The sequence below is a fragment of the Myroides injenensis M09-0166 genome (genome assembly GCF_000246945.1).
Taxonomy (GTDB): domain Bacteria; phylum Bacteroidota; class Bacteroidia; order Flavobacteriales; family Flavobacteriaceae; genus Flavobacterium; species Flavobacterium injenense.
Window position 1 is genome coordinate 1 of sequence record NZ_BAEX01000005.1, and the last position, 57,671, is coordinate 57,671.

The following is a 57,671-nucleotide window of genomic DNA, read 5'->3' on the forward strand; positions in this document are numbered from 1 at the left end:
ACACGTAGTATTTTGTATAAGTATCATGGAAATTAACAATAAATAATTAAATTTTAATATAATTTGTTTTAATATAATTTTTTTATTTATATTAGCATTATAATACGTGGGCCTAGGGAGCTTAAATCGTATAAAAAATTGCGTCCAGCTGTCTTAATTATTTAAGACAGCTTTTTGTGAATTCTATATTTTGAGTAATATCGTATTTTATAATTAGCATTGTGTAAGGAGCTATATATCTTACATCTTATTGTTAATGACTGTTTTAATTTGATACAGTCATTTTACACTGCTTAATCAATAATAAAAAACAATGGAAGTAAACTTTAGAGATAAAAGCCAACTTAATTCAGTAATGAATATTATGCTTCATACTTTATTGATGTATATTTTAGAGCATAATATAAGTTCTGTTTCAGAGATGACAAAAGATATCCAGGATTCATATAATTTTCTAAAAGATAACAGAACGAATGAATTACAACATATAGACATTGTTGACAGGAGAATGAAAAAGATTAGTAAGAAGAAAGTATTAGGATAAACTTTATTACAGATTTCTATGAAACACGAAATTAGCCAAGAAGAGTTGGATATGATAATGGAAACATTAATGTTTGATTTGATTTATCATATAGTTGAATTTGAGTTGACATCTATTGATCAATTTTCTGAAGAAAAAAAGAAAGTATATGAGTTCTTGAAAAGTAATGGAACAAAATTTAGTAAAGGATATTACCCTCATGTAAAAGTAGACGTGGAAATAAATAAGAGTTATTAGGCAAAATATGTCAATATGAATAAATCAATTGTATTACGTCTTACAAGAATATTAGAATAAAAAATGATATGACTGGTATTATAAAAATTTTCAATAAAACTCACGAAGAAAAAATTTGAAAGAAAATATCTACAATCACAAACAGAAAATTAAAAAAAATTGGTAACCTGCATAGGGAGGTTTTTAACACATAAGCCGCTCAATTGAGTTCTTATTTGTTTCTATTAGCGCCATGTATTCACTGAGCTTAAATTTGAGCCTAGTAATATTTTACTTTTTGAATCAATATAAGTGCTTGATTTATATAGACTATCCAAATTTGGATAGTCTATTTTTGTTTACTGATCTCACATTTGAGAATGGTTAATTTTTCTCTAACTGTCACTAAGTAATACTATAAGTAATACTTGATATTTATTACTGCTTTGAAGGCTAAAACATAATTATCCTTAAGCAAATCGAACTTTTTTTTTACACTTTGAAATAGAGTAAAATAATTCGACAAGCTATATAGAGAATACTTCTTTTACAAAGAAGCTGTATTATCAACTAGAACTTACCCATCAAAAAGAAGGAGTATTATTCAAGTCACTCTCAATTGATAAGTCAGAGGATCAACACAAGGCAGAACAAGCGTTCAAACGCATTGAGAAACAAAGCGAATCTATCATTACAAAAGTAGAAATAAAGACTGTTAAAGAAGATTCTCAACTACTTTTTGATTTAACCTCACTTCAAAAAAGAGCCTATGAGCTCTTTGGATGGCTCTAAGCTTGTATGAAAAGAAGTTTATTACCTATCCGCAGACATCGAGTAAGTATGTTCCTGGGGATTTATGGCGGGAGATTCCCAGTTTATTAAAAGTACTTTCTGATGATAGTAGGTATAATGACCTGCTTTTAAAATTAAAGCTTGCAAGGTTTAATAGAAGATAGTGAATGATGTGAAGGTTACCAATCATCATGGGCTATTAACCACAAATAGACTTAGCGCTATAAAAGAAAGTATTTATCATTTGATTGCACAACGCGTATGGGAATCAGTATTTGATTCTTGTATAAAAAAGCAAACAAAGGTTGCCTTAGATATTTATGATTGTGAATTTAGTTTTAAATTCACTTGAATTTGGTTATTCGTTGTATTTGTTTTTATTAACTTTTGTAATGATAGATAATTAATGTTTTGCTATAACTTTCTTATTTATAAAACAATAAAAGAATAATATGAAAAAATCCTTATAAGATAATATTCTAATACGGATTTTTTTACTTTCTAGAAAAGAGAAAAAAGTAAATATATAGCATTGAGATAATATTTTACTTATGATAAATTAGACTACTTAATTTTACTTTTAACTTTTTTTCCTTGAAAAGCAACTTTTCGCTGTACTAAAGAAGTGACATATACTGTAAAAAAAGGAAACATAGTAATGCCAGAAATAGCTGTTATAACAGATAATATTTTACCAACTGGAGTAATTGCAATAATGTTAGAGCCAGTAGTAGTAGCTCCCATAGCCGCCCACCAAAGAGCATCAAAATATGAATTTACATCTGGATTGATTTCATGTTCAAAAACATAAAAAATAAGACTATAAAAATATATTAATGATATTAAAATTAGTATATAAGAGAAAAACAAACCCGAAATTTTCTTTCTACTTAACATGATAATGACAAAACCAAGTGCATATCCTCCTCTAATTAAGGGAATGAATCGAAAGAAATATTTTACTTCAGAGGAGAAACTAATTTCTAAGGCTTGAAATATATTGAGATAAGGAATAGAAATTAGAATAAAAATTATATTATTCCAAAAGAATTTTGATTTCTTCTTTGATAAAATAAACTCAATGAATAGACTTAGTAAAAAATAAATACAAATCCACAATTGAATTTTCATATAAGTATCCCCAGTTAAATAAGAAATATTACTAAAGGTATCAATAGAAATACTTACTCCTAATACAATTAGCATAAAGGCTGAAATTATATGTAATGTCTTGATAATTTGTAGCTTTACTTTTTCTTTTGATATAGTCTCTGACATATTTTGAGTAGTTTGTTAAAAGGTACAATGATAATATTATCTATACTTAATTTAGTACAAAAAATGCTAATATAAAATTATATAGCTAATTAAAAGAGCAAAATTTGGTTCAATAAATATTTTCTTTTTGCCAATTGATGAGATTATCAATTAAGTTTAAAAAAACTGTTTTATTATCTAGATCAATTTATTTTATTGTAATTCAAATAAATTGATCTATCTTTGTCAAGAATTTATAAACAGGCTTCTGCCTTTTGCCTTATCTGAAAATAGTCAAAAACATTTTTTCTTTCTCAGTTTTTGCTTTCAGTTGTCTTAATTACAATTACTTTCGTTAAAAAGTACATTTTATTTATTGCTAAATATATAATGTTAGTAACTTTTTGTAAAAGTTAAAAATTATTAATACATTTTTTAAATGGATTTTTGATTATACTAATTTTTATAACAACTAAAATAAAAGTAATAAGAGGTTTTAAATTTAATTTTCTTTAAATATTAGATGGTCTTATAATTTAACTACCTATTTTTTTCAGATAAGAGGCTTTGTTTTTTATAATCTAACTACTCCAGATTATTTAAAACTATATATAGGAGTTAAATAAATACTGGTAATTCCAGTCAAATCAAGATGAGTTTTAAAAATTAAATATAATTCAACCCATACTAGAGGCAATTAGTAAAGTGGGGTATCAGACGCCTACAGCTATACAAGAGCAAACAATTCCGCATATATTACAAGGGAGAGATTTAATTGGGTGTGCACAAACAGGAACTGGTAAAACAGCTTCATTTGCAATACCTATTTTACAGCTTTTAAATCAAAAAAGCAGTTCGAAAAAAGTAATCCGTTCTCTTATTTTAACTCCAACAAGAGAATTAGCTATTCAGATTAATGAGAATTTTAAAATCTATGGTGAGTTTCTAAGATTAAGACATTTAGCTGTTTTTGGAGGGGTGCCACAAAAAAAGCAAGTAGCTCAACTAAATCGTGGCGTTGATATATTAATTGCTACTCCAGGACGTTTGTTGGATTTGTTAAATCAACATTGTTTAGATTTTAGTCATGTTGAGATTGTAGTACTTGATGAGGCAGACCGCATGCTTGATATGGGGTTTGTAAAGGATGTAAAAAAAATACTTACAAAGATACCTTCTAAACGACAAACGTTGTTTTTCTCGGCTACTATGCCTATCGAAATAAAAAAATTGGCTTTACAAATTGTGAGAAATCCAATAGAGATTACAGTTACTCCTATTTCTTCTACAGCCAGAACAATTAAGCAATCCATCTACTTTGTCGAAAAAGAAGAAAAGTTGAATTTGCTTTTTACTATTCTAAAGGATAAGTCAATAAAGCGTTCTTTAGTGTTTGCAAGGACTAAACACGGGGCAGATAAATTAGTGAAAAAGCTAGCGAGTATGGGGATTTATACAGCTGCTATTCACGGTAATAAATCACAAAATGCAAGATTAAAAGCATTAAATGATTTTAAAAATAATCGCATTAGAGTGCTTATAGCAACGGATATTGCAGCAAGAGGTATTGATATAGCTGAACTACCTCATGTATTAAATTATGAATTACCTAATGAACCTGAGAGTTATGTTCATAGAATTGGTAGAACAGGGCGTGCAGGTGTTCAAGGCACCGCAGTTTCTTTTTGTGATGAAGATCAGTTAAAGGATCTTAAGAAAATTGAAAAACTCATTGGATTCACTATTCCGGTAATGTCGAGTTAAATTCATCTTTGTAATTAAATAAATATAAATGTAATCTTATACTTAAAAGATAAGTGTAAAAGTGAATATAAATCAATTAAAATAAAAACCTATATGCAAGAAGGTAAAGTAAAATTTTTTAATGAATCCAAAGGTTTTGGATTTATTGCACAAACAAACGGAAGTGGAGATATTTTTGTACATACAACAGGACTACTAGATAATATTTGTGAAAATGATGATGTTGTTTTTGATCTACAACATAGTCAAAAAGGGTTAATAGCGGTGAATGTTAAAAGAAAATAATCTATCGGTATATAATATGGAAGTATAAGAGACTTCTAAAAAACCTCGCTTTAAAGGCGGGGTTTTTAAGTTTAGATTTTAAAAAATAGACTTAGTTAGTATCAGTAAAATATTTTACATACAAATTTATTTCAATTTTGTTGATTACTATTTAGCCCTAGTTCATTTTTATTTTCTTTTTTATCCATTAGGGGTAATTGATAATTATCTTCAATGCATTTGTCTATTATACTGTTAGACGTCAAATTCATTTTTCTTATAAAAAAATGATTATTAGATTTTATTTTTTTTAGAATTAATTCAACTGGTTCGCTTTTTGAAAATAATATTCTTTGGTCATGATTGATTATTATGCGTTTGTGATCAGAGTTTAATAAGATAGTGGCAAAGAATGAATTAGAAGGTAATAATGAATTTGAATATAATTCTATATAATGATCAACTAGTTTACTGTAAGAGAGAAAAGCACATGAATCTCGTGTTAGTATTAACCATGTATTACCCATATACGGTATGATTGTATTTTCACTAAAACTAGCGTCTTTTAGTGCAATTAAGCCACTATAGTTATGTTTATTACTATTATAAGTATCTAGATTATACTTGCTTTTATCATAATAGATAAAATAATTATGCTCTTTATTATTACTTAAGTATTCACAAATTCTATATTGAGATTTTAAGGGGTAATGGTCATCAGTTAAATTGATGTAATAGTCCCATTTAGCGCTGACATTTAATAAATATTGCATCGCATTTAATTGAATTTTGTATTTATTATAACTATCTGTTTGTAGATAGAAACTATCTAATATGTATACATTTGATAAATGCACAACGTAGGTTTGAATCCTATTTTTTACCTCTAAAGAGCAAGTATGATCGATATAAATAAGATATAATTGATCTTTGTTGTATAATTTTTTAAACATAGTCAAAAAATAATCTGGACTATATTTTATAGTAATAAAATAAGCTACTGTAATTAATTTATTAACTGTATTATTTTTAGTTTCAAATTTCAATTGGGGGGTGATTTTGATCTTGGTTAGTAGCCATAAGTTATATCGGATATTATTTTCAATAATTCAGTTTAGAATTGTATTATTTACACAAGATGTAAAATCTTAATTATAAATAACATACGCAATATAGTGATTAAATTTAGGTAGTTTTTATTATAAAAAAAATTAAGTGATAGAATTTGTAAAATAGCTTTATTATATAAACATTATTTTTTATTATATAAAACTAAGGAGTTTATAAACGCTACATTTACTAAATAGCAATTAAGCTATAATAAAATTCTTTATTATGAATAATAATCAAAGATTGGAAGTAGTTAAAATTTCAAATTGGGATGAATCGTCAAAAAAGTTAAAAGAGCAATTTTCGCAATTGACAGACGTTGATTTGAAGTATGAGGTGGGAAAGGAGAATGATTTATTAAATCGTCTTGAGAAAAAAATGAATAAAAAGCGCTCAGAAGTGATTGATTTAATCAATAAATATGAAAAACAGAGTAAAGTGTAATTATTTTGTTATAAAACAATTTAATATAACTGTAAGTGCACTTTAGGGTGCACTTTATTTCTTAAAATCTGGATGTCTGGATTAAAATTTGGTTTGTTCAAACTACATTGACCTAAATCTAATTTTAGATTTTACTACAATTGAAATAAGGATGTTGTAATTTAATATCATTACATAAGGCATGTGCCTTATGTAATATAACTGGTTTGCTTAATCAATTAAAAAGTGAGACCTAATTCGATAGTCTACAGATAGGGTATTTTAATATATAAAAAGTTTTTTTCTTTTCGGAAGTTATTAACAGTATGTTTTAATGTGTGAAATATATAATTTATATCAATTGTTATATAATGCTTTTTCGATAAGTAAATTATACCTTTAAGTAATGCAAATATAGTTATTGAAGGTAATAAATATGGATATAAAAACTCAAAGTGATCAAAAGATTTTGGAACAGAAGATCCTAAATCACAATTTAGCGGTCAATCATTTAGAATTAGCTGTAAAGTATCACTTTGATGCAGCTAGGTATTTTGAAAATGGAGATATTGATAAAGCTATTGAGTGCAATGTAAAAGCACTAGATAGCACGAATAAGGTGGTGGAATACAGTTCAAAAATTGACCACAACCATTTATCAAAATAGAATAATAATTTCATGATTGGGTTAAATGAATGTTGAATAAAAAGCGGGGTAAGAAAACAGACGTTGGTATTGAATGCCCAAAAGTAATTTTTTTCGATATCCTTACCTTGCTTGGTTTTTATCAATATTTTTTTAGGGAATCTCTGCTGGAGATTTAACTAAACAGCGTTTTGCTAGAAGAGGAAGATCTATATAGATTTTCCTCTTTGTTTTATAGGTTATATATCAATTCGCTTTTTTTGACTATTAACATCAGTTAATCAATTCTTTAGGTTACCTTTAGATAAAAGTTCTTAAGTATGAAGATTTTCATAAAATACATGGTGAGTTTTCGCTGTAAGATGATAGTGAAGATGGAGCTGGATAAACTCGGAATCATTTATGGCAGTGTGGATCTTGGTGAAGTAGAATTAAAACAAGAACTGACCAATGAAGAGTTTACGCAATTAAAAATGGCTTTACTTCAAACAGGATTAGAACTCATGGAGAGTAAACGAGCTATTTTGATTGAGAAAATTAAAAAAGTAGTAATTGAAATGGTGTATGGTGATATAGAGGTTTTAAAAATAAAAAAATCAGATTACATAAGTAAACAGTTAAATTATGACTACACTTATCTGGCTAATATATTTTCTGAATCTATAGGTACTACAATAGAACAATTTGGTATTGTTCACAAAATTGAAAGAGTGAAAGAACTTCTGATTTATGATGAATTAAATTTATCTGAGATTGCCTATAAGCTTAACTATAGTAGTGTAGCACATTTATCTGCTCAATTTAAAAAAGTCACGGGTTTGACCCCAACTTTTTTTAAAAAGCTCAAAGATAAGAAAAGGATAAATCGCGAAGATGTGTGAATGATATAATAGATAATGATTATTGTGTAATGCTTTTATAATCAATAATTTCCATCTTTGTGTTGTAGTAATTAAACTACAAAATAAAACACAAGACATATGGACAAGAAAGATGAAAAAAGCAAAGCCTTAGCTAGTAGTTCACAAAATGAAATCAAGAATCATCGTGAAGCGGCTGGTCATTTAGAATCAGCTGTAAAATATCATTTAGATGCTGCAAAACATTATGAGGATGGATTGGTTGAAAAAGCTGTAGAATGTAATACTAAGGCACAAGCCTGTACAGAAAAAGCAATCAGTGAAACTGGTAAAAAGATGCGTACTAGACTTTAATTGGAAGTAAACAGAATATCAAATTTTAATTCTTAACCGAAATAAATAAAACTTAATTAATAATTTGTTGCTTCTTTAAAAGCCACTTGATATTTGTTGTCGTCAGGTGGTTTTTTTATTATTGATAAAAATTAAATTCCAGCAAATATTATTGCTATGCCAAGGTTATAAATTCTGCGACAATCAAGAAGTTTTAATTTGTAAAAGATAATAGAGATGAATGCATTAGTAGAAGATATTGATTTTAATATTTATATTGAAGAATTTAAGAGGCGATTAAAATATCTGTTTCGAGAAAAATATAATTATAATGCTTTGGGACTTACCCGTGATTTTCCAGCTGAATTAGTGGATGAAATTATGGATCTAACTCCCTTATCTGTAGCTATCCCTCACAGGTATGGAGGTAGGGGGATAAAAGTAAAGGAATGCCTGCAAATTCTCTCAGCAGCTTCTTATGAATCCTTACCTCTTTCGTTGATGTTTGGGATAAATATTGCTCTTTTTTTAGAACCTTTGGCTAAATATGGACAGATTGGCGTTCAGCAAAAAGTGTTTAAAGAGTTTATAGAAAATAAAGCAATGGGGGGATTAATGATCACTGAAAAAGCACATGGGAGCGACGCTTTGAATATGAAAACAGCTTTTGAGCAAAAGCAAAATATGTATCATATTAAAGGACAAAAACATTGGCAAGGGTTAAGTGGTATAGCCGATTTTTGGATTGTAGCGGCTAGAGAGAGTAAGCCAAATGGAGAATTAGCAAGAGATATTGATTTTTTTGTTTCTGAAAACAGCAAAGAACATCAACATATTCCTATGGTTCATCGTTATAATAACTTGGGTTTATATGCTATTGCTTATGGTATTAATGAAATTGATATAGTTGTTGCTAAGGAGCAAAAATTACTTAATGAAACAACAGGTATTAAATTAATGCTTGATACGCTTCATCGCAGCAGGCTTCAATTCCCAGGTATGGGATTAGGTTTTATTAAAAGGCTTTTAGATGAGTCCTTAACACATTGCCAAGAAAGGCTAGTCGGGGGCACACCTTTGTTGGCTATTGATTCGGTTAAAAATCAAATTGCAAAAATCCAAGCCGCTTACACATTATGTTCTGGTATGTGTCTTTTTAGCACTAATACAAGTGGAATTGACAAAAACGTAGCTTCGATGAGTATTGAGGCTAATGTACTAAAAGCATTAGTTACAGATTTAATGCAAGAATCAGCCCAAATTAGTTTACAATTAGCTGGGGCTAATGGATATCGATTAGACCATATTGCTGGAAGATCTTTAGTAGATAGTAGACCTTTTCAAATTTTTGAAGGATCAAACGAAATGTTGTATACCCAAATTGCGGAGGGTATACTAAAATTGATGAGACAAGCTAAAGAAACGAATCTATATGATTTTTTAAAGTTGTATGAACGCACAAGTTTTAGTGCTGAATATTTTGTCTCTCAATTAGATTTAAATATTGATAATACATTAAAACAACGTAATTTAATACTTATAGGTAAAATGATAGCTCGAGTTATAAGCTTTCAATTTGTCTTACAACTAGATGGTTTTAATATGCAACTTATAGAAATTACACGTCAAATTCTTGTTTCAGATTTAGCTTGTTTTTATGGTAAATTTAATGTGCAAAATGATGTAGATCCCATTTTAGATTATGAGATCAATTCAGATTGGACTACTTTTTAACAAACTCAAGGCAATAGAAAGTTAGCAAATAAGATGTGTGAATTTTGTAATCTCTTATGTTTTTTATATAACACATAGTTAATCAATAAAAGCAACCTTTGTAAGGCAGTAATGCAGTATTAAATATGACTTGAGAAAAAGAAATAAAAGATGACCCCATATTACTGCGTTTAATTCAGGATCAGAACTAAAATATTATTTAAATATTACTGGCATTATGAAGTTGAATTGGTTTAAAAACTTTCTAAAGTTAATACTAATTACATTTGTTTAAAAAAACAATTAGTTGAACAAGTAAAAAGTTGTATACTAGACTTGAATCAAAAATAAATAAAAGATCAAATTTTTAATATTATTAATTCATTTACCAAAATAAAAAACTTTATTAATAATTTGTTGCTTCTTTTTTAAAACCACTTGATATTTATTTTCAAGTGGTTTTTGAATTAAGTTTACTTTTGTTGCTTTCATTTATATGCTTTCTAGATAGAAAATAAAAAGGTTTGTTTATTTTAAAGATAAATCCTAAAAAAATAAAAGCTGTCCTGATAGAATTATTTAATTATACTAGAATCTCTATGTTAAATTGATTAGTCTTTGCCTATACTATTTAGAGGGGATTTAGGTTTGTATGAATATTAATATAATTGCAACAAAAATGTTATAAAAGTTAAATATGATTTACAATTCATATAAATAAATATTGTATAGTAGCCAGCAAAATTAATTTTCTATTTTTGACTTGTAAACTATTTATAACATTAAAAAAGTAGAATTATTTTTATGAGCCATTTAAATCAGACCCCTATAGAGAGGATGGTATCACCTATACAACGATTTATTAAACAAGAGAAGTCAGGTGGTATAGTATTAGGGATAAGTGTAATTATTGCACTTGTATTAGCTAATTCCTCGTTAAAAGAACATTATCATCATATTTTGGAATATAAGTTTGGTTTTCAATGGGCAGGAAATAGTTTTTTTGAATATAGTTTACATCATTGGATTAATGATGGATTGATGGCTATTTTCTTTTTTGTGGTGGGTCTAGAACTGAAAAGAGAAATTGTAGCGGGAGAGTTATCTAATCCTAGAAAGGCAATGTTGCCTATTGGAGCGGCATTAGGAGGTATGGTTGTTCCTGCAGTTATTTACTTGGCCTTAAATCCAAACGGAGAGATGTCTAATGGTTGGGGAATTCCTATGGCAACCGATATTGCATTTGCTTTGGGGGTTCTTTATTTATTAGGAAGTAGAATACCTTTAACATTAAAAGTGTTTCTAACGGCATTAGCTATCGTTGATGATTTAGGGGCTGTACTTGTTATAGCTTTCTTTTATACTTCTGAGATTTCAACTTTGCATCTATTATTGGGAGCTTCCATTTTAGTTGTTATGTATTTAGGTAATAGAATAGGAGTTAGAAATATATTGTTTTACGCTATCTTAGGAATAGGAGGGGTATGGACAGCGTTTTTATTATCAGGTGTCCACGCCACTATTGCTGCAGTTTTAGCAGCGTTTACAATTCCTGCTAATGTTAGAATTAGTGAAAAAGTATTTAGTGAAAAGATACAAGGACTTTTAGATAAGTTCAAGGCAATAGATCCCGATAATACTAAACCTATCTTGACTAATGAACAATTGCATATTTTAGAAGAGATAGAAAAAAGCACCGCTTGTGCAATACCGCCTTTACAGCGTTTAGAGCATATGATGCATCCTATGGTTACTTTTTTAATTATTCCTATTTTCGCCTTAGCCAATGCTGGTGTATCTTTAGCCATTGATCTTGATCATTTGTTTAGTACAAATGTAGCTCTAGGTGTAGCACTTGGTTTATTGGTCGGAAAGGTAATAGGAGTAGTAGGTTTTACGGTTGTTTTGGTAAAATTAAAAGTAGCTCCTTTTCCTAAGGGGATGAATATTAAAACTCTTTTTGGACTGAGCCTTCTTGCAGCTATTGGTTTTACCATGTCTTTATTTGTAACTTCATTAGCCTTTACAAGCGAGGAATATATAACGCAAGCCAAGATAGGTATTTTTGTAGCTTCTATCTTTGGAGGTGTGATAGGTTACTATGTTTTGAGTAGGGCAAAGCAATAACATTAAAAATAATAGTAGATGACAAATAAGTTTTTTGATTACATCAATCTCCATAAAGGGGAAGAGAAAGGGGAAAAAGTTTTAGAAAACATTAGAGCTAATATTGCCTTTAAAGGAGCTAATCTATGGATTTTAGCTGTGCCATTATCATTGCATCTGTTGGATTAAATGTAAATTCAACAGCAGTAATTATAGGTGCCATGTTAATTTCTCCATTGATGGGACCAATTGTAGGTGCAGGCTTTGCCTTAGGGACTTATAATTTTTTATTGCTAAAAATCGCAATAAAGAATTTAATCATTGCTACTATTGTTAGTTTATTAGTTTCTGCTATTTATTTCTACGTTAGTCCTTTTAAGGATGTTCAATCTGAGTTATTAGCTCGTACTTCTCCAACAATTTATGATGTTTTGATTGCTTTTTTTGGAGGTCTTGTTGGTGTTATCTCTATTACTAGGGTTGAAAAAGGGAATCCTATACCAGGAGTTGCTATTGCTACTGCATTAATGCCCCCTTTATGTACAGCAGGATATGGGTTAGCTACATTTAATATAAGTTACTTTTTGGGAGCTTTTTACCTATATACTATTAACTGCTTCTTTATTTGTATTGCTACTTTTTTTGTTATTAAGTACTTGAAATATCCAACATCATCTACTTTAGATACCCAGAAAGAAAGACGTATAAGATATGGTATTAGTATGTTGATTATTGTTATGATTGTACCTAGTTTCTACTTGGCTTATACGTTATTCGAAGAAAAGAAATTCACAAAAACTGTTGAGGAGTTCATTAACTCTGAGTTTAATGATAGAGGGTATACTGTGATTTATAAAAAGATTAATTATAATACTAAGCCCAAAAAAGTAGAACTTGCTTTTTTGGATAAGAAATTGACTGAAGAAAATATTTTACTCTACAACAGGTTATTAAAGGAAAGAGGTCTAGACAATGTAGAGCTGACATTTAAACAAGATGAAAAGGATATTAAATCAGAAATTTTAAATGAACTCAGTAAGCAAGATCGATCATATGCAGAGAAAGATATTATAATCAATGACTTAAAAAAAGAACTGTCTAAGTATAAAGTGGATGAACCTAATTTAATAAATGAAATTAATGTACTTTTTCCTAATATAGAAGAAGTCTCCATTGGCAAAGTAGAGCGATATATAAAGACTGATAGTATTACAATGAATTGGTTAGTTCTTTTTAATCAAAAAGAAAAAACAAAGGCAGTAGATGGTAAGCTACTTAATAATTGGTTAAAAACTCGATTAAAGGCAGATACCATTTTACTTGTTCAAGGAAATAATCCTATCCAGGAGAAAGGGAATAACCAGATAAAGTAAAAACAGTTATCTTCATTAAGGTCTGTTTGGAGGTAAAGACAAAAAGCAGATATAATATTTTTGGTAATAAGCGGAGTTTACGTTACTTTATAGACGAAATTTAAATTGTAATTAAATAGAAAAAAGAGAAAGCCCAAGGACTTTCTCTTTTTAAAAGACAACTAGTAAATAAGGAGAACTAGATTTATAGGTTTTTTAAAAGAAAAATTATTGAAGTAAAAAATCAAAGATATATCACTAAGTAGGTAAAAAAGCACTACAAGAGAAATCTTATTCAGAATTTTTTTAAGTATGTTTTTTTTTCGAACTATAATAGTTTGCTTAATCATATATCATTTGTCTCTTGAATTTAGTAAAATAATCACCATGTACTGATAATATTAACACTGATCTAGATGAATTAGTCAGTAAGGATAACGTTTTGGTTTGTAGAATAGTATGTCTCTGATATTTCTCCCTATACAAATAAGTTAACTACTATTTTTGCAGAAAATGAAAATAAAGCTTTAGAGTGGAACTATGTGGATGAGCTAAATCAAGCGCATACAACCATATGTAGAGCAACTAAAAACTAAGCCCTAATTTGGATATTAAATAATTAAAATAGCAGTAGTTTAGCATCTTATAATAAGATATGGATATAGATATTAAGAAAAAGACATTTTTAAATTTTGTTGGACTTTTAAGAAGTTTTTTAATCAAGTGTTTTATTGGAATTGTTTTATGTAGTAGCATAGCGTTTTTATATACTAATTTTATTTTTGAGCAAATATTATTTGCTCCTCAGAACCCTAATTTTCCTATTTATATTTGGCATCGTTCTTTGATAGATTTTTTTAATTTGAGTTCATCATTGTATATGGAAGGGATTGATTTTGATATTCAAAATCGAAAAATGGATGGTCAGTTAATGATTATGATTTGGACTAGTTTTACCTTTGGACTAATAGCTTCATTTCCTTGGATTTTGTATCAAATTTGGAAACTTGTACAACCTAAATTATATAATAGTAAGACAAGATACAGTATTGTATTTGTAACAATCACAAGTCTTTTATTTTTTATAGGTGTCTTGTTTGGATATTTTATTATAGTTCCTTTATCTATTCATTTTTTTATGAATATAGAGATTAGTAGTATTGTTGCCAATCAAATCGATCTTACCTCATATATTTCTCTTGTTAGAACCACCATACTAGCATCAGGTATTGTGTTTGTTTTGCCAGTTGTCATTCTAGTATTATACAAGATGGGAATTTTATCAACAGATACACTCAAAGGTTATCGCAGATATGCTTATGTTTTGATTTTAGTTGCATCAGCAATTATTACACCTCCAGATGTATTGAGTCAAGTTATTTTGGTTATACCATTAGTTTTATTGTATGAAGTGAGTATTTTCTTTTCAAAGTTTATGAAGTCTAATCACATTACAGAATAATTTATTATCGTATTTGCTATCAATATTAATTAAACTTGCACAGTTTAAATATTCATCGTAATATTGCGATATATAATTAGATATAAAACAATGGGAGTAACAAAATCAGAATTATTTAGTGATAAAAAGAATAGATTATCGCTTATGTTTAAGGTTTTAGGGCATCCTGCAAGACTTGCCATTCTTCAGTATATTATCAATCAAGATGCTTGTATTTGCAATGATTTGGTGGAAGAACTTGGATTGGCTCAAGCGACTATTTCACAGCACTTAAAAGAGCTTAAGAATAGTGGACTTATCAAAGGAACAATTGATGGTAAATCCGTTTGTTATTGTATTGACGATGCAGTTTGGAATGAATTTTTCAAGGAGTTTGAATTGTTCTTCGCTCAAAAAATAGCATCAAACGATTGCTGTTAATATTTTTTAATTATTATCATCGTAATATTACGATTATTAAATAAATTTAAAACAAATAAAATATGAAATTATCAGAAGTAAAAGCCGTTTTAGAAAAATTAGATCGAGTAGATTTCCAATTTGAAGATGGAACGTTTGTAGCCGAACACTTCCATGTAACGGAAGTAGGTCAAGTAACAAAAAAGTTTATTGACTGTGGGGGAACAATTAGAGAAGAGGTAAAAGTAAGCTTTCAATTATGGAATGCAGATGATTATCAGCACCGTTTAAAAGCGGGTAAATTATTAAACATTATCAGGTTGTCAGAAACAAAATTAGGTATTGTTGATGGGGAGATCGAAGTAGAAGTTCAAGGTAAAGAAACAATAGGAAAGTACTTCCTAGCATTTAATGGAACTCACTTTTTATTAAAAAACACATTGACTGCTTGTTTAGCTGAAGATGCTTGTGGAATTATCCCAAGTAATCAAGAAGCTCAAACTAGTTGTTGCGATCCTAATTCTGGATGTTGTTAATCTTAAAAAAGTAAAAGATGTATAAAACAGTATCAACTACAATTAGCGCTATGCTTGAATCACAAGAGATAAGCGCTAGTAGAAAAGAAGTTTTGACTCCTTTAGTGGCTTATATTCAAGCGAAGGTTGATTCAAAATCTCCAATTCGAATCAATTTTATCTGTACACATAATTCAAGAAGAAGTCATTTGGCTCAGATTTGGATGCAAGTAGCCGCTACTTATTATGGTATTCCAGATGTTATTTGTTATTCAGGAGGGACTGAACAAACAGCGATGTATCCCATGGTTGTTACAGTTTTAAAAGAACAGGGATTTAACGTATTTAAAATTTCGGAAGGAGAGAATCCTATTTATGCGATAAAGTATGGTGATAATGAAATTCCTATTATTGGTTTTTCTAAGAAGTACGATGCAGTTTTTAATCCAAGTAGCGATTTTGCAGCGGTAATGACTTGTTCACAGGCGGATGGAGGTTGTCCTTTTATAGCAGGTGCTGAGCGCAGAATCCCTATTACATTTGAGGATCCGAAGGTATTTGATGGAACGGAAAACCAGCAAGTAGGATATTTTAATCGAAGCTTTGAAATTGCAAGTGAAATGTTTTACATCGTATCACAAATTAAAAAATAAGTCATGCAAGTTAGAATGAAATTTTTAGATCGATACTTAACCCTTTGGATTTTCTTGGCTATGGGGATTGGTGTTCTCTTAGGAAATGTATTTCCAAGTGTTTCTAATGTGATGGATAAACTATCCATTGGAACGACCAATATTCCGTTGGCTATAGGACTAATCATCATGATGTATCCTCCACTGGCTAAGGTTGATTATAATCTATTACCACTGGCTTTTAGGGATAAAAAAGTCTTAGGTTTATCTCTTTTCTTAAACTGGATTGTAGGACCTGTTTTAATGTTTGTTCTGGCTATTATTTTCATGCGTGATGAACCTGATTATATGGTAGGGTTGATCCTTATTGGTTTAGCCAGATGTATTGCCATGGTGATTGTATGGAATGATTTAGCAAAAGGTAATCGAGAATATGCAGCCTTACTGATTGCATTAAATAGTGTTTTCCAAGTGCTGTTTTATAGCTTCTTTGTTTGGCTTTTTATCAACGTATTACCTTCTTATTTTGGATTTGCTGATTATGCTATTTCAATTAAGATGAGCGATGTTGTACAGAGTGTGCTTATTTATTTAGGAATCCCATTTTTAGCAGGTTTTTTAAGTCATAAGTATCTCATTAGAATAAAAGGAGAAGCTTGGTTTACCCGCAAGTTTATCCCTTTTATTTCACCCTTTACTTTATATGCTTTACTCTTTACCATTGTGCTTATGTTTAGCTTAAAAGGAGAGCAGATTGTACAATTGCCAATGCAAGTTATCAAAGTTGCTATTCCGCTTGTTGTTTATTTTGTTTTGATGTTCTTTGTTAGTTTCTTCTTAAATAAATCCATGCAGGTAGATTATGATAAAAATGTGGCTATTTCTTTTACTGCAGCAGGCAATAATTTTGAACTGGCTATCGCTGTTGCTATTGCCGTATTCGGAATTCACTCGCCCCAAGCTTTTGTAGGAGTTATCGGACCTTTGGTTGAAGTTCCTGTACTGATTCTACTTGTACGAGTGAGTTTATGGATGAAAAAGAAATATTATACAAAGTGATAAAATATAGTTGTTTTTAAATGGTGTAAAGTCGTTTCTATTAAATTAATCACTAGAATAAATCAATTCATTATTTATTTTTTTATTTTTGAGATAAACTAATATTTTATGAATTTACAAGTGTTTTATCGAATAAGTTTTTTTACTATTTTATCTTTTTTGTTTGTGTCATGTAATGCAAGTACAATACCAGAAAAAGCTAAACCCGTTGAAAATTTTGATGTAAATCGTTATTTGGGAATTTGGTATGAAATTGCTCGATTTGATTTTTATTTTGAAAAAGACTTAACTAATACCACAGCTTACTATAGCTTGGACGAGAACGGAAATGTCAAGGTTTTAAATCGAGGTTTTAATGTTAAAACCAAAGAATGGAAACAAGCAGAAGGAATAGCTAAATTTAGAGCACAGCAAAATGTAGGGGCACTTAAGGTTAGCTTTTTCGGGCCTTTTTATTCGGGTTATAATGTCATTGCATTAGATTCAGATTATAGGTATGCTCTAATAGCAGGAAAAGATCTTGATTATTTATGGATTTTATCTCGAGAAAAAAGTATCCCCGAAGCTATTAAAGAACAATACTTGACACTAGCTAATGAAATTGGTTATGATGTATCTCGTTTGATTTGGGTTGAACATGACAAGGAAGATATGTCGGTAATAAAGTCTAAATAAATACAAGAAAAGCGAACAATTAAAAGAGGATATAACCCAACAAAGCTCCTACTAAAACAATAAAAGCACTATTTACTTTTTTAAATTTAAAAACGAGTATGCCACTAAGTAGGGTAATAACAAGGGTTTGCCAGTTCAGCAATACATCTCGTGTCATCGTTATACAAACAGCGACAATCAAGGCGACAGAGGCAACATTCACCGCATCTAAAAAGACAGATAATCCTTTTGAGTTGCGAAGTTTTTTCATCAATGGGTTTAGTAAGGCTACTAGAATAAAGGATGGTAAAAAAATTGCAACAGTTGAAAGAATTGCTCCAGATAAACCATTAATTTGAAAACCAATAAAAGTAACGGAAGAGAAAACAGGTCCTGGTGTGAATTGTCCTACAGCAATAGAATCTATAAGTTGTTCTTTGGTGAGTAAACCTGTTTGCACGAGTTCTGTATCTAAAAAGACAAATAGAACATAGCCACTACCGTACAGTATAGCCCCTATTTTAAGAAAAATCCAAAATAGCTGCATATTGGTATTGGTGAAAAGAGTATTTTGTATAGTAAGTAAGAAGGGTAATGGAAGAAAACTTTGTAAGGTACTTCGCTTTGTAGTATTAATATAAAAAACTACATAAGCTAAAAATCCAGCTCCAAACATTAAAATGATCTCATTAGTCCCAAATAAAGAAGCTACTAAGACAATAAGTCCTATAAAGGCTAAGAATAAGGATTTAATGGATTTTTTGGCTAGTGGAAATACAGCTCCAAGGATAATAGCAATAATGGCAGGTTTAATTCCATAGATAAATGGTTGAACTTGTGGTAATTCTCCATAATTTTTATAAAAATAAGCCAATACACCCGTTAGAAAAACAGCGGGAAGAATAAAACATAGCCCTGCAATTATAAGACCTTTCCAACCCGCTTTATCATAGCCAATGTGAATGGCCATTTCTGTACTGTTAGGACCAGGAATTAAATTAGTAGCACCAAGCAGATCTAAAAAGTGTTGTTCATCCATCCATTTTCTTTTTACAACTACTTCCTCTCTCATCATCGCAATATGAGCTGCAGGGCCTCCAAAACCAATAATCCCTAATTTTGTAAAGACCTTGACTATTTCTTTGAGACTTACTTTTTCTGACATATTGCTTCCTATTTTTAGTTTTTATTGCAATCGATCTATTCAACGTTATTGTGTGATAGGAACAGGCGCGAAGCTAAAGATAATTCAATACTCAAAGGTTACCGAAATGTAAACAAAAATGGCTCAACCAAAAATTACTTCCTTTTCACTATCCTTTATCTATTGGATGGTAATCCCTATAAACAAATTGACTGATTTGGGCGCCTTATACAACCTCTTACTACTCTTTTAATAATCCCTTACTATTCCTTGGTATTTTTGAATGATAATAAGCTATACACAAGCAAAAGGAGGAACTCGTTATCATAGAATAGGCGCGTATTCATCTGTTTTTTTTAATCGTTTCACCGAAGTAAAATGTTATACCTCGCGATACAATAAATCACATCCTAGCATTCATAGGGGTTTACACAGATTTTGCATGTTTTTGTATCACACTTTTTTCAAAGTAATTCAAAGGAAAATCAACTATATTTTTTTAACAGATTTATCGGAAGGAATGGGGGAGTTTGGTGAGGAAATGGTAAATCGTCTATTCTAGAGGTAAAGAAATTAAAAAAAAGACTATTTAGTAGATGTATACTTTATATCAAGTTGCTTTTTTCTATTTAACCATAAAATAAATTTGAAATTAAATGTTATTTATTGCTTTTACTCAAAATAGTAGTTACTTCACATGTTTTCTGCGGTATCTTACATTATCTTATAGTATCTTTATTTGTTATACAGACTAGTATTTAATGATGTGTTTGTGTGTTGTAATTTTAACATTTGACTCATTCTCATGAGAACAATCAAGCTGCATGTCATTGGGATATATTTTGTTGTTATTGAGTCTAGCAAGAATAATTAATAAGAATAAAGTAAATGAATCAAGATAAACATAAAGATTGTTTTCTACAGCAATTAGACCAGGTTAGTAATGAATATAATCTGTCGAACTATAATCAGTTTAATATTTTTCGAGTGATGTTCAAACTGCATGACGAGAAGTATCTACATTCTCGATTCATTTCTTTTTTATTAGACCCTAATGGATCACATGGGCAAGGGACAATATTTTTAGCGTTGTTTTTAGAAGTAATGGGGATATCTGACTATAGTTTAGAAGATGTGACTGTAAATCCTAATGAACAAAATAGAGGAGAGATACACAACATTGACATTCTGATTAATAATAAATATAAGCAAGCTATTATAATAGAGAATAAAGTATTTGCTAAAGATCAGACTAAACTAGAGGAAGAAGATATATACCTAAAGTATCAATTGCCAAGGTATTATCATAAGATGGCTCTTGATTCAGCAAATGATAAACTTAAAGTTGTGAGCATAATTTACTTAACCATAGATGGAAAGGATCCTGAGTTTCTTGAACAGTTTCCTGAGGATGTGAAAGGATTGCTTAATAAAAAAGATCATCTCTCAGATATTGCTAAGTGGTTGGATTTGTGCTTAAATAGTTTGTCAGAAGAAAGTGATTTTAAAAGAAGTATTGAACACTATAAACAAGCAAGGTTTGAGTTCTTAAATGATGTGAAATTAGCCTTGTCTTTGAAAGATAGAACAGTGAATTACTATGAAGAGGCTAAAGCGTTTTGGAAAGCAGAGTATAAAGATATAGATTCAAAATATCATGTTCTTAAAGACCAATTTAAGCATGTAAAATGGCATACAGTCTATGAATTTTATGAGAAGTTAAAAGAGACTATAGATATTTCTTTTACTGGTTGTACAATAGGAGATATTGATAAAGAACAACTAACTAAGTTGACACATGGCATGGATAATAAAGTGATAACGGTTCTTGTGTTTGAGGTGGATAATGTTCCTTACTATGTGTGTAATGATACTAATGGTTTTAGTATTGGTCGGAATGTAAAAGCGAAAAGTAAAGATGATTTTAAGAACCTTTTTGAATCAAAAAAATACAGTTGTTTTGACTTTTCAGAAGAGGATGTTTTTGCTTTAATTAAACCTGGTAAAAGAGATAAATTGGTGAAAGATATTGAAGCTGAATTGAAGCGATTTGTAAATACAATTAAATAAAAATGAACACACCGAAAGATTTTAAATTATTAGCAATACGTCCATTAGAAGGAACTTCTTCTAAGTTATTAAAAGGATTAAAGAAAAACCAAATATATTCATTGTATAATGAATACTCTTACGTTTTAGATGAGAAAACTAAAGAGCTAACAAGTATAGAATATGTTCAGTCTGTACCATCTAATTTATATGGTAAAAATATTAGTTTTTCTGCAATTGTTGGTAAAAATGGTAGCGGTAAAAGTAGTTTATTAGAACTGTTTTACTATGCCACTCTTCTAATATCTAATGAATATTTAGATAAAAAAGCTGAAGAGGTAATGAAAGAAAATTTAAATATTGAAATAATTATTCTTAAAGATGAGGCTATAAAGATCTTAACAATAAAAGACGATTTAGTTACATCAAAAATATTAAATAAAGAATTAAATGAGAAACAAGTAGTCTTTAAAGAATGTGATAATGTATTACAAATTGCCCTAAATAAAAGTATAGACTTTAATTTTTATACTAATGTTTTAAATTATTCAATTTATGGTTTGAATTCAAATCTAATGCCATGGATTGATCTAATATTCTATAAAAATGATGCCTATCAATTGCCTATTGTAATCAATCCATTTAAGGATTATGGAAATTATGATATCAACAAAGAGTATCTTTTAATGCAGTCGAGAGCTGTTTTCTATTCTTATGTATTAGAGGTTAAAGAAATTATTGAAGGTATATACATACATAATATTAATTTTGAAATTAATATTAATAAGATTCTTAAAATAGACAACAGTAAATCTACTTATAGTCAATTACAACAGTTTTTTAGCTTAAACCTTGCAGAAAAAGAATTTAATAAATTAGTTTTTAAAGGTATTGATATTAATAAAATAATTTCTTTACAAAATATTTCGAAATATATTGGTGAAGAAGTTGGAGAAAATAGTACTGTGTTTTATAGAGCTGATTTAAAAGAAGTTAATCTTTACAAATCATTTACGTACCTATACATCTTTAAAAAGATATATAAAATATCTAAAACATATAAGAAATATAAGAAGTATCATTTTTTATTTTCAGATCAATTACCTTTTAATTTTGCTTTCAATATTTTAAAAGCAATTGAATCTAGTATGTTAGAGATCAAAGATTCGCTCCCTGATATTAAAAATAGAGAAATTGTATACGATAAATTAATGCTTCATTTAGATTTAGTTAGTAATGACAATAGTGATATAACAGAAGATGATTTATTTTATATTAAGGATTTGTTTATGCATTATTATGAAGTCAGACATGATATCAAAAATAAAATAGAAGATCATCTATTAGATATTTCTTTTGAATACGATAATATTACAGATAACATTGAACTTGTATGTATATTAATTCAAAAATTATTTAATGGTAAAGAATTTAGAGAATATTTGTTTGAAGATTATATTAAAGAAATAAATAAAGACACGAGCCATATAACTTTTAAGCTAAAACAAGCTATAAATTATTTTAGTTTAGATATTTTTAATAGTATAGAAGTTGACAGTACCTCTATTGTAGTTGATAACGAGAGTGATTGTAAAATCAAATTAAGTATAGAAAGAGATTATTTTAAAGACAGGAAAAAAATTGAAGATATTCCTTTGGCAATATTTAATCATGTTATAGAAGTTGTTAAATCTAAAGAGGATGATGAAAATATAAGACGTGAGTTAATCAGTAATAATAAACTTAAACCTTACCCATATACATCATTAAGTTCTGGTGAGCAACATATGATTAATTCTATTCTTACAATTGCATATCATAATTATAATTTACTTTCTGTAGCAGATAGATCTAACTTGATAAAGTATAAAAATATCAATTTAATTTTTGATGAATTGGAGTTGTATTTACATCCTGAATATCAGAGAAATTATATCCTTAATCTTATAAAAGTTTTAAATAAAATTAAGGATATTACGAAACAAACAGATATTTTGGATATCCTAATGAAATCCGGACAATTAGTTAAGCAGCTTTATTAATATTTATTATTTGATTAAATTCGTTGATTGTCTGATAGTTTAAGTAGGAGTGTCTACGTTTTTTATTGTACCAGAGTTCTATATATTCAAAGACTTTAGCCTCCATTTGCTTTGTATTTAGTTGTAAATTTCCATAAATCATCTCCACTTTTAGGGATTTAAAGAAGCTTTCCGCTACGGCGTTATCCCAACAATTAGCCTTCCTACTCATGCTTCTAACAACATTAAAGGACTCTAAATAGTTAGCAAATTTGTAGTTAGCATATTGTACTCCTTGGTCAGAATGGAAAATTAATCTGTCTTCAAAAGATCTGTTCTTTTTAGCCATTTTAAAGGCTGCTAAAGTGGTGTTTTCCGTTGACATATCTTTACTCAGACTCCATCCAATCACCTTTCTATCGAATAGATCTATTATTGTAGTTAGATAAATAAACCCTTCTTTTACAGCGATATAAGTAATATCGGACACCCAAGCTTTCCCTGGTTTGGTTTGTGTAAATTCTCTATCTAAGATATTATCAACTACTAAATAATTGTGGTCAGAATCTGTGGTAATTCTATATCGTCGAGCTAATTTACTACGTAATCCTAACTCTTTCATGTACTTAGCTACTGTTGGCTTAGACACTTTATAACCTCGTGCGTTCAGTTCTATTGTAAGTCGAGGACTACCATAACGCTGTTTAAACTCGAAGTAAACTTCTGTAATAACTCGTTTTAGATCTGCTTTGGCTTGTTTTCTTTTATTAACAGGAGACCGTTTCCAATGATAATAACCACTTCTACTTACCTCTAAAACCTTACACATAATCCCAATCGGAAATTCATGTTCATGATTAAATATGAACAGGTAAATCATTTGCCGGTCTTTGAGAAAATGCCGATTGCTTTTTTTAATATTTCATGTTCTAATTCAACAGCTGCTAACTTCTTTTCTAACTCTTTTATTCTTTCTTGTTCTGGTGTAAGCTTTTGTTTACCATTACCGGGAAAACTAGCTTCTCCAAACTCTTGAGCTTCTTTACACCATTTATATAACAAGGTGGCTCGAATTCCAAGTTCACGAGCTAATTCTGATTTGTTTGTTCTTTCCTTAGCCAGTTCAACGGCTTGCTTCTTAAAAGCTGCATCGTAAGTCTTTCTAATTCTTTTCATAAGTCAAAGATAAGTTTTTATGCTTAACTCTTTGTCCAGACTAAGTTAGCAAGTCCATTTATTATAATGTATTAATGGTTACACATTCTCCTTTTATTTTATCTGATATACCATCTCAAAATATTTTAAGATTGAAGGAATGCAAACCAGATTCTATTGAAAGTAAAAACTCGTTTGCAGCCAATATATATGATTTATTAAATGATGAGTTTTTTTTAAATGATGGGGTGATTGGTAGTTATGCACAAGAGTTTATTAATAAAATAATAAATGATATTGATGTAGTAGAATCTGATGTGGAAAAAGAGCAAATTAGTGAATTAAATAACAGAATAGATATAGTTGGTGATGAATTAATTCGATCATCTTTAGACAATTTTTTATTTGAGAAAGTAGCAGATTCACAATTTGAGATTGATATTTTAAAGAAAAGAATTAAAGAATTAGAATCTAAAGCAAAAAAAAATGAAAAGGATAAAGATAGATAGTGATCTAGCTCGGAGAGTGGAAAAGTTTAATAAAGAGCTTTTCAGTGAGAGACAGAAAAATTTTGTAAAACCATTAGCTAATTTAAGAGTACTACGAGAAAAATTTTATAATAAAAATCAAAATAACTTTGTTAACTATATTTGTTTAATTGAAAAAAACTATTTTAACCTGCTAAATTTAAAACCATCTGAATTTAAAAAATACATTAATGAATTTAATTTAATTTTTAATTTCGAATCCCTGCCTAGCTTTAAGTCAAAAAACAAAGATGATAAGGATTTAATAATTGACTTATGTTATCATAATAGTTGTAGTATTGATGAATTGAAAACGTTTGCAGATAAAATTATTGAGGCAATGCGATACGATGATTATCGAGATTCCGAGTATCCAAAATTTATTAGTGAATTAGGATGGAATGTAAAAACTTGTTTTTATTGTAATTACGCAGGCACATTAACTGTAAAAAAAGATAAAAAATATAAAACCTATTACGATTTGGATCATGTTCTTCCTAAATCAATGTATCCTTTTTTAGAGACTTCTTTTTTTAATTTTATTCCATGTTGTGCATCATGTAATAGAAGTAAAAGTAATCAATTAATACCTAATTTAAATCCATTTTATGAAATTCATGAACTCAATATTAATGTCGATAAAGTATTTCAAATAACTCAAAAATCTAAAGCTCAATTTTATGTTGATTCTAATAAGAGCCATATTAATATTAAGGTTTCTGACAAGATAAATAATGTAAAAAAAGATGATATGAATAAAATTGTTGATTTAGAGCTTTTGTATAATACTCAGAAATATGAAGTTGCAGAAATTCTTTGGAAGAAAAAGATTTATGAGGAGGCGTATATTAAAAATATTCAATCGAGTTTTTCAAAGTTGAAATTAAAAAAACATGAAATTAATCGAGTTTTGTGGGGGACAGATTTGAATGAAGATAATATTAATGATAGACCTTTATCAAAGTTTAAACAGGATTTGATTAATGATAAGTAGAGATAATGAAATATAATGAAGAACAATTAAAGTATGCTTTTATATACCTTTGGAAGACTAAGGATATTATTACCCAATGGGAAGATACGGAGTGGACAATTTCCGGAATTAAGAAAGAAGAACTCATCGTTCACGTCAAGCAATCACTCAAAAGTCTGTAAGATTATGTATATTAATTTTTCAAAAGTAATTCAAAGGAAAATTAACTGAATGATTTTAATAGATTAATGAGAGCAGATAAGCAGTTTTGATGGTGGATATGCCGTAATGAATAGTTTTCTTTTTTATGTCATTTTTCGCTGATAGAATCAGGATGAAATTCTTTTCTACTTAATCTAAAAACAGAAAAAATCGCATTATAAATAGGTTAGTATGAGTATGACTAAAATACCATTTATTTTATAAGGAAGGCCAACAATTCTACTTGTGACTCGATGTATTTCATATAAACTCATTCAAGTTATATTTTTCTGTTTTTTTATAACATCAGAAAACAACGTGTTATATTTTTGCTGTTTTTATAACAGGAGAGAATTTTATCTGCATTAAACTTATGTAGTTGCGTAGCTTCGTTTAAAAATAAAAATAGTTTAATATTGATGTAAAAACTCTCTTTCCCAGCATCAGTGGTGGAAATTTTCCATTTAACGAAACTGTACGCAAAAGTCAATTAATTGACTAAATTTATGAAAAAAGTTAATATGATAGACCTCCGTAAAAAATAAAATTAAGTTTGAATCTTAATCTTAATAGAGAATAGTTATTTTATAAAAATGCATGTTACTTGTTAGAGATGTTTTCCCAATAAATACTTCCATTTGTTGTTATTGATTTTTTATAGTTTGTAAGTTCTAAAACTGAAAAGAAATTGCTTTGATCTATATCTAATCCATAGTAAAATGAGTACTCATTAATATCTCGATTAAAAATATTAGGATTAGGAACAAACTTATTTAGATAACAAAATTCAATCATATGTATAAAATGCGGAAGTATACCACCTAATAAAGAATACTCTTTTTGATATTGAAAAGGATGAAAAGTATAAGTAGGTAAACTGAATTTTTTAACTGTATGTTTTTCGTGTTTAATTGGTTGCCAACAATGTAAAATTACTCTGTATTTTTCTTTTCTTGACCTTGAAAAACTTTCAGCTATTAAATAATCTTCAGATGTAGATACAAAATGAGATTTATTTTTGTAATTAATTGCAGCTAATTGATGAAGTAGAGTCAAATAATAATCTCTTATTACTAATTTTTCCTGTTCTGATGCTTTTCTAATCTTTTCTTTAAAAATACTCTTATTATTTTTGTCAATAAAAAAATCTCGCAATGCTGAATTTCTATCAAAAAATTTTTTTATATTCTTGTGCTTATTTTTTATCGAATCATTAAAATACTTAATGATCTTTTCAAATACAACATCTTCGTAATCGTTAATTTTAAAGCTGTTATCATCAATGTAATATCTTTTAGCTTTTTCTCCAACCATAAAAAGCCTTTCGCAAACTAAATCTGTATCTGTACTCTCTTGTTGATAATCAATATTTAATTTTTTACATAAATTTTCCAATGAATCACCACGATAAATTTGTGATATTTCCTTTTTATATGACAACATATTAATTGTAAAAAGAAAGTCATTATATCTACTAAGTTCAAGCTTTGTCATTTGAAACGAGTATTGGTTTGTACTTTCATCTATCATTTTTTACGAAAAATATAACTATCCGTTACGTGAAAAGTTTTTATTCAAATAATTTAGATACTGGTATTTGTAATGCTGAGGCAAGTTTGTGAATATTAAGTAAGGTAATGTTTTTTTCACCTCTTTCAATCATTCCGATGTAGGTTCTATGAAGCCCTGCTCTAAAGGCTAGTTCCTCTTGAGAGATTTTAAGATTCTTTCTGTGTCTTTGAATTATTTGACCGAAATTATTTAATATTTCACTGTTCATAGAAACAAACGTATAAAAAACAAATAGATAATTCTACACACTATAGTTAGCAAAACTATAACTTATTACTTTCAAATAAGCCTTTGTTATTATTTGAAATAACTTTAATTTCGCAAGCTATGGAGATTTTAAAAATGAAAGATAAATTGACAGTAGGTAGCTTGTATGCTGGTGTTGGTGGAATCTGTTTAGGTTTTATAAATAGCGGTTATACAGTATCTTGGGCTAATGAGTTTGATAAAAATGCTTGTACGACTTATAAAAAGAACTTTAAACATGATTTAATTCAAGGCGATGTTTTTGCAATTGACTTAAAAAAGTTAAGTAGTATTGATGTTTTAGCAGCAGGATTTCCATGTCAGCCATTTTCTGTGGCAGGGTATAGAAAGGGATTTGATGATCACAGAGGAAATCATTTTTTTAGGATACTTGAGTTTGTAGATACCATACGCCCTAAAGTGGTGTTTTTAGAGAATGTAAAGAACTTAAAAACCCATGACAAGGGAAATACCTTTAAAGTAATAGAAAACTCCTTAAGAGAGCGTAATTATTCTTTCCAAGCCCAAGTGCTAAATACTAAGAGTTATGGAAATATACCTCACAATAGAGAACGTATTTTCATGGTGGCTTTTGATTTGTCTTTGTTTCCTGATGCAGAGAAACAGTTTGTTTTTCCTGAGGAGGAAGAACTAACTAAGACTATTCATGATATGCTAGAAAAGGGTAGTGTTGATGAAAAATACTACTATAGACAAGATAAGTATATGTATAATATGCTTGAGGAAACTATGGTTTCAAAAGATACGGTTTATCAATTCAGAAGACAGTATGTAAGAGAGAATAAATCTAATGTTTGTCCTACCTTAACAGCAAATATGGGAACAGGAGGTCACAATGTGCCCCTTATAAAAACTAAAGAAGGATTTAGAAAACTAACCCCAAGAGAATGTTTTAATTTCCAGGGTTTTCCTAAAACCTATAAGTTTCCTGAGATTTCAAATGGTCAGTTATATAAACAGGCTGGAAATTCAGTTAGTGTTCCAATAATTGAAAGGTTAGCCAGTAAGATCAAAGAAGTCTTAGAAGTTAATACAAAAAAGAAGAAATAAACACAGGTCCCATAAAGTAAAGCATTTATGGGGCTTTTTTTATTTGCGCTATCATTTCTTCTAATGGACGTAATTTAGAAACCTCACAAAAGTAATTCTCAGCGTCCATCGTTACACTATTATTTAATAGAGCTCCTTTGGCTAGTATATTTTTATTTTTAATAAGATGAATTATGGTCTTTAAACTAGCACAACCAGGAACATCAAAATACCATTTTTTAGATAGAATAATTCTCTTAATTTTATCTTTATCTATGTTTTCATCACTATAAAACAGCTTTTGATGTCTAAATAACTGTTTAATATCCTCTTTTAATCTGACAATAATAAAATAATCATATAACCCATTATTATCGGTAGAGAGATTAGGTATATAAGCGCCCTGTTGATCCCAGTCTTTAGTTTCTAGTAAAAGCAGATTACTAAAAAAAGCCATGGATTTAATACTGACATTGAATTTGTCATTTATCTTTAGATCAGTGTCGTCCCAAAGACCTTTCCCCATGATATAAAAATCAGGTTCACTCACTTTTATATCACTATAGTTTATGCGCAGAAAATCATATAGGACTATTTCAGCTAGTTTTCCTTGAAAGGTATTGCAGTACTGTTCACCTTTTTTACGGGTTATACTTCCACCTGATCGGTATGCTCTGTGATGACCATCAGCATAAACCATGCTATAAGCAAAATCAAGGGCTTGCTTTATTTGATTCAGGCTTACAGTATTTTCTATAAAAGGTTTGAAAGTTTTAATATTATATGTGCTCAACATTGTTTTTTTGCTAAAAAGTTTTTTTTTATACTAGTTCCTTTTAATTAAAAAAAATCAACTAATAATTTTTAACAAAAAATATGTTTAATTAAATATTCAAACAACATACTATAGTTAGCTATTTGTTTTTTAAAATAGTGCTATTTTAAAAGTTTATCTGTATTGTTTTATATAATTTAAAATCATAGTTTTAAAAAATTATAATTCCTTATGCGTATTGTATTTTATTTATTGAAATAAGTGATATCGCTTTAAAATGTTAAGTGTTAATTATGAATGAATTATTCATAGAAGTATCCCCAAATTTAAAGAATTTTATTAATTCATTTAGAGAAATTGGATATACTCCAGAGATTGCTATTGCTGATATAATAGATAATTCTATTTCAGCAAATGCAAAAAAAATTGAAATATATGCTTTAGTTAACCCCACACCTATAATTGCTATTATAGATGATGGTTGGGGAATGAATAAAGAAGAATTAATCGAGGCAATGCGACTATCTAGTAGAGGACCTAATGATATAAGAGATTCTAAGGATTTAGGGAAGTTTGGATTAGGGTTAAAAACAGCCTCCTTTTCTCAATGTAAAAAACTTACTGTTGTAAGTAAGAAAGACGGAGAGATTAATGGTTATCAATGGGATTTAGATTTTATTGTTGATAAAGGAGAATGGCTTTTAAAGACTATTAGTGATTTTGAGAGTGTTGCATATTTCAATGAAATTAGAGATAAAAGTGCGGGGACTTTAGTTTTATTGGAAGAAATCGATAAAATAGAACGAAGTGCTTTTTCTAATGCATTATTTAAAGTCAGAAATCATATAGCATTAGTGTTTCATAAGTTTATTGAAGGAAGTATATATAATAGAAAAGTCGAAATGAGTTTGAATAATAATCCTATTAAAGCATTTAATCCTTTCAATGAAAATCATTTAGCAACTCAAAATTTATCAGAAGAAAAAATAAAAATAAATGAACATTCATTTACTGTTCAACCCTTTATTTTGCCACATCATTCTAAGTTAAATAGAGATGAATATGAACTTTATGGAACAGAAGAGGGCTATTTGAAGACTCAAGGGTTTTATTTATATAGGGAACATAGAATTATAATTTATGGAACTTGGTGGGGACTTCATAGAATTTCTGACGGACATAAACTCATTAGAATTAAAATAGAAATACCAAATTCAATGGATGAGCATTGGGGGATTGATGTGAAAAAATCTAGAGCCAAACCATCTGATGTTATTAAAAATGAGTTAAAACGAATTATTAAACCTGTCCTAGAAAAAGGATCGAGAACATATAAATCTAGAGGAAGAAAATTAGAAGATAAAACCATTACTCGATTTTGGCAAATAATACCGGTGAATGAAAAAATTAGATTTTCCATAAATGAAGAACATCCTTTGTTTATGGAGCTTTTTGAATCCTTAGACCAATCACAAAAAGAACGCTTTTTGTTTTATCTAAAAGCAGTTCAAACCTATCTCCCGTTAGATGCGATTCAGGCTAGGATGCAAACAGATCCTTTTCAAATAGATCAAAAGAACATTTTGCGGCCTGAAGAGATCACGATAATTGCTAATAAATTAAAAGAAAAAGGACTAACACAAGAATTTATTAATAATCTTTTAAAAACGGAAGTTTTTAGAGATTTAAAATATATATTGAATGAATAATATAACAACTTACGCTCGTATAAAGGATCATATTTCTGAAATTTTAAAGAAAAAAGTAATGCCATTGTCAGAAGATGATATTAATTCAGTAAGTGATGAATTTCGAAAAAATTTGGATACAATAGGTTACGAGATGATGGGAAGTCTTTTAGGAGTTATTTTACATCAACAACTTATAGATGAAGATTGGCGACGAATGAAAAAGGAGTTGGAGGAAGAGTTTGATGTAAAATTAAGCCCTGGAATATTACTAAATGGGAATCAGAGTTATAGAATTGATAAAACATGGTGGACAGGAATTGAAAAACAAAGAAATACATTGTTTTTTTGGAATCGATATAAAAAATTTATTAGTCGAAATCTACCTCCAGATGTTGTTAAAACACTTGATGAAGATACAGATGTCGTCATGAATTCCATAGAGAATCCTCAAGTAGATAATTTTAATATTCATGGAATGGTAGTAGGACATGTACAATCTGGAAAAACAGGTAATTATACTGGATTGATATGTAAAGCCGCTGATGCAGGATATAAGTTTATTGTTGTGATTGCAGGAGGAATGAATAATCTTAGAAACCAAACTCAAGAAAGAATTAATGAAGGTTTTGTTGGTCGAACTGAAGGGGTGCAAGTAGGAGTTGGGAAAGGATCTGCTGAGGTAAGTAATACACCTCAAAGTTTGACTTTAGTTAGCAGAGATTTTAACTCACGAGATGCTGATAATGCAGCTCAAAATATTAATTTTGAGATTATAAATGTTCCTATATTAATGGTGATTAAAAAGAATGCGTCTACTTTAGAGAATGTAATAAAATGGTTAGGTAAACAGTATAAAAATAAAATTTCAGAACATTCTATTTTAATTATCGATGATGAAGCGGATTATGCTTCTATTAATACAAAAAAGGAAGAAGAGCCAACATCAATAAATAGAAAAATTAGAGAAATTTTGAGTTTCTTTTCCAAAGCGTCTTATGTTGCATATACAGCTACACCATATGCTAATATTTTTATTGATCATAAGGTTCAAGACGATGAATTAGGTAAAGATTTATTTCCAAAAGACTTTATTTATGCCTTAGAGGCTCCTACTAATTATTATGGCGCAAGAAAAGTTTTTCTTGATTCAGAGGATAATCATCTTGATTTTATAACTGAATATGAAACTATCCCTTTAAAACATAAAAAAGATTTTGAATTTGAAGACTTACCTGGTAAAATGATAGAGGCTATAGAATGTTTTATAATTAATATAGCTATTCGTAATTTGAGAGGTTATGCTCATTCTCATAATAGTATGCTTATCCATTCAACAAGATTTACTAAGGTTCATAAAGCAATTGCGGTTAAGGTTGAAGAATTTAAGGATGAGATTAAAAGAGAATTTGAGTTATTTGGTAAGAAAGGATATGCTGACGAACAAAGTTCATTAATTAGTGATTTACATAGATTATATGAGGTAAAATATGATAACAATGAGTTTTCTTGGGACATTGTTTTTTTGAAAATTAAAGAGATTATAGATACTGTTATTGTAAGAGAGATTCATTCACAAACTAAAGTAGGTTTAGAGTATAGAAATGATACTGTAACTAATGTTATTGCTATAGGAGGAACAAGCTTATCTCGAGGCTATACACTTGAGGGATTAAGTGTAAGCTATTTCTTACGAAATACAATTTTTTATGATACATTGATGCAGATGGGGAGATGGTTTGGGTATCGATCTGGTTATGAAGATTTGTGTAAAATTTATATGACTCCTACAAAAGCGTCCCATTTTAGAGATATAATAGAGGCTACAGAAGATTTAATGGAAGATTTTAAGTTGATGGCTGATAGTGGTAGAACACCTAATGATTTTGGATTAGCAATTAGAGAAAATCCAAATAGTGGCTTACAAATTACTGCTCGTAATAAACAGAACAATGTTAAAGAATATTATCATTCTATGAGACTTGATGGCAAAGCAAAGGAGACAAGTATTGTAAGCTTTAATAAGACTGATGTTCTTCAAAATCTTGATGTTCTTCAAAAGTTGGTTTTTAGTTTAGGAGATGTAAAACTTGAACATGGAGGGTATGTTTGGCATGATATAGCTAAAGAAAAAGTTGTAGGTTTTTTAAATGATTTTAAAGTGTTTAATTCAGATCCTTTGGGCATTTTTTCTAGAATGCCTATTGCTTTTGTGAAAAAATTTGCCTTTGAGCGTAATACAAATTGGGATATAGCATTATATAATGGTTCAGGAAAAGTATTTAATATTGAAGGAAGTTCTATTTCAATTAAAAAAGAAAAACGTTCACTGATAGCTAAAGAAGATGGAAGCTTTGAATTTGCTAACAGAAATATTTCTTCTGGTAATGCTGAAAGTATCGCTTTAGATATAGAAACGAGAAATGCGCATCAAAGTAAGCGTACTGAAATTAGGAGATTAATGAAAAGACCTTTATTAATGTTGCATATAATTGAGCCTGAGATAAAAGATTCAAAAATTGATGCTAGCGATATCCCTAATGAATTAGCTACATTTGGGGTTAGTTTTCCTGGAAGTGTAAATAGTATTGAAGAAACAGTAAAGCTTAAGATTAATACAGTTTATTATGAAAGTTTATTAAAAGAAATAGAAGAGGATAGTATCTATGATGACTAAAAATATTAATCCGTGGTTAGATGTATCAATAGGCTCTCAGAGAAGAATTGATTCAACCTCTGTACATGATCTCTATAGAATTAAAGATGGTAATGGTAATTATGGATTCTATATAAAATTCAAAGAAGAATTTGCAGATACAAGAATATATTTTAGACTTAGAGGAATCGAAGTTTATAAAAATAATAATGATAATCAAGGTAATTATACCTTATTACTAAACGAAAAGAAGGATTGGCATTTGTTTTATATTTTGAGCAATGATTTGATAAATATTTGTTCTTCTATTAGTAATGAAGGTAGATTGATAACTGAGCTGGAAAATAGACTCAAAAGATGGCAAAGATTTCTTATGAAAAATAAGGCCGTTGAATTGTCTACTGAACTTCAAATGGGACTATTTTCAGAGCTATATTATTTACAAAACTATATTATTCCCAATTATGGAATAAAAGATAGTATATCTGCTTGGGGAGGTCCAAATAAAGAAAGAAATGATTTCAATACTGTAGATAGTATTATTGAATTAAAGACCTATAAGAGTAACAATGCTGCGATAATTAGTATTTCTTCTGTTTATCAGCTGTTCTCTGAAGATAAGCCTGTCAAACTAGTTGCCCTTGCTTTAACTGAGTCTGATTTAGGAGATTCTGTTTTAGATTTATACAGGCAGATAAGAGCATTGATTTCGAATGAATCGATTGAACTATTAGAAGAGTTTGAAGAGAAAGTAATCAATTATGGTTTGATGATTTATATTGATAATCAGAATTTAAAGAAATTTGTAGTTGACAATATGAGAAACTTTGCGGTAGAAAATGATTTTCCTTTGATTAAGCCAATGGATATTGCTAGTGAAATACTGTCGGTTAATTATTCAATAGATTTAGAATTATGTAAAAGATTTGAATTAGATAATTTATAGGTTATATGATTAGTTTACAAGAGTTTTATGAGCATTTCACGCAATCAGTAATTTCTGATGCTGAAAGCAGAGGATTAATGAGACCACAAGCTTTTTTTGAAACAGTTTGTGAGGATTTAGTATCTATAGGAGATTTAACTAATAATTATAGTTATTCACAGTTTAGTAAACGCGGTATTGAGATACATGGATATGATTATGATGAAGAGAGACGAGTGTTAACTCTATTAAATTATCAGTATTTTCAAAATGATTTTATCGAGACATTAACCGGTGCTCAGATTGATACTAAGTTAACGCGAACAAAGAATTTTTTTAGTGAATCAACAAGACAGGATGGTGATGCTTTATGGAAAAAAATAGAAGAAAGTAGTGAAGCTTATTCAACATCCTACCTTTTATACGATTATTGTTTAAGAGAAAAAGTTGATAAAGTTAGAGTGTTGTTACTTACTGACGGAAAAGTAACAAGTAGATTGAAAGAAATTCCTTCGGAAAGAATAAATGATTTTGACTTTGAGTTTAGAATCATTGATATTGAATATTTACAAAAGATTTATTTATCTCAAAATGAATTGAGTGATTTTGAAATTGATGTAAATCTCCCTGCTTTAAAAATTGAAAGTGGTTCAGGTTATTATCAATCTTATTTGACTGTTATAAACGGGCTAGATATTGTTGATATCTATGATAAACATGGACAAAAGCTTTTTGAACAAAATGTTAGAACATTTCTTCAGTTCAGAGGAGATGTAAATAAAGGTTTAAGAAATACAATTGAGAATCGTCCAGATATGTTTTTTGCCTATAACAATGGTATTACTGCAACTGCTTCAGATGTGGAATTGGATGGAGATGGACGTATTACGAAGATCAAAAATTTTCAAATTGTAAATGGGGCACAGACAACATCGGCTATCTATGCCTCAAATATAAATAATGGGCATAATGTCTCAGATGTTAATGTGCAGATGAAGCTCTCTGTGGTTGATGATGGTAAAAATTTAAGTGAATTTGTTTCTAAAGTAGCTGAATATGCCAATACGCAGAATAAAGTAAATAAATCAGATTTCTTTTCTAATAGTTCATTTCATAGAGAGATGAAGGATTATTCAAATAGAGTATTTGCTCCTGCAGTTGGCGGTGTACAAGTTAGAACTCATTGGTACTACGAAAGAGTTCGAGGCGAATATCTAAATGAAATGACTTATATGACGCCTAAAGAGAAGCAAAGATTTATCAATGAGAATCCTAAAAACCAACTTATTGATAAAAGATTTCTAGCTAAAGCTGAAAATTCGTGGAATCAAAAACCTTATATTGTTTCCAAGGGTGCAGAGTTTAATTTTGGAAGATTTGCTGATTACATCAATGAATTGCTAGATAGAGATGGGTTGGCTATCTCTGAATTGTATTTTAAAACAGCTATTTCTAAAGTTATTATGTTTAGAGCTGTTGAAAAGATGGTATCTGACGCACCTTGGTATGATGGAGGATATAGAGCACAGACAGTAACCTACTCAATTGCTTATTTATCAGCATTGTTTCAGTATTCTGGTTTAGTTTTTAATTTTGAAAGTATATGGAAAGAACAAGCCTTGCCAAAAGCTTTGATTAAAATATTAGAAAATATAACACAAAAGGTATATAAACGAATTACTAATCCGCCGTCGGGACATGCTAACATTTCTCAATGGACAAAGCAAGAATCTTGCTGGTTAGCGGTAAAGGACTTAGCAATAGATATTGATGAGATTGATGAATCTTTATGTGTTACCGTTCAAGAAAAACTATACAAAAGAAAAGAAGCTAGTCAAAATAAAAAGATTGATAATAATATCGACAAACAGGTTAAGGTATTAGAAATAACAGATGAGGTCTGGATAAAGATGTATGATTATTTTAAAAATGATAAATCTGTAAAAAGATTGTCATCAAAACAGATAGGAATATTGGAAAGTAGAGCTAATGGAAGAATTATTGTGCCAAGTGAGATGCAATCTAAGATACTCTTCATGATTTATGAAACAGCTTTAGATGAAGGAGCTATATAGATATGATTAAATAGCTACTACTCAAATAGTAGCTATTTAACTTTCCTGATCTAAAAAAAAAGGCTCTCCATTGATAAAATTTTCAAACGAGTCTATAGGAGCAAAGTCAATATAAATGGTAGAATAATCTCCTTTTTTTCTCCAGAGTCTAACTGAATCTGTTTCTTTTTTTCGTAGCCATTCTCGAGTCACAAGGGTTCGATCCTTCAACCCTAAAACATCCACAAGTAACCACTGCCCAAGAGCAGCTTGTCCATAGCGTTTTCCGTTTTCATCCACTTCTGTATTACTACCTGATTGTAAGCTTTTCATATTACTTTGAGTAACAAGTGCTGGTATGCGTTTACCATTGGGTAATTGAAGGTGAAAGCGAACTTCTGGTCTATCTTTTTTATCTCCTTTAAAAGCTTCTCTTTCTTTTTCAAATTCAAAAATATTTGCAGTAAAAAAGTCTGGATTCTTTTCATGAAATTCCCTAGGTATTGGAATGTATACTTCATTTAAAGGTCTTGGAATACTACTTCCTTTAGATTTTGGAGCTGCATTCCACGCATTTAATCCGGATTTTTCTTCTACTTCTTGACTTCTATAGGAATACAAAGGCAAAAACACTTCAACAATATCTTCTTCCTTGATCGTTTTCGTCTTCCCTAAAAGAGTCATATACGCCTCAAGTAAAAAATCAAAAGGGTTTTCAATAATATCAACTTTGAACTGGTCGAGTAGTAAACTATCCTTTTTACTTGAATCAAATTTTTGCCAGATTTGAGAATCTGCAAAAGTAAATTTGTAATCTTTCAATCCATCTGACCAAGAGAATGCAGAATTTGTACAAGAAAATTCTTTTAGATTTCTTGTGTCAATTAATGGATAAGCACACTCATTAATTGTAAAATTTCCTTCATCACGAGTTATATAGTGATAGATATTCATATCAGCATTTAAACCAAGTCTTTGATAGTCGGTAATTAATCGTTCATTTCTGATTTGAGATAGAGTATGAGCTAGAGCTTCATGGTTCATTTTTACAGCATTGATATCATCTTGATATCTTTTGAGTTGCATGGTTTTTTGAAAAGAAGGTCTACTTCCCATCCAAGTTTTAAGACCAATACCAATTCGTTGTCCTTTTATAATTGACAATACATCATGTGGAGTATTTCCAATATCAACATTCTGACAATTAAAAGCTCTAGCAAAAACAGTTTCTTGAAACTTAGAATCAAGATAGGGTATAGGATCCCCTTGTTTTTGTCTAAACAGGTTAGATAAGGCTCCATATACTTGTAGAAACTGGATATATTCTTGTTTTTGCTCTTTAGAATAGTTTGCCCAAATATTCATTTTTTGTGGTAAGGTATTAGATTAATTGCCTAAAGATATCAAATATATTAGGATTAAAATTTAGTAATGAACATATTTTGTTTGTATACAATTAGCATGTTTGACTTAAATTTCTTTATCCATATACTCTTCCAACCCCTGTTTCAACTTATCCAAATAACAAGTCCTTGATTTAGCTCTTGTTTTCATCCGGTGAAAAGCATGATGTATATCCAAGAGTGTAATCCCAAATAATTGTTGAAATAACACCGCAATTTTGCGTATTTCAAGTTTTCCATTATTTATTGAACCTGACACATAAAGCGCATAGATGAGTTCTATAAGTGCATTTTGAGATTCTGACCAAACAAGTGTCTCTGAGAATTTTGAGGTATTATTAACCTTAAGTAAGTGCTCGCTTATTTTTTGTTGTAAATAATGTTGTAAAAGATTATGAGCAAGTATTCGAGAGACCTTGTAATCATAGAAAGTTGAAAAAAGGGTATCTATTTCAAAAGCGAAACTGTTCATGCCAATAAGGGGAGTTATTTTGCCTAGAGTGAAGTATTCTAGATCTTTATCCGATCGGTTTGATTTGTAGTATTTATAAAAATCACACTGACTAAAATGTTTTTTATATTCTAAACTTAGTTCTTCTATTTGTTTAAGGTAATATTTATGCTGAGAGTTATAATCCATAGGGCAACTCAGTTCTATTTTGTAGACCTTGTTATAAAATATTAGTTTACTTAAGATCTGAGGTTTGATGGTTTTAAAAAAAGCAATTTCTTCTGTTTGATTATCAAAGCCATTTTTTAAGATAGTTGTTTTAAGATTTACTAGTGTGAGTTGAATGAAATGTATTATTTCTAGTGTGTTCTCTATGGAGATGGGAGCTAATAGGCTTAATTCTGCTTCTTTAATTTCAATGGAGTTTAAAGCCTTTTTGAAAATCATGTTTTGATGTTCCATAATTATTGAGTTTGGTTGGTTAATTATGGATATTATTGAATCAAAAAATAGATTTAGTATTTGCCTTTTTAAAATAACACAAAGTCCCTTTATCAATCAATACGTGAAAACACGATAAAATATGCGGAAAACACGTATTGCATCTTAAATGAATATTGTAAATATTTACATTATTAACTTTAAAAGCTTAATTTTATGAATATTAGCAAGAATTCAGGAACGCAAATTAGCCTTGATAAGGCTATTGAATTTACACACGCTTACCAAGAGAATAATCCAAGTTTACCAAAGAGTTACTTTGTTGGGCTAGATAAATTAGACGAGTTACTTGAGCAAGAAGGCTGCATTGGACTTCGCATTTATCCAGGATTAGACTCTGATACAAATCAAAGTAATTTGGTCTTGGTAGGTGTGGATGAAAGTGGAGAGGATATGACACAAGGAATCATACTTGAGCATCTTGTTCTTTGTCCTCCTTTATGCCCTAAGCAAAGTCAATTAGTAAAAAAATGATTAAATGTTTTACAGCATACTCTTATATGCAACACTTATAGCGGGATGTGCTCCACTTAGTTTGTTTTTGGCAGGTCATAAATATCGCTCTCAAGCAAATAGAGTAGTTCTTCCTCTAATTGGCCTTATGGTCCTTTCATCTGTTTATGAATACGTTGTGAGTTTACAACTACAAGTTAGTGTTGTATTATGGTATCAGGTGTATCCAGCTCTTGAGTTTGCAACTTTATATTTTTTATTTGAAAATTATATAACCCAAAGACCTAATTGGCTTTTTCATAGTCTATTGGGTCTTTTTCTTTTGTTTTATATTTTGTCTTTATGTTGTTTTGATACTGACTCATATTTAATGTCTACAGGACTAAATAAAATATACAGTACTTTTTTTGTTTTGCTGTGTACTTTTTTGTGGATCAGGCAGGTATCTAATCAAAAGAAGATTTTAAAGTTATATAATGAGAGTCAGTTTTTTATTGTCATGGGGCTTTTCTTTTATTATGCTACAACGATTTCTGTATTTATTCTTCTTGGCTTTATTGATAAAAGCGGTTTATATATTTATGATTATTGGCTAGTTAACATTCTAGCAAGTTTGATTTTAAGAATAACAATATCCATTGGTGTATGCAAAATGATCTAAATCTATTTTTTTGGCTAGGCACTTCTATTATGATCTCTTTAGCTATTATGGTTATTATCTTGGTTGTTTTCTATCAAAATAAGATAGGAAAATATCACAACGAGCAATTAAAAGAACAATTAAAAACCAATCTTATTGTAGAGCATAAAGAAAGGGAGCGAATGGCTAAGGAGCTGCACGATGGACTCTGTAGTGATCTAGCAACTATAAAGAATCTGGTTTCAATTTTAGAGCTGAGTCCAGATAAGAATACAAGAACTGAAATTATAGCTGATTTAAGAGATGGGGTTCTTTTATGCTATGAAGAGACTTTAAGAATAAGTTATAACTTATCCCCACCACAGGTGAAGGATAATATTATTAGTGTTCTTTTGAGCAATTATATAAAAAGAGTATCAAAGGTAAGTGATACCGAGTTAGCTTTTAAGTCTAATAAGCAAACATTTGTTTTAGATGAGATTCAAAAACTTGAGATCTATCGAATTGTTCAAGAGCTAGTTCACAATATCATTAAACATAGTTATGCCAAGAAAGCCAAGCTTAGCCTTGTTTGGCAGGATGATTCAGTTTGTTTACATCTGGTAGATGACGGGGTGAAGTATAGCTTTGATAGCCAAAATGGTTCAAGAAATTCAGGACTTGGCCTTTCAAATATAAAGGCGCGTATTGTACAATTACAGGCTGAGTTTATCCATGAGTCTAAGCAGGAAGGAAATGATATTAGTATAATTATAAAAAGACAAGAAGATGATTAGAATTGCGGTTGTAGATGATCACAAATTATTTCGAAAAAGTTTCTTGCGTTTACTCTCTCAGATAGAAGATGTTGAAGTTTTGTTTGATTGCTCCAATGGTATTGAATTATTTGAAAAGCTAAAAACAACCAGTGTTGATATTGTTTTTTTAGATATACAAATGCCGATCATGGATGGATATCAAGTGGCGAGTTTACTTGAGAAAAATCATCCAGAGATTAAAATTCTTGTACTCACTAGTTTCGATGATTCTTATAGTATCGAGCGGATGCTCAAGTATAATATAGCTGGATACTTAACAAAAAATATTTCATTTTCTAAACTCAAAACAGCCATTTATGGAGCTAAGTCAGATGGAATTTATTACGACAATCAAATCCAAGACATTGTTGACCAAATAGAAGATCAAAAATCCTCCCAGTATGTTATCTTCTCGGATAAAGAAATTGAGATAATCAAGCTTTATGCTATGCAATATACCGTTAAACAAATTGCAGAGATGCTTAATTTAAGCACTAGAACTATTGAAAAATATAAGGAAACATTAATGCAGAAAACCGATTCTAAAAACTTTATTGGTGTTATCTTGTTTGCCATGCGCTGGCACTATATAGAGGATAGTGATTTGAACTAGTGAAAACACGATAAAAATACCGTATAAACACGTATTGATTTGAATTATAGTGAATTGTAGTTTTGATTATCCTAAAATGCAACCACCATGAAAGCCAAATACGTCCTTATAGTATCCTACTTCTATATATTACTTTTTGTATATGCAGCCATAAGTAAGCTCATCACTTTTGAAGCCTTCCAGGTTCAACTTACCCAGTCCCCACTGCTTAGTGCTTATGCCAATAGTATTGCATATTTAGTACTCGGAGCCGAACTATTATTTGCTTTACTGCTTTGTATTAAAACAACAAGACTCACAGGGCTTTATCTTAGTTATGGGCTTATGGTTGCATTTACCCTTTATATTTACCTGATATTAAACTACAGTGATTTCATCCCTTGTTCTTGTGGTGGAATACTTGAAAAGATGGGATGGAACGAGCATCTGTGGTTTAATATTATTGTAAGTCTACTGGCTTTGATAGCTTTATTTTTTCACGATCAAAAAAGAAAAAGATTTTATATAGGATCAATCACCACCACCATAATAAGTAGCATACTTGTTATTTTGCTTTTTCTATCTTCTGAGTATATCATAAAAAAAGAAAATCCCTTTATAAGAAGGTATTTGCCTCATGGAGTATTAGAGGATGATACATTAGAATTGCAGGTTAACTCCTTCTATTTTTCAGGTTATTATAAGGATAATATTTATTTGGGTAATTACAATACGCCTCTTAGGTATATAAGGGTAGATTCACTTTTACAAAGAGAAGACTTTTCTATAGAGATAGATTCTATAAATTTTGCTTATTCTGATTTAAGATTAAAAGTATCTTATCCATTTTTTTATATAGCAGATGGAACGATTCCAATTGTATTTCAAGGAGTGCTTGATAACCAAATTGCATCTGCTAAAACAAAAGTATTAAGCTACCGTGAAGTATATTTTTTAGATTTTTTACCATTAGATTCTACTCATATTATATTTAAATCAATCGATATTAATCAAAAGAGAATCATTCTAGGTACTATTGATCTAAACAAAAACAATAAAATTGATTTAAAACAAGATCTACTTAAGATTGAATCTGATGGGGTTTTTGATATTGACGGAGTATTAAACTATAGTGTTAAGCAAAAAAAAGTATTTTATACTTACTATTATAGAAATCGGTTTGTTGAAATGGATAATTACTTGAATTTCATTAAAGAGCATAAGACCATTGATACAACAAGTAGTGTGAAAATAACAGCTGCTAAGCTATCAACAGGGGAGAATAAGATGACTACACCTATTCAAGCTATTAACTCAAAAGTTCTGACTCATGGTAACTTATTTTTCATTGTATCAAACTCTATGGGACAAAAAGAGTCTTATAAAATGTGGGGTAGAGCTAGCATTATTGATGTCTATGATATTGTGGAAGATAATTATGTTGGTAGTTTTTATATTAATAACCTAGGAGAGTATAAACTATCGGATATGATTGTTACAGATAATTACATATATGGTCTGTTTGATACAAAACTTGTACGCTTTAAACTGGCCAAATTATTAAGAGACAAGTTTTAAAAGGTTTGGCTTCACCTTTAAAAAAAGCTATAAACCAATAAATTTTATAAAGATGAAAAAGTTTTTAAAAACAGCAGGTTTGCCAATCGGAGTATTTGCTCTTGCTATCAGTGCGGCATTTGCAACAAATGCAATAAAAAATTCAGAATTAGCTGATCCTATAGCTTATTATCGACTCAATCCGAATGATCAGTATTCCTGTATGAAAACTAGTGAATCCTGTACTACAATACCCGGACAAATTTGTAAATGGGTTGAAGTACCAGGTATTTTAGAACATGACTTGTATGAAATTAGTTTTGAATCTGATGGAATTACGACATATTGTTCTAAGCCATTATATAGAAAATAGTTAAATTTAAAAGGGCGATTAATTCTCGCCCTTTCTTGTATAATTAATTTAAAAGCTGATTTTCGGAGTTATTATCTTTTAGATAATAGTCAAACCAATAAAGAACTTTGTTAGATAAATCACTTTGATTTTTTGACATGTTTAAAGCATGACCTTCATTTTTATAAAATAAAGCTACATGTGGAATTTTATACCTATATAAAGCCATGAAAAAATGTCGAGTATGTTCCCAATGAACATTGTAATCATCTAGTCCAGTCCAAGATAGAAGGGGGGTTCGAATATTATGAACATGATGTAGTGGAGAGTTTTTTAGATATTTATCAATGTTTTGTTTTGGCGGTTGATGCATATCTAATTGCCCTTTATCTTCATACCTCCAAAAATAAGGTCGACTAAAATTGTAGCTATAGGAATAATAATCCCAAATGATATCATTTATTGGAGATCCGCTTACTGCAGCTTTAAATAGATTCGTTTGAGTTATTATAAAATTCGTTTCATAACCTCCAAAAGAATGTCCTATTAACCCCATATTGTTTGTATCAATACTGGGTTCAATATCTTTAGCTTTATTGATTGAATTTATTACACAATCTAAGGCAGATAATCCAGGTCCTGAGTGATTTGTTTTTGTGTCTGCTAATAAAACAAAATATCCGTTATTATTTAAAAATGGTATATTAAATCCCATATAATTGTACAATGATGGTAATAAAAACACATTTCTCTTACTATTTTGTAACTGATAAATATTGACAATTAGTGGATATTTTTTAGTAGAACAATAATTTAATGGGTAGTATAAAACTCCTCCAAGTTCTGTTTGATCTGTAGTATTGTATTTAAAGACTAATTGTTTGCGATTTTGTATGAAACTTTTGGGTAGTCTAGTTCTTATTATTTCTTTTAAACCATTTTTATACCTGTAAATTACAGGAGGTATAGTATAGTTTTCTGTAGAAAACGTTATTGTACTTAAATCATCTGAGTACCTTATATTGTTAATTTTATCTGGGGTATTCTCAATAATTATTTTTAAGCTATCTTGTTTAAAAACATAGAGAGAATTATTTGCTTTGTATTTATCAGTAATATGAATGAATAAATTTTCTATAGAATTAATGTTCTGATCACCTCCTATCATTAGGTTCAGTTTGCTTTTTTCAAAATTATTTATGTTTAGTAAATCTATTTCAACTTCAGTATTTTTCGAATTAAAAATATTTTTAAGTTTCTTACTCTCAAAGTTATATCTCCATATATTATAGTTCGTAGTGATAAAGATTTGATTAGACGATACATCCCAATATAGTTGGTTTTGTTTTTCTTCAATAGGTATTTTAATTCTTTTATTATCAACGAGATTATATAAGAACCATTGGTTATCGATTTTATATGCAAATAGTTTACTAAGAGGATTGTAGGACGTATTGGTAGTATAATTGTTTGCTCTTGTAGCTAAAGTATCTTTTGGATTTCCAAAAGTATCTGTAGTTATTATATCATTAAAAGCTAAATAGGATGTATAATCTTTATACGGCTTTTCGTCTATGGCAATTAACTTGTTTGATATTTTACTTAAATGATAAATAGTTGAATAATTATGAATTATTTTCTGTAAAGAATCTGTCGGTATATGATATACGTAATTAGTTAAAGTAAACTTGTTATTTGAATGTAGATTATTTTTAGCTTCAAGCTTTTTATCTGTGGTACTCCAGATATCGACATCATTGTTATCTATTTGATTTTCATTTGGCTTATTAACTTTTATAAATAAAGTTTCATTATCAATGAAATCATACACTAGATTATAAGTTATGGAATCATTTACAAATAAATTAATTTTTTTTGTTGTTATCTTTTCTTCATCGATGTAATTTATAATTAGCTTATTGTCTTGACTTAAAGTAAGTATGGATTGATTATTAGGTGACAAAATAACCTCACTATTTATCTTTTTGTCTTTTATTACTCTGAAAGATTTTTTATATGGATTTTTTGTAAGAATCAGACTGTCCTTGGTCTCTAGTAGAACACATCCATTAATTAGATTATATTTAATGATATTATCAAATCGTTTAGATTCTTTAAAACTTCCATCTTTTATTTTTAATAAAAGTACTTGGTTTGATTTTTCATCATCAGTTAAGATTGTTTTATTGTCACCTAAAACTGTATATCTATTAATATTATCTATAGAATCTATTTTGCCTGAAATTAAATTGTTTAAGTATAATTTATTACTATTTGCGCTTAAGTATATTAAGTTATCATCTACAAAGTTGTAGTTGATAATTTTTAAAAATGTTTTACTTTCTAAGGTTTCATTATTAACTACATATAGGGTATCTGCGTTTTGGTCGTATAATTTAATTATTACACTCCATTGTCCATTAGGGGATACTTTATGGTTAAAAAAGGTATGCCAACGCGGATCAATTGGTAACTGCCCATAGGAAGCAGTTACCAAAATCAAAGATAATGTACAAATTAAATGACTTTTAATATCCATAATTTTGAGGTGAAAGATTTGGGTTTAGTATTAATTCATTTTCCGGATAAGGGAATAGTTCATGTTTTGTTTCCCAATTTGATTTACTGTTTTGGAGTATATCTAAACTGTTGTTTCTTTTTAAATCAAAAAATCTATGTCCAAATTCACAAAAAAATTCATGTCTACTTTCTTGTAGCATAGCTTTTTTAAATTCGTCTGTGGAAGTATATGACTCTATAGGCATAAGACCTGCTCTTTCTCTTATTATATTCAAATAAGCGCCTGCTTCTTGTATTTTTTGTTGTTTGAATAGGGCTTCAATTATTATAAAATAAGCTTCTTCAACTCTAAATACTATTGAGAGTTCATCGTTATTGTTCTCTGTGTTTTTATATTTAAATGAATGGTAAAAGGATTTGTTATTTTCAGTTATTTTGTTGATCCAAGAGGTTTTTCGTTTATCAAGATCTTCAAAACTTTCAATTAAATTATTAGAAAGAGCAACGTCTTTTGGTGGTACAGTTTTAAAATTGTAATAGGTAGCTTCTTGGGTTGCTATACCAACTGCATGTGTATCGAATTGCCAGAGTGTACTACTTGCATTTTTTTTAAATACCATATCTAAATTATACTCCAACTGATAGAGTGGATTTTGTATAATTTTTAAAGCATAAATTTCTGCTTGTTGATAGTTATGTTGTAACAAGTTGTTTTTAGCTAAGACTAATTCAACTGTTGCTTTATTAGGGAAGATTCTTAGATTATTTCTATAAGTATAATCAAGAAGTGAAGCGGATAGTTGCAAATCATTGTCAATCTTTGAAAGAACCGCATTTGTACTTTCTTTATTTACTCTAGTGTTTTCTTTGTATTTAGTGGTTGTTATATACGGTACTTCTCCATAAATTTTAAAGAGATATTGATGGTATAGCGCTCTTAAAAAATAGGCTTCACCAAGATATGTGTTTTTTAAACTTTCATCAATATTAGCTGAGTTGGTTAATCCTTCAATGAATGAGTTTATTTTATAAATATTAGTATAGGATGTAGCCCAAAAGTTAGCTACGATTGTATTAGTAGCAAGAATATTATTATCAAAAACATCTGTAATGTTTTTATTGCTAGTTTGACTAACGTAACAGTCTAGTTCATCTGTATACATGCCCAATATTGATCCTAATCCTAAGTTTGATCCTATAAAAAATGAGCCTTGACGTGATGAAGTGTACAATTCAATTAGTGCTGCATTTACTGTATGGATATCTTCGAAGATATCTTGCCTGTTTATTTGATCACTAGAAGGGTCTATTTCTACTAAATTGTCACATGAAGTAAGCAATAAAATTGCAATAAACACTATAATAAAACTGTTTATTTTAAGTGTATTGGTGAGTATATGTTTCATATTAAAATTATTAAAATATTAGTTGAATACCGAAAGCATAAGTTTTTAATGGGGGTAGATATCCTGTTATGATAAACTCTGGGTCTAATCCAAAATATTTAGTGTAGGTCCATAGGTTTTGACCTTGTGCATAAATCTTTAATGTTTTGATTTTAGATTTGTGCAAACTAATTTGATAACTAAGGGAAATGTTTTTAAGTCTTAGGTAAGATGCGTCAGATACTGCTTTGTCACTTGAAGTAAATAACGAATTTTGTAAATTAGCCTCTGAGTTGACTCCTGTACTGTAAAAACTATATTCACTATTTGGATTATTCTTACTCCAAGAGTTTAATACCTCAATAGGTTGATTGACCATCGCTCCAGGTATTGTTAGATTTCTATTATAGTTAAAGTTTTGTTGTTTGACAAATTGCAATAAGAAATCAAAAGTGAAGCTTTTATAAGTGATTGTATTGGATATACCTCCATGAAATTGTATACCGATTTCCTTAAGACTTTGTTTGTCTTCTATTGCTGATATTAATCCATCATTATTATAATCTTTAAATACATAATTGCCATTTTCATCTATTTTTTCAAAATGATACAACTTTACTATGTTTGTAGATTTCCCAATTACGTATTGGTTTGCATAAGTAGATCCTTCAAGGTTCGGAAAAGAGATGAGTTTAGATTTTGGAAAAGAAATATTAAATGCAGTACTCCATTGGAGATTATTTGTTGAAATATTGTTAGTATTTAAAGAAAATTCAAAACCTCTATTTTCAACAGTTGCAGGCAGATTATCTTGTATTGAGGTAAAGCCTGTTGTATATGGTAAAGGAATTCCGACTAATTGATTAGAAGATCTATTGATATAAAATGCAAACGAAGGTTTAATACTACTATTTAATAATTCTAGTTCTAAAGCCACCTCTTTTTTACTAGTTCTCTCCCAACTAAAATCGGGATTGTATAGTCTAGTAGGTTTTAGACCAGAGCTCCCATCATACATTGGAGTAGATACGTTGTATGTATCAAGGTATTGATAATTACCTATATTATCACTTCCTGTAACGCCCATACTATATCTGATTTTACCAAAGTCTAACCAAGAAATATTTTGAAATAATTTTTCCTGACTAAAAATCCAAGCAAGACCTATGGAACCAAAATTGGCAAATTTATTGTTTTCGCCAAATCTGGAGGATCCATCTCTTCTAGCAGTTAGATTAATGATATACTTATTATTATATATATAGTTAAATCGTCCATATACACCCAAATATTTATACTGTGAGTTTCCTACTTGAGATATAGTTTTTGTCTTTGCTGCCCCAATATTATTTATTAAAGCGTTTGATGTAAATCCTGTGGCTCTAATGATCAAATTGTCACTTGTACTACTGTTGAAAGTACTTCCAATAAGCGCATTGAATTCACTATTGTTTGTTTCATAATTCCAATTGATTTGTGGCTCTATTATAAATGAATTTGAATTATATATAGCCTTATCCGATGTGGAGTGTTCACTAGTCCAGCCTAAAGATGGATTGGCAATTGTATTAGGTGTGATATTTCTTTCAACTAAATCATTATTGGTCAGTCCTGTATTTAATTTTACTGCAAGATTTTCACTCAACTTATAATTAAGAGTTGTGTTAAAAATATATGATCTATTATTATTGTTATAACTACCAAATAAAGGTGCTATAGGGTTGTTAAATGTTCCGTTTTCCCAATTTAAATCTCCTTTATCATTATAAAGGGCAGGAGCATTTGGAGGAAGTTTTAAAGCTATTTCAGTTAAGTCTTTTTGTATAAGATTATTATCCTGCTCACTATAGGAGATAGAAGCATTTATATGGAATTTGTCATTAGAATTTTTATGGAATATATTTAACAGGAGTGCATTACGTTTAAATTGACTCTTAGAAGGAAAAACAGATGTTTGTTCAAGGTGCGAAGCGTTTAGATTAAAATTTGTACTATTATTTCCCCCACTAATACCAACATCATTAGTTTGTGCAATGGCAGTACCTCCAATAAGTTCTTTTTGCCAATCTGTATATCTATCAGAATTCCAATTTCCATTGACATCATGTGCATAGGTAGGATAAGAAGTTATATTATCGTTATTAAATGCCTGATATCTAATTTTATTATATTCTTCAGTATTTAATAATTTTAATTTATTTACTACTTTGCTAAATGAGGTGGAAGAAGAAAAAGTAAAGTTCAATGCGTTTGTTTCACCTTGTTTTGTTGTGATTAAGATAACTCCATTTGCACCACGAGAACCATAAATAGCTGTTGCATCTGCATCTTTTAGAATCTCGATACTTTCTATATCATTAGGATTAAGTATATTAAGTGGATTTGTGTCCGAGAGAGGTAGTATTGATGCAGAGAATTGACTATCTGTCATTCTATCAGAGGATATTGGAACGCCATTTATAATTATTAAGGGTCTATTACCGTCAATTAGACTGTTTTCGGCAGTCCTTAAACTATTGCGACCACGTATCTGTATATCAAACCCTCCGCCAGCGACTCCTGAACTTTGTGTAATACTGACTCCTGTCATTCTACCTTGAATAGCTTGAAGTGGATTAATAACAGGCTGAAACTCGATATCCTTAGCTGTCACTCTTGCAATACTTCCAGTGCGTTCTCGGTCTTTTACTGTGTAGTAACCAGCATTAACTACAATTTCATCAAGCGTGGTAGTATCATCAAGTAGCTCAATATTTAGAACAGATCCTATACTACTTGAGTACACCATGGATCGCTCTTTGTAACCGAGCATTGAAAAAGTAATCTTATCTCCAACAGCTACATCGATTGAATATTTTCCATCAAGATCAGTTGTCACAGCTTTGCGTCCAACCGATACAATCACTCCACCAAGAACGCCTTGAGCATCTTTTACAGTTCCTGAGAGTTTTATAATTCCTTTTTGCTGCTTATCTTGTAGTAGGTAAGAAGCACTAAAAAACAAATGATTATCATTTGATACGGCATAAGTTGGATAGCCAATTAAAAAGCCAACAAGCATAGCTATCCTATAACCACAAGTGGTCAAAATTTGAGTTTTCATAATTTTATAATTGATTTTGATACAACAAGCCTTTAAATCATCAAGATTCATATTGCCGTAGTACTTTGATTGGCCAGTTGCACCAAAAGGTTAGTTAATGGGTAATTTGTAATAGATAATAAAAAACTATCTCCTTCACTCTAAGCACGTCTCCCAAAATGCAAAAGAGCAAGGAGATAGCCATGGACTTTTAGCATGGCTCAAAACTCCCTTTAAGCCACACAATTTTTGTGAGTTTTTGTGCTTACTACAGGTGGACGTCTACATTATAACCAACCCAGATTCACCAACATAGCAAGCGGTTTTTTTCCATAATAAAATAGTTTTAAGTGTGATTAATAATTAATAATAGAACAGAAGGAAAGTCTTATTTCATAGCATTTTTCCCTTACTAACTAATTAATATTGCCCTATAATCGAATGGATGAACGAATTATATAGGTATGAATTACAAGGCAATAGATATCCTGTACGCATCCAAAAACTGTTTTTGGACCTAGCGTAAAAAGTGTATTATGCTAACTAAATAGATAATAGGGTAGCCATCCAACATCAAACAAGTCATGCTAGATACAACTACAACAATGTGATTTAGTTAAACTAAAATTTAATCATAGGCTAAATGTAAGTTTAGTTACTAATTTGTTGTTTTAATAAAATGTAATAATTGATAAATTCTCGAATAGAACATTCGATAAGTCCATTAAGGATAGATAAGGTATTGTAAGCATTCATCAATAAATGAACACTAAACAAATCCACCTTTGTTTTAAAACCTCTATATACCAAATTGGGAGACGGTATTGATTAGAAGTCTGTAGTATTTTGAAGCAAAGTAAAACATATATAATTCAATGGATTACAATACTTTAATTTTCTTGGATAGTTCAATACAAGGTACTGAACTATCTCAATTTGTCACCTTTTACTAAAATAAACACCTGCTTGACTGCTTTCTTTTTGGAAAGTCTTAAGAAAGTTTTTACTTTTAGAGTGCGAATCTTTTAAAGAAAAAAACAATCTTAACACAAACATTGAATGTTTTAAGTTAAGGCTCGGTACAATGAATTAAGAAAGAACTTTCTTTTTCCCATTGTCCCTTTTTGTATGAGAACAATTCAAATTTCAAACTATCATCCAATCACAATTCTTTTTCTTTTCTAAGAATCGCATTAGCGAAGTATTAAAATAAAAAATCGCTCACATAAATTATATGAACGATGTTTTTATAGTATGATAAATCAAACCTTGTATAAAAGCAAGGAGCGGCTCACACTTTTAAGCCGAGGAATCCTACATCCCTTGCCATTAAAAGTTAACGTGAGTACCGCCCCAGTGCAATTACAAAAGTACGAAACTTTTTTGCATGGAGCGACATCACGACTTTCTTGTTGGCATTTGTAGGATTTTCGGCACAAGAAAACATCGTAAAACCCTTTATGTAAAGGTTATGTCAATAGAATAATTCAAACATACGAATATTATTTGTATGTGGCAATAAAACCACAAAAAAATGAAAGAAGATTTTTCTATACACTATAAAGAGATTGGAGAGAAGATAAAGAAACTGAGAAAGAAAAAAGGCTTGAGTCAACAGCAAGTAGCTGATAAGATTCTAAAATTTGATCGTGCAAAAATTAGTGATATGGAAAATGGGAAGGAAGACTTTTTATTTTCTACTTTGTTGAAAGTTTGTAATGCATTAGAAGTAGATATCAAATCATTACTAAATACTAAATAATAAGACATTTATAATGGATAAAACAGAATTGATCGAAATAGATTTATTTCAACTACATTATTACTTAAAAGATGGTTCTCATTCCTTAGATGCTTTAACTCTAAATAAAGTAGAAGCAGAGTTTTTAAAAATTTCAAAAGAAGTATCCAAAATTTTTGATTGTGAAATTATTATTGAGTCATTCGCTTTAGAAGAAGGTGGAATTAAGTCGATTTATAAGTTTCTGATAGATAAAAAAAATCTAAAATATAACTTACCTCTCGCAGCATCTTTTGTGCTTGGGATATTAGGTAATATTATTGCAAACTCTATTAATGAAGATAAAGAACAGATTGAACTTAATAAAGAGTTAACAAGGCTCCAAATTGAAGATCTACAACTCAACAAGAAAACGGCTGATTTAGTTGAAGAAAAGCAAAAATTAGAAATAAAAAAGCTGAAGCAAGAAATATTGCTTGACAGTATTGAAATATCTAAAAAACTTAAAAATGCTCAACAAGAAATACCTGTAGAGATTGATAATGATATTTTGGATAAGAAAATTACAAAAGTAATTGACAGTACAAAAGTTAAGAACTATAGATCTAATTTTTATCAAAATTTATCAAATAACCCTAAAGTATTAAAAGTTTCAACACAAGTTTTAAATACTGAGGGTGTTCCTATAACTGAAGAGAAGTTTGTTAGTAGAAGTCAATTTAAAAGTTTCTTATATAAAGAGGAACCTTTAGAACCTGAATATTTAAATAATATAGAGTTAGAAATTGTTTCTCCTGTTCTTAAAAATCATAAGCTGGCTTGGAAAGCTATTTATGAAGGGAAAACAATTTCATTTTCTGTAAAGGATGAAGATTTCAAAAATCTTATTTTGAATAAAGGTTTAAGTTTTAATAATGGGACAAAATTAATTTGTGATCTTGAAATAAAATTGAAACGACAACCGGATGACTCTGTAAAAGAAATGTCCAAAACGGTTTATAATGTGATTCAGATAATTTACCCAGATGGAATTGTAGTCGATGTTTAATTAGTTAAAATTAGATTGTATTGATAATCGGAACTATCAGTTAAGAATATTTTGTTCTGAATAGGCGTAAGATTATTAAAAGACATTTAGTAATATAGAAAATGGTAAAAGAAGCTACTCTTTTTATGATTTTAGAAAAGAGTTTAAGTAAAATCTCTCAAGAATATTAGATATTAAATTTTAAAAATATATAAGATGCATCACAAGTGCCATATCTGGTAGAAAGCAGCAACATTGTTCCAATAGTTATTTTAATTCTAGTAGTAATGAAAATATTCTCTAACCTCTTAAATAAAAAAAATATGCTTATGGAACAAAACATGAAACAATTTAGTTTAAATATAATTAATAATTTAGTTAATACATTTTGGGCTATTGGAACAATGTTGCTGCGACTGGTGTGGAATTTAGATAATCCAATGGATTGTATAAACTCTTAAGTAAAAAAAATGGAAGAAATTTTCTTTTATTTATTAACTTGTTGAAGCTTCATTTTCCATCTCTATCCTTTGCTTTTTATCTTCTATTCTTTCTTTTTCCAAAGAATGTATAAAAAATAAGAAGAGACTAAAAAGAATTAATGCATAAGCAAACCATTTGCCAATACGTTCTATAAAACGTATAAATAAAGAAGCTTCAAAGCTTGAGAAACCTTCTAAACCAGCTACATTTCGTCTGTAAAATTTTCTTCTATTAATCCAATATATAAGTCCAACTCCTGAAAGTAAGAATATAATCGCGAGTATTAGTATAACAGTAGCCATATGAATTTAATTTATGTAAATCATTTGATAATGAGTTGATTGCTAATTTAGACAAATTTAGTTAAGCAATCACCTCTTTAAATTGAAGTATATAAAATATAAATATTACAAAAAAAGCACTGCTTGATAAAACAGTGCTTTTTTCAATTGCTTTTAATCACCTTTCTTATGTTTATGAGGCTTAAGTGAAGGTGTATTTCCAGGAGTATCTTTATTGTCTCTCTGACGTCTGTCAGGTTTACCTGTTGAAATAGCAATTCTTTTTGGTCCAGGTTTGATTCCCATATCGTAATAAGTTTAAAAAGAATTAATTACTGCTAATTTAGCTAAAAAATAGCTATTTATAAATACTGTATTGCTAATATTTGTAGCAAAATTGTTTGTTATGATTTTAGACTTAATTATTAATTAATAATACACCCATTGGCAGAGCTTGGCAGATTTATCTTGCCAAGCTCTGCACATTTGTACTGTTAGCTAACAAATTTAATTAACCCATTAAATTCTAACATTATGAATATAGATCGCACAGAATTCCTTTTATGGATGGAGCGTATTATGACGCGCTTTGATCACTTGTCAGAACATATAAAAGACCTCCCTATAAAAACTCAAACCATAGATGGAGAAGAGCTTTTAGACAGCCAAGATGTAATGAGTCTTTTTAAAATAAGTCCACGCTCACTACAGCGTTACCGCTCCGACGGTAAACTCCCATACTACACTATTAGTGGCAAACTCTACTACAAACGCTCAGATGTCAATCAGTTTATCAGGGAATGTCTCAAACACCCAGTAAGAAGAAGTATATAGCAGCTAAAGGCCAAGAGTAACCTTTAAGACGCACTATTTACTGCTGAATGTCTCTTGGCTTTAGTTTTAAGTTTTTAATCATTTAAAACTAGGTATTATGAGTACAGAAACCACACAAAGACAAGTAGAGCACGATGTGCTTCTTGTTAATGACAAAACAAAGAATAAAATTCAAGTAGTAAAGGGACTCGATAAAGATGGTAAACTTGAAACAGTCCCACCAACTAAAAAGAATCAAAATCAATTTTTAAAAGTTGATCGTCATGGAGATTTCTTTTCCAACTTCTTTTCTAACTTTTTCAGTCAACTTAAAAACCCAACCCAGTTTACTTTTTTTAGAGTGCCGGAATTATTGACTATCAAGATGGCTAATCAAATGCAAAAAGAGCTTAAGCAATCAGGACCTGCGCACGAGTTGTTTTTAAAACATCAAATAACAGAGATTGGCAATGCACCAAAGAAAGAGAACAAAGTAGCTGAATCAACAAAAGAACAAGAACAGTACAGCTCCAATAAGTTTGATATCAAGGACATTGATTGGGATTCACTCTCAAGGTTGGGACTCTCAAGAGAGAAGCTTCAAGAGATGGATTTGTTAGAGCCACTTTTACAAGGTTATAAAACAAAGGATTTAGTGGCAGTAAATTTAGACTTAGGCTCTGCGGTGTTTTCCCTTGATGCAAGACTGTCTTTACAAAAGAATGAAGAGGGCAAGGTTGTTATGGCGCTAGAGGGGGTAAAGAAATACCCAAACTTAAATGTACCGCTTTATGGACATGAGTTTTCCAAACAAGACAAACATAACCTTTTAAAAACAGGTAATATGGGTAGGGTAGTAGAGCTTGTCCATCCAACTACTAAGGAAAAGATTCCATCAGTAGTAAGTGTAGATAGACTGACCAATAATCTTGTAGTTACTAGAGTTGAAAAGATGCAACTGCCTCAAGAGGTAAAAGGGATTGTTTTAAGTGAAGAGCAGCTTCAAACTTTAAAAGAAGGCAGGCCACTACTTGTAGAAGGCATGACTTCAGCTAAAGGGAATCTTTTTAATGCAGAGATTCAGTTTAACGCAGCTAAAGGGCATATTGAATTTTTATTTGACAATACCAATAAACAAAGTCAAGCGAAGAATCAAACACAAAACCAATCCCAGTTGTCAGATGACCTGAGAACCTTTAGAGGTAAAGAACTCACTGAAAAACAGCAAGGCGACTTATTGGAAGGCAAAGCTATTTACATTAAAGATTTGTTGGATAAAAGAGGAAATACCTATCAAGGCTATGTAACATATAACAAAGAAACCAAACAGGCGGATTTCTCATTTCAAAATCCAAATAAAGAAGAGCAGTCAAAGGCGCAATCACAGTCAGAAAAACAAGCAGATGAGCCTAAAAAATCAAAAGGACGTAAAATGTAAAGATGTAGACTATGATTGTAATTCTTGCAGAAAAACCAAGTGTAGCTAGGGAGATAGCTACACTTGTTGGAGCTAAAACTAAAAAAGAGGGCTTTATCGAAGGAAACGGCTACTGCATTACTTGGGCTATTGGTCATTTAGTATCACTAGCTATGCCAGAGGATTATGGATTTCAGGGCTTTAAAAGAGAAGCATTACCTATCTTACCTCGTTCTTATTTACTACTTCCACGAAAGATTAAAAAAGGCAATAAATATACTACAGATCCAGGGGCTTTAAAACAACTCAAGGTCATTGACATGCTGTTCAAAGCGTGTTCAGAGATTATTGTAGCCACTGATGCAGGTCGGGAAGGAGAGCTCATTTTTCGCTACATCTACCAATATCTAAATTGCAACAAACCCTTTCAAAGGCTTTGGATAAGTTCACTCACTGAAAAAGCCATTTCAGATGGACTTCAAAACCTAAAAGAAGGAAGCACATTTGATGGACTCTTTAGAGCAGGACATAGTAGAAGTAGAGCGGATTGGCTTGTTGGTATAAACGCTTCTCAAGCACTTACTGTTTCAATGAATGATTCGGTGTATTCTCTCGGTAGAGTACAAACACCAACCCTCAGTCTTATCTGTAAACGGTATTTAGAGAATACTTTTTTTAAGAAGCAACTGTACTATCAAATAGAACTTATTCATCAAAAAGACGGTATACTATTTAAATCGCTCTCAACTGATAAATGGGAAGATAAACAAAAAGCAGAACAAGCTTTAAAACTCATTGACAAACAAAGTGAGGTTAAAATACAAAAAGTAGAAACCAAAACAACAACAGAAGATTCCCCATTTCTTTTTGATTTAACCTCACTTCAAAAAAGAGCCAATGAACTCTTTGGGTTCTCAGCAGATGAGACTCTCAGCATTGCTCAGAGCCTGTACGAAAAGAAGTTTATCACGTATCCGAGAACATCGAGTAAGTATATACCAGAGGATTTATGGACAGAGGTTCCTAGTTTATTAAAGGT

General features: G+C 29.7%; 52 protein-coding genes and 1 pseudogene (1 of these 53 running past the window's edge). 38 read left to right on the forward strand and 15 right to left on the reverse strand.

The genetic code is table 11. The features are described 5' to 3' along the window. Positions 1 to 313: 313 nt before the first annotated feature. The 3 genes from RH98_RS01520 (at position 314) to RH98_RS15975 (ending at position 1,552) form a co-directional block, all read left to right on the forward strand. A complete protein-coding gene (locus tag RH98_RS01520) occupies positions 314 to 544 on the forward strand; it encodes a hypothetical protein (RefSeq protein WP_010249741.1) in 231 nt (76 codons plus the stop codon). An 18-nt stretch (positions 545 to 562) separates the two neighbouring features. Beyond that, positions 563 to 781, forward strand: a complete 219-nt coding sequence (locus tag RH98_RS01525) for a hypothetical protein (RefSeq protein WP_002992054.1) — start codon at positions 563 to 565, stop codon at positions 779 to 781. A gap of 537 nt (positions 782 to 1,318) precedes the next feature. Beyond that, positions 1,319 to 1,552 (forward strand): DNA topoisomerase, encoded by a 234-nt coding sequence (locus tag RH98_RS15975; protein ID WP_231738184.1) that lies wholly within the window; start codon positions 1,319 to 1,321, stop codon positions 1,550 to 1,552. A 564-nt stretch (positions 1,553 to 2,116) separates the two neighbouring features. Here the strand turns inward: RH98_RS15975 and RH98_RS01535 are convergent. Then, the gene (locus RH98_RS01535) at positions 2,117 to 2,830 is read right to left on the reverse strand and encodes an ion channel (protein WP_010249745.1); all 714 of its coding nucleotides are present in this window, start codon (positions 2,828 to 2,830) and stop codon (positions 2,117 to 2,119) included. A 684-nt stretch (positions 2,831 to 3,514) separates the two neighbouring features. Here RH98_RS01535 and RH98_RS01540 point away from each other — a divergent pair. Continuing rightward, on the forward strand, positions 3,515 to 4,573 hold the full coding sequence (locus tag RH98_RS01540) for a DEAD/DEAH box helicase (protein WP_010249746.1): 1,059 nt from the start codon (positions 3,515 to 3,517) through the stop codon (positions 4,571 to 4,573). 93 nt (positions 4,574 to 4,666) lie between these two features. Then, entirely contained in the window at positions 4,667 to 4,858 is a 192-nt protein-coding gene (locus RH98_RS01545; protein ID WP_002992085.1) for a cold-shock protein, read from the forward strand. A gap of 131 nt (positions 4,859 to 4,989) precedes the next feature. On the opposite strand, the gene RH98_RS01550 is transcribed toward RH98_RS01545, so the two are convergent. Beyond that, positions 4,990 to 5,883, reverse strand: a complete 894-nt coding sequence (locus tag RH98_RS01550) for a beta-1,6-N-acetylglucosaminyltransferase (protein WP_010249748.1) — start codon at positions 5,881 to 5,883, stop codon at positions 4,990 to 4,992. Between the two features lie 289 nt (positions 5,884 to 6,172). Between RH98_RS01550 and RH98_RS01555 the strand changes: the two genes are divergently transcribed. The 13 genes and pseudogenes from RH98_RS01555 (at position 6,173) to RH98_RS01615 (ending at position 18,122) form a co-directional block, all read left to right on the forward strand. After that, entirely contained in the window at positions 6,173 to 6,391 is a 219-nt protein-coding gene (locus RH98_RS01555) for a hypothetical protein (RefSeq protein ID WP_010249750.1), read from the forward strand. Positions 6,392 to 6,806: 415 nt separating this feature from the next. Beyond that, positions 6,807 to 7,037 carry a hypothetical protein gene (locus RH98_RS01560; RefSeq protein WP_010249752.1) on the forward strand — a complete coding sequence of 77 codons (231 nt, stop codon included), beginning with the start codon at positions 6,807 to 6,809 and terminating at the stop codon, positions 7,035 to 7,037. 299 nt (positions 7,038 to 7,336) lie between these two features. After that, the gene (locus RH98_RS01565; protein WP_010249754.1) at positions 7,337 to 7,897 is read left to right on the forward strand and encodes a helix-turn-helix domain-containing protein; all 561 of its coding nucleotides are present in this window, start codon (positions 7,337 to 7,339) and stop codon (positions 7,895 to 7,897) included. Positions 7,898 to 7,996: 99 nt separating this feature from the next. Continuing rightward, the gene (locus RH98_RS01570) at positions 7,997 to 8,230 is read left to right on the forward strand and encodes a hypothetical protein (RefSeq protein WP_010249756.1); all 234 of its coding nucleotides are present in this window, start codon (positions 7,997 to 7,999) and stop codon (positions 8,228 to 8,230) included. A 216-nt stretch (positions 8,231 to 8,446) separates the two neighbouring features. Further along, entirely contained in the window at positions 8,447 to 9,943 is a 1,497-nt protein-coding gene (locus tag RH98_RS01575; protein WP_010249758.1) for an acyl-CoA dehydrogenase family protein, read from the forward strand. 783 nt (positions 9,944 to 10,726) lie between these two features. Continuing rightward, positions 10,727 to 12,049 carry a Na+/H+ antiporter NhaA gene (nhaA, locus tag RH98_RS01580; RefSeq protein ID WP_010249760.1) on the forward strand — a complete coding sequence of 441 codons (1,323 nt, stop codon included), beginning with the start codon at positions 10,727 to 10,729 and terminating at the stop codon, positions 12,047 to 12,049. An 18-nt stretch (positions 12,050 to 12,067) separates the two neighbouring features. Next, positions 12,068 to 13,401, forward strand: a pseudogene (locus RH98_RS01585) (DUF389 domain-containing protein). Positions 13,402 to 14,035: 634 nt separating this feature from the next. Next, on the forward strand, positions 14,036 to 14,842 hold the full coding sequence (gene tatC, locus RH98_RS01590) for a twin-arginine translocase subunit TatC (protein ID WP_010249764.1): 807 nt from the start codon (positions 14,036 to 14,038) through the stop codon (positions 14,840 to 14,842). Positions 14,843 to 14,932: 90 nt separating this feature from the next. Continuing rightward, the gene (locus RH98_RS01595) at positions 14,933 to 15,262 is read left to right on the forward strand and encodes an ArsR/SmtB family transcription factor (RefSeq protein ID WP_010249766.1); all 330 of its coding nucleotides are present in this window, start codon (positions 14,933 to 14,935) and stop codon (positions 15,260 to 15,262) included. Positions 15,263 to 15,324: 62 nt separating this feature from the next. Further along, positions 15,325 to 15,777: a DUF6428 family protein gene (locus RH98_RS01600; protein WP_010249768.1), complete on the forward strand. Its 453-nt coding sequence runs from the start codon at positions 15,325 to 15,327 to the stop codon at positions 15,775 to 15,777. 17 nt (positions 15,778 to 15,794) lie between these two features. Continuing rightward, positions 15,795 to 16,409, forward strand: coding sequence for an arsenate-mycothiol transferase ArsC (locus tag RH98_RS01605; protein ID WP_010249771.1), 615 nt, complete (start codon positions 15,795 to 15,797; stop codon positions 16,407 to 16,409). Positions 16,410 to 16,412: 3 nt separating this feature from the next. Beyond that, the gene (gene arsB / locus RH98_RS01610; protein WP_010249773.1) at positions 16,413 to 17,447 is read left to right on the forward strand and encodes an ACR3 family arsenite efflux transporter; all 1,035 of its coding nucleotides are present in this window, start codon (positions 16,413 to 16,415) and stop codon (positions 17,445 to 17,447) included. Positions 17,448 to 17,555: 108 nt separating this feature from the next. After that, complete coding sequence (locus RH98_RS01615) at positions 17,556 to 18,122, forward strand: lipocalin family protein (protein ID WP_010249775.1); 567 nt, start codon at positions 17,556 to 17,558, stop codon at positions 18,120 to 18,122. Between the two features lie 19 nt (positions 18,123 to 18,141). Here RH98_RS01615 and chrA read toward each other — a convergent pair whose 3' ends face one another. Beyond that, complete coding sequence (gene chrA / locus RH98_RS01620) at positions 18,142 to 19,266, reverse strand: chromate efflux transporter (protein WP_010249777.1); 1,125 nt, start codon at positions 19,264 to 19,266, stop codon at positions 18,142 to 18,144. An 867-nt stretch (positions 19,267 to 20,133) separates the two neighbouring features. Here chrA and RH98_RS01625 point away from each other — a divergent pair. Both RH98_RS01625 and RH98_RS01630 read left to right on the forward strand, forming a co-directional pair. Continuing rightward, complete coding sequence (locus tag RH98_RS01625) at positions 20,134 to 21,315, forward strand: PDDEXK-like family protein (protein ID WP_010249778.1); 1,182 nt, start codon at positions 20,134 to 20,136, stop codon at positions 21,313 to 21,315. 2 nt (positions 21,316 to 21,317) lie between these two features. After that, positions 21,318 to 23,336, forward strand: coding sequence for a P-loop NTPase family protein (locus RH98_RS01630; protein ID WP_010249779.1), 2,019 nt, complete (start codon positions 21,318 to 21,320; stop codon positions 23,334 to 23,336). Here RH98_RS01630 and RH98_RS01635 read toward each other — a convergent pair. Both RH98_RS01635 and RH98_RS15980 read right to left on the reverse strand, forming a co-directional pair. Then, positions 23,320 to 24,195 (reverse strand): IS3 family transposase, encoded by an 876-nt coding sequence (locus RH98_RS01635; RefSeq protein ID WP_010249780.1) that lies wholly within the window; start codon positions 24,193 to 24,195, stop codon positions 23,320 to 23,322. The two genes, RH98_RS01630 and RH98_RS01635, sit on opposite strands and share 17 nt — an antisense overlap. Further along, positions 24,192 to 24,491: a transposase gene (locus tag RH98_RS15980; protein ID WP_010249781.1), complete on the reverse strand. Its 300-nt coding sequence runs from the start codon at positions 24,489 to 24,491 to the stop codon at positions 24,192 to 24,194. Before RH98_RS15980 ends, RH98_RS01635 begins: the two co-directional genes overlap by 4 nt. Before the next feature lie 74 nt (positions 24,492 to 24,565). Between RH98_RS15980 and RH98_RS01645 the strand changes: the two genes are divergently transcribed. Further along, a complete protein-coding gene (locus RH98_RS01645; protein WP_010249783.1) occupies positions 24,566 to 24,979 on the forward strand; it encodes a coiled-coil domain-containing protein in 414 nt (137 codons plus the stop codon). Further along, positions 24,957 to 25,991: an HNH endonuclease gene (locus RH98_RS01650; protein WP_010249785.1), complete on the forward strand. Its 1,035-nt coding sequence runs from the start codon at positions 24,957 to 24,959 to the stop codon at positions 25,989 to 25,991. The genes RH98_RS01645 and RH98_RS01650 overlap by 23 nt, the downstream gene beginning before the upstream one ends. A gap of 780 nt (positions 25,992 to 26,771) precedes the next feature. Here the strand turns inward: RH98_RS01650 and RH98_RS01655 are convergent. Together RH98_RS01655 and RH98_RS01660 are read right to left on the reverse strand one after the other, a co-directional pair. Beyond that, positions 26,772 to 27,665, reverse strand: coding sequence for a hypothetical protein (locus RH98_RS01655; protein ID WP_010249787.1), 894 nt, complete (start codon positions 27,663 to 27,665; stop codon positions 26,772 to 26,774). 76 nt (positions 27,666 to 27,741) lie between these two features. Further along, complete coding sequence (locus RH98_RS01660; protein ID WP_010249789.1) at positions 27,742 to 27,951, reverse strand: helix-turn-helix domain-containing protein; 210 nt, start codon at positions 27,949 to 27,951, stop codon at positions 27,742 to 27,744. A 119-nt stretch (positions 27,952 to 28,070) separates the two neighbouring features. On the opposite strand from RH98_RS01660, the gene dcm reads away from it, so the two are divergent. After that, positions 28,071 to 29,060 carry a DNA (cytosine-5-)-methyltransferase gene (gene dcm / locus RH98_RS01665; protein ID WP_010249796.1) on the forward strand — a complete coding sequence of 330 codons (990 nt, stop codon included), beginning with the start codon at positions 28,071 to 28,073 and terminating at the stop codon, positions 29,058 to 29,060. A gap of 25 nt (positions 29,061 to 29,085) precedes the next feature. Here the strand turns inward: dcm and RH98_RS01670 are convergent, their stop codons facing one another. Next, positions 29,086 to 29,835 (reverse strand): hypothetical protein, encoded by a 750-nt coding sequence (locus RH98_RS01670; protein WP_010249798.1) that lies wholly within the window; start codon positions 29,833 to 29,835, stop codon positions 29,086 to 29,088. Between the two features lie 272 nt (positions 29,836 to 30,107). On the opposite strand from RH98_RS01670, the gene RH98_RS01675 reads away from it, so the two are divergent. Genes RH98_RS01675 through RH98_RS01690 form a run of 4 tightly spaced genes read left to right on the forward strand, consistent with a single transcriptional unit; the run spans position 30,108 to position 37,158 of the window. After that, positions 30,108 to 31,523, forward strand: coding sequence for an ATP-binding protein (locus tag RH98_RS01675; RefSeq protein WP_010249800.1), 1,416 nt, complete (start codon positions 30,108 to 30,110; stop codon positions 31,521 to 31,523). After that, positions 31,516 to 34,179: a Z1 domain-containing protein gene (locus RH98_RS01680; protein ID WP_010249802.1), complete on the forward strand. Its 2,664-nt coding sequence runs from the start codon at positions 31,516 to 31,518 to the stop codon at positions 34,177 to 34,179. The genes RH98_RS01675 and RH98_RS01680 overlap by 8 nt, the downstream gene beginning before the upstream one ends. Continuing rightward, positions 34,169 to 35,104, forward strand: coding sequence for a PD-(D/E)XK motif protein (locus tag RH98_RS01685; protein WP_010249804.1), 936 nt, complete (start codon positions 34,169 to 34,171; stop codon positions 35,102 to 35,104). Before RH98_RS01680 ends, RH98_RS01685 begins: the two co-directional genes overlap by 11 nt. A 5-nt stretch (positions 35,105 to 35,109) precedes the next feature. Beyond that, entirely contained in the window at positions 35,110 to 37,158 is a 2,049-nt protein-coding gene (locus RH98_RS01690) for an AIPR family protein (protein ID WP_010249810.1), read from the forward strand. A gap of 36 nt (positions 37,159 to 37,194) precedes the next feature. Here the strand turns inward: RH98_RS01690 and RH98_RS01695 are convergent, their stop codons facing one another. Together RH98_RS01695 and RH98_RS01700 are read right to left on the reverse strand one after the other, a co-directional pair. After that, positions 37,195 to 38,502 (reverse strand): phospholipase D-like domain-containing protein, encoded by a 1,308-nt coding sequence (locus tag RH98_RS01695; RefSeq protein WP_010249812.1) that lies wholly within the window; start codon positions 38,500 to 38,502, stop codon positions 37,195 to 37,197. A 105-nt stretch (positions 38,503 to 38,607) separates the two neighbouring features. After that, the gene (locus RH98_RS01700; RefSeq protein WP_010249814.1) at positions 38,608 to 39,453 is read right to left on the reverse strand and encodes an RteC domain-containing protein; all 846 of its coding nucleotides are present in this window, start codon (positions 39,451 to 39,453) and stop codon (positions 38,608 to 38,610) included. A 195-nt stretch (positions 39,454 to 39,648) separates the two neighbouring features. On the opposite strand from RH98_RS01700, the gene RH98_RS01705 reads away from it, so the two are divergent. The 6 genes from RH98_RS01705 (at position 39,649) to RH98_RS01730 (ending at position 43,904) form a co-directional block, all read left to right on the forward strand. Continuing rightward, positions 39,649 to 39,966: a hypothetical protein gene (locus tag RH98_RS01705; protein WP_010249816.1), complete on the forward strand. Its 318-nt coding sequence runs from the start codon at positions 39,649 to 39,651 to the stop codon at positions 39,964 to 39,966. A 4-nt stretch (positions 39,967 to 39,970) separates the two neighbouring features. Continuing rightward, positions 39,971 to 40,606: a hypothetical protein gene (locus RH98_RS01710; protein ID WP_010249819.1), complete on the forward strand. Its 636-nt coding sequence runs from the start codon at positions 39,971 to 39,973 to the stop codon at positions 40,604 to 40,606. Next, entirely contained in the window at positions 40,591 to 41,361 is a 771-nt protein-coding gene (locus RH98_RS01715) for a sensor histidine kinase (protein ID WP_010249821.1), read from the forward strand. Before RH98_RS01710 ends, RH98_RS01715 begins: the two co-directional genes overlap by 16 nt. Then, complete coding sequence (locus tag RH98_RS01720; protein WP_010249823.1) at positions 41,354 to 41,995, forward strand: response regulator transcription factor; 642 nt, start codon at positions 41,354 to 41,356, stop codon at positions 41,993 to 41,995. Before RH98_RS01715 ends, RH98_RS01720 begins: the two co-directional genes overlap by 8 nt. 87 nt (positions 41,996 to 42,082) lie before the next feature. Further along, entirely contained in the window at positions 42,083 to 43,552 is a 1,470-nt protein-coding gene (locus RH98_RS01725) for a DoxX family protein (protein ID WP_026038677.1), read from the forward strand. Between the two features lie 52 nt (positions 43,553 to 43,604). Continuing rightward, complete coding sequence (locus RH98_RS01730; protein ID WP_010249827.1) at positions 43,605 to 43,904, forward strand: DUF6520 family protein; 300 nt, start codon at positions 43,605 to 43,607, stop codon at positions 43,902 to 43,904. Positions 43,905 to 43,947: 43 nt separating this feature from the next. On the opposite strand, the gene RH98_RS15175 is transcribed toward RH98_RS01730, so the two are convergent. From RH98_RS15175 to RH98_RS01745, 3 genes are read right to left on the reverse strand one after another with little or no spacing between them, the layout of a single operon-like run. Further along, on the reverse strand, positions 43,948 to 46,422 hold the full coding sequence (locus RH98_RS15175) for an alpha/beta hydrolase family protein (RefSeq protein WP_010249829.1): 2,475 nt from the start codon (positions 46,420 to 46,422) through the stop codon (positions 43,948 to 43,950). Continuing rightward, positions 46,412 to 47,809, reverse strand: a complete 1,398-nt coding sequence (locus RH98_RS01740; protein ID WP_081498606.1) for a RagB/SusD family nutrient uptake outer membrane protein — start codon at positions 47,807 to 47,809, stop codon at positions 46,412 to 46,414. The genes RH98_RS15175 and RH98_RS01740 overlap by 11 nt, the downstream gene beginning before the upstream one ends. A gap of 10 nt (positions 47,810 to 47,819) precedes the next feature. Further along, positions 47,820 to 50,891, reverse strand: a complete 3,072-nt coding sequence (locus tag RH98_RS01745; protein WP_026038679.1) for a SusC/RagA family TonB-linked outer membrane protein — start codon at positions 50,889 to 50,891, stop codon at positions 47,820 to 47,822. A 1,513-nt stretch (positions 50,892 to 52,404) separates the two neighbouring features. Between RH98_RS01745 and RH98_RS01750 the strand changes: the two genes are divergently transcribed. Further along, positions 52,405 to 52,632, forward strand: a complete 228-nt coding sequence (locus RH98_RS01750) for a helix-turn-helix domain-containing protein (protein WP_010249835.1) — start codon at positions 52,405 to 52,407, stop codon at positions 52,630 to 52,632. 13 nt (positions 52,633 to 52,645) lie between these two features. Next, positions 52,646 to 53,659, forward strand: a complete 1,014-nt coding sequence (locus RH98_RS01755; protein ID WP_010249837.1) for a hypothetical protein — start codon at positions 52,646 to 52,648, stop codon at positions 53,657 to 53,659. A gap of 473 nt (positions 53,660 to 54,132) precedes the next feature. On the opposite strand, the gene RH98_RS01760 is transcribed toward RH98_RS01755, so the two are convergent. After that, complete coding sequence (locus tag RH98_RS01760) at positions 54,133 to 54,423, reverse strand: hypothetical protein (RefSeq protein WP_010249839.1); 291 nt, start codon at positions 54,421 to 54,423, stop codon at positions 54,133 to 54,135. A 153-nt stretch (positions 54,424 to 54,576) separates the two neighbouring features. After that, positions 54,577 to 54,708, reverse strand: a complete 132-nt coding sequence (locus tag RH98_RS16165; RefSeq protein ID WP_010249841.1) for a hypothetical protein — start codon at positions 54,706 to 54,708, stop codon at positions 54,577 to 54,579. Between the two features lie 228 nt (positions 54,709 to 54,936). Here RH98_RS16165 and RH98_RS15380 point away from each other — a divergent pair, with 228 nt between their 5' ends. The 3 genes from RH98_RS15380 to RH98_RS01770 all read left to right on the forward strand — a co-directional run. Further along, positions 54,937 to 55,236, forward strand: a complete 300-nt coding sequence (locus RH98_RS15380) for a helix-turn-helix domain-containing protein (RefSeq protein WP_010249843.1) — start codon at positions 54,937 to 54,939, stop codon at positions 55,234 to 55,236. Positions 55,237 to 55,333: 97 nt separating this feature from the next. Beyond that, a complete protein-coding gene (locus RH98_RS01765) occupies positions 55,334 to 56,653 on the forward strand; it encodes a DUF3945 domain-containing protein (RefSeq protein ID WP_010249845.1) in 1,320 nt (439 codons plus the stop codon). An 11-nt stretch (positions 56,654 to 56,664) separates the two neighbouring features. Continuing rightward, positions 56,665 to 57,671 carry the 5' end (the start) of a type IA DNA topoisomerase gene (locus RH98_RS01770; RefSeq protein WP_010249847.1) on the forward strand. It continues 1,057 nt past the right edge of the window, so the window shows 1,007 of its 2,064 coding nt (coding positions 1-1,007); it begins with the start codon at positions 56,665 to 56,667; the stop codon falls past the right edge of the window.

Coding starts and splice junctions, on each gene's coding strand:
- RH98_RS01520 (WP_010249741.1), top strand. CDS start 314: ATGGAAGTAAACTTTAGAGATAAAAGCCAACTTAATTCAGTAATGAAT.
- RH98_RS01525 (WP_002992054.1), top strand. CDS start 563: ATGAAACACGAAATTAGCCAAGAAGAGTTGGATATGATAATGGAAACA.
- RH98_RS01535 (WP_010249745.1), bottom strand. CDS start 2,830: ATGTCAGAGACTATATCAAAAGAAAAAGTAAAGCTACAAATTATCAAG.
- RH98_RS01545 (WP_002992085.1), top strand. CDS start 4,667: ATGCAAGAAGGTAAAGTAAAATTTTTTAATGAATCCAAAGGTTTTGGA.
- RH98_RS01555 (WP_010249750.1), top strand. CDS start 6,173: ATGAATAATAATCAAAGATTGGAAGTAGTTAAAATTTCAAATTGGGAT.
- RH98_RS01560 (WP_010249752.1), top strand. CDS start 6,807: ATGGATATAAAAACTCAAAGTGATCAAAAGATTTTGGAACAGAAGATC.
- RH98_RS01565 (WP_010249754.1), top strand. CDS start 7,337: ATGAAGATTTTCATAAAATACATGGTGAGTTTTCGCTGTAAGATGATA.
- RH98_RS01570 (WP_010249756.1), top strand. CDS start 7,997: ATGGACAAGAAAGATGAAAAAAGCAAAGCCTTAGCTAGTAGTTCACAA.
- RH98_RS01575 (WP_010249758.1), top strand. CDS start 8,447: ATGAATGCATTAGTAGAAGATATTGATTTTAATATTTATATTGAAGAA.
- nhaA (WP_010249760.1), top strand. CDS start 10,727: ATGAGCCATTTAAATCAGACCCCTATAGAGAGGATGGTATCACCTATA.
- tatC (WP_010249764.1), top strand. CDS start 14,036: ATGGATATAGATATTAAGAAAAAGACATTTTTAAATTTTGTTGGACTT.
- RH98_RS01595 (WP_010249766.1), top strand. CDS start 14,933: ATGGGAGTAACAAAATCAGAATTATTTAGTGATAAAAAGAATAGATTA.
- RH98_RS01600 (WP_010249768.1), top strand. CDS start 15,325: ATGAAATTATCAGAAGTAAAAGCCGTTTTAGAAAAATTAGATCGAGTA.
- RH98_RS01605 (WP_010249771.1), top strand. CDS start 15,795: ATGTATAAAACAGTATCAACTACAATTAGCGCTATGCTTGAATCACAA.
- arsB (WP_010249773.1), top strand. CDS start 16,413: ATGCAAGTTAGAATGAAATTTTTAGATCGATACTTAACCCTTTGGATT.
- RH98_RS01615 (WP_010249775.1), top strand. CDS start 17,556: ATGAATTTACAAGTGTTTTATCGAATAAGTTTTTTTACTATTTTATCT.
- chrA (WP_010249777.1), bottom strand. CDS start 19,266: ATGTCAGAAAAAGTAAGTCTCAAAGAAATAGTCAAGGTCTTTACAAAA.
- RH98_RS01625 (WP_010249778.1), top strand. CDS start 20,134: ATGAATCAAGATAAACATAAAGATTGTTTTCTACAGCAATTAGACCAG.
- RH98_RS01630 (WP_010249779.1), top strand. CDS start 21,318: ATGAACACACCGAAAGATTTTAAATTATTAGCAATACGTCCATTAGAA.
- RH98_RS01635 (WP_010249780.1), bottom strand. CDS start 24,195: ATGATTTACCTGTTCATATTTAATCATGAACATGAATTTCCGATTGGG.
- RH98_RS15980 (WP_010249781.1), bottom strand. CDS start 24,491: ATGAAAAGAATTAGAAAGACTTACGATGCAGCTTTTAAGAAGCAAGCC.
- RH98_RS01645 (WP_010249783.1), top strand. CDS start 24,566: ATGGTTACACATTCTCCTTTTATTTTATCTGATATACCATCTCAAAAT.
- RH98_RS01650 (WP_010249785.1), top strand. CDS start 24,957: ATGAAAAGGATAAAGATAGATAGTGATCTAGCTCGGAGAGTGGAAAAG.
- RH98_RS01655 (WP_010249787.1), bottom strand. CDS start 27,665: ATGACAAAGCTTGAACTTAGTAGATATAATGACTTTCTTTTTACAATT.
- RH98_RS01660 (WP_010249789.1), bottom strand. CDS start 27,951: ATGAACAGTGAAATATTAAATAATTTCGGTCAAATAATTCAAAGACAC.
- dcm (WP_010249796.1), top strand. CDS start 28,071: ATGGAGATTTTAAAAATGAAAGATAAATTGACAGTAGGTAGCTTGTAT.
- RH98_RS01670 (WP_010249798.1), bottom strand. CDS start 29,835: ATGTTGAGCACATATAATATTAAAACTTTCAAACCTTTTATAGAAAAT.
- RH98_RS01675 (WP_010249800.1), top strand. CDS start 30,108: ATGAATGAATTATTCATAGAAGTATCCCCAAATTTAAAGAATTTTATT.
- RH98_RS01680 (WP_010249802.1), top strand. CDS start 31,516: ATGAATAATATAACAACTTACGCTCGTATAAAGGATCATATTTCTGAA.
- RH98_RS01685 (WP_010249804.1), top strand. CDS start 34,169: ATGATGACTAAAAATATTAATCCGTGGTTAGATGTATCAATAGGCTCT.
- RH98_RS01690 (WP_010249810.1), top strand. CDS start 35,110: ATGATTAGTTTACAAGAGTTTTATGAGCATTTCACGCAATCAGTAATT.
- RH98_RS01695 (WP_010249812.1), bottom strand. CDS start 38,502: ATGAATATTTGGGCAAACTATTCTAAAGAGCAAAAACAAGAATATATC.
- RH98_RS01700 (WP_010249814.1), bottom strand. CDS start 39,453: ATGGAACATCAAAACATGATTTTCAAAAAGGCTTTAAACTCCATTGAA.
- RH98_RS01705 (WP_010249816.1), top strand. CDS start 39,649: ATGAATATTAGCAAGAATTCAGGAACGCAAATTAGCCTTGATAAGGCT.
- RH98_RS01710 (WP_010249819.1), top strand. CDS start 39,971: ATGTTTTACAGCATACTCTTATATGCAACACTTATAGCGGGATGTGCT.
- RH98_RS01715 (WP_010249821.1), top strand. CDS start 40,591: ATGCAAAATGATCTAAATCTATTTTTTTGGCTAGGCACTTCTATTATG.
- RH98_RS01720 (WP_010249823.1), top strand. CDS start 41,354: ATGATTAGAATTGCGGTTGTAGATGATCACAAATTATTTCGAAAAAGT.
- RH98_RS01725 (WP_026038677.1), top strand. CDS start 42,083: ATGAAAGCCAAATACGTCCTTATAGTATCCTACTTCTATATATTACTT.
- RH98_RS01730 (WP_010249827.1), top strand. CDS start 43,605: ATGAAAAAGTTTTTAAAAACAGCAGGTTTGCCAATCGGAGTATTTGCT.
- RH98_RS15175 (WP_010249829.1), bottom strand. CDS start 46,422: ATGGATATTAAAAGTCATTTAATTTGTACATTATCTTTGATTTTGGTA.
- RH98_RS01740 (WP_081498606.1), bottom strand. CDS start 47,809: ATGAAACATATACTCACCAATACACTTAAAATAAACAGTTTTATTATA.
- RH98_RS01745 (WP_026038679.1), bottom strand. CDS start 50,891: ATGAAAACTCAAATTTTGACCACTTGTGGTTATAGGATAGCTATGCTT.
- RH98_RS01750 (WP_010249835.1), top strand. CDS start 52,405: ATGAAAGAAGATTTTTCTATACACTATAAAGAGATTGGAGAGAAGATA.
- RH98_RS01755 (WP_010249837.1), top strand. CDS start 52,646: ATGGATAAAACAGAATTGATCGAAATAGATTTATTTCAACTACATTAT.
- RH98_RS01760 (WP_010249839.1), bottom strand. CDS start 54,423: ATGGCTACTGTTATACTAATACTCGCGATTATATTCTTACTTTCAGGA.
- RH98_RS16165 (WP_010249841.1), bottom strand. CDS start 54,708: ATGGGAATCAAACCTGGACCAAAAAGAATTGCTATTTCAACAGGTAAA.
- RH98_RS15380 (WP_010249843.1), top strand. CDS start 54,937: ATGAATATAGATCGCACAGAATTCCTTTTATGGATGGAGCGTATTATG.
- RH98_RS01765 (WP_010249845.1), top strand. CDS start 55,334: ATGAGTACAGAAACCACACAAAGACAAGTAGAGCACGATGTGCTTCTT.